Raw genomic sequence first — 54,428 nt, 5'->3', positions numbered from 1 at the left:
ACACCGATGCATTCCACTGGGCGCCCAGTCAGGAGCCGTTTCAACATCCCGAGGCAAGCGACTGGAGCCGCATGACGCGTGTCGCGAACTCTCTGGGCGGCAAGCGATGCGATTCAGAGGGCTCCAAGACGCTCAACCCGTCAAATGGTCAAGAGGTCTACTGCGACTGGGAGCAGAGAGGGCCGACGCCCGGCCTCATATGGAGGTTCACCGATTACTTGAACTTCGTGACCCGGTAGAACTGGTCCGCGGCTGATCGATCGGCGTAACGGCGCGGCGGACTGGTCCTGCCTCTGCGCAGCCACCTCGTCGTCGTCGAGACCTTTTCCGTCCCATGTCGAGAACCGACGAACGGTTCCGTCCCCCTGGTGAAGCGACCACACTGGGTCGCACAGTACGAGGAGGACCACCATGGCCAAGTACCTGTTGCTCAAGCACTACCGGGGCGCACCGGAGCCGCCCAACAACGTGCCCATGAACGAATGGACACCCGAGGAGTTCTCGGCGCACATCCAGTACATGAACGACTTCGCGGCGCGGCTGGAGGAGTCCGGTGAATTCGTTGACGCCAACGCCCTGTCGGAGTCGGGGACGTGGGTGCGATACGACGGCGAGGGCCGCCCGCCGCTGACCGATGGCCCGTTCCCCGAGACCAAGGACCTGATCGCCGGCTGGATGATCATCGACGTGAGCAGCTACGAGCGCGCCCTGGAGTTGGCCGCGGAGCTGTCGGCGGCTCCGGGCGCGGGCGGGGAGCCGATCCATGAGTGGCTCGAGCTACGGCCGTTCCTGGAGTCGCCACCCGTCTGAGGTCGGTGGTCGGCCCGGCGATCCCGGCGTAGCGTGCGGGCATGACCAACCCCGATCCCGGCACGAACCGTGACTCCGCAGAAGAGACCCTGGGCGCCCCCGTCCCCGAGTCCCGCGCCGACGGCGACACCTCGGTGCAGCGGGACCCGGACGACTGGGTGACCGGCGACGAGCCCATGACGGCCGCGCAGAAGAGTTACCTCGACACTCTCGCTCGCGAGGCCGGCGAGGAACTCCCGGCCACGCTGACCAAGGCCGAGGCCTCGGAGCACATCGACCGCCTTCAGAAGGGCAATCCGCGGACCGGGGCGTAGTGCGAACCGGCCGGGCGCCCGAGTCGGTCGGGAGCCCGGCCGGTTGATCGGCTCAGGTTGATCGGCTCAGACGGTCACTGCCGTCTGGTCCGCCTCCTTGAATTCGAGCACCGGCTCCTGGTGGTTGTGCTGGTACGGCTCCACGGCGGCGCCCTGGGCGCGGGCGGCCTTGATGTCCGCGTACTGCTCCAGCGGGGTGCGCGGATCGCCGTAGCGCTCGCGCGCCCACGACGGCGAATGCGTCCGCGGGCTGTCGGCCTTGATGCCGCGGATCGCGGGCTCGATGTACCGGACCGAGCGCGGGCTGACCCGTTCGACCATCGCCATCATCACGTCGGGGTTGTTGTGGGCGCCCTTGAAGAGCATCCGCCACAGGGCGATCGACGCGGTGTCCACGGCCCGCGACTGCTTGACGCCCAGCATCGGACGCATCCACCGCGGGTAGGTGGCGATGATGCTCGCCCGCAGGAAGGGCCGGCCCACCTTCTTTAGGATCGTGGGCAGGCGCGGTTCGATGGTCTCGAAGCCGTTGAGGATGTGGTCGACGTTCGAGATCGCCGCCTCGGACGCCGACAGCTTGTCCCGCCAGTCGTCGAAGTACTTCTGCACCTCACCGCGGGTCCGGGGCACGTCCTCCTGGCGGATGGGCTGCACCTCGGCCGCGATCGCGCACTGGCGCCAGTACTCGTTCTCCTCGTCGCGGCTGAGCCTGCCGGGCCCGAACACCTCGTACACGTACAGGATCGAGTGCCACGCCGTCATGTGGATCCACAGCTGCGAGTCCGGGTTGTTCGAGTCGTACTCGTTGCCCGTCACCTTGTTGACCCCGTAGGCGCGCGAGTGGACCTTCATGAGGATGTCCGACATCTTGATGACCGTCGGGGTGTCCGCGAACATCACGGCGGAGAAGTACTCCATCGTGCGGTCATAGCGCAGGGGCGTCCGCTGGATCACCTGACCGGTCTCGTCGACCGCGGCCGTGAGATCGGGGTCCAGGTGCTCGATCGTCACCGCGCGTGCGAAACCCTGCAGCGCGGACGCCGGGAACGTCCAGACCTTCCACGCCACCGAGCCCGGGCCGAACAGCCCCTCGTCGATGCGGTTCTTCTCGGTGGTTGCCACGTCGCCTCCTCGAACATCTTCGGCGTGAACGAGCTCACGCCGGATGCCCGAGAGTATTAGACATACGATGACCGTTTGTAAAGTGTCGGGAGGAAGTCCCAGGTAAGGGCCATTGTGACGACGGCGACGACGACGGCGACGGCGACGACGACGGCGACGGCGACGGCGACGACGACGACGGCGACGACGGTGCAGGCTTCGGCGCAAGGCCGCATCCGCTCGCCCCGGCTACCGGGGCACAGGCCCGCAGTAGCTATGCCACTCGACGAGTGGTCAAATCTGATGGATTCTGGGAAACCGCACCTGGGAGAACGTGATCAGGAGTGACCACGCGGTGGGAGGGGACCCGGTGCCGCCGAGTCTCGGCGCGGGCGGGCCGTTCGAGGATCGGGTCCAACGAAGGCGTCTCTTGAACATGAATGCAATTTGCGACTTCGCAAGCGATCACACCGTGTTCCCGACCACACCCGCGCGGACGTTCATGGGAAGCACCGGTTGACGGTCTCGGCCTCGACGGTGGTCACGGCGTGGCTGCCTGTGGGATCAAGCCGTGGCATGCCGAGTCGTTGCTGTGCGTGGACGAAAGTCCTAGATCCAGGCAATGGATTTCTCAGCCGATCGTGCCGATGCAGCCCGTTCCGATCGAGCCCCGTGGCGAGAACTCGGATCTGGTTCCGTCCACCTGGTGATGCGACCACACTGGATTGAACGAGAACTGGGTCGAACGAGAACTGGGTCGCGCGAGATCTGGGTCGAACGAGATCTGGGTCGCACGATCTGAGGAGGACTGCCATGGCCAAGTACCTGTTGCTCAAGCACTACCGGGGCGCTCCGGAGGCGCCGAACAACGTGCCGATGAACGAGTGGGCGCCCGAGGAGGTGTCCGCGCACGTGGAGTACATGAACGACTTCGCGGCGCGGCTGGAGGGAACCGGCGAGTACGTGGACTCCAACGCCCTGTCGGAGTCGGGGACGTGGGTGCGGTACGACGGTGAAGGGCGCCCCCCGCTGACCGACGGCCCGTTCCCCGAGACCAAGGACCTGATCGCCGGCTGGATGATCATCGACGTGGACAGCTACGACCGCGCCCTGGAGCTGGCCGCGGAGTTGTCCGCGGCTCCGGGCGCGGGCGGGAAGCCGATCCACGAGTGGCTCGAACTGCGGCCGTTCCTCGAGTCGCCGCCGGAGTTCGAGGGTTGAGCTCTGGTTCGGGGGCTTGACGCTGCTATGACCACACCCGACCTGCGCGAACTCACCCCGCAGGTGATCGGCGTGCTCGTCCGCCGCGGGGCCGACTTCGCCTCGGCCGAGGACGCCGTGCAGGAGGCACTGCTCGAGGCGATGCGCGCGTGGCCCGCCGACCCACCGCGCAACCCCCGCGGCTGGCTGATCGCCGTGGCGTGGCGGAAGTTCCTGGACGCCGCCCGCTCGGAGACCGCCCGTCGGCGCCGCGAGGAACTGGCGGTGGCCGAGCAGGAGACGGTCTCGTCGTCATCGGGCTCCTCCGGCGTCCCGGGCGCGGACCCGACGCCCGGGGAGGGGCGCGAGGTCGACGACACCCTGTGGCTGTACTTCCTGTGCGCCCACCCGTCGCTGCCCACCGGCTCGGCCGTCGCGTTGACCCTGCGTGCGGTGGGCGGGCTGACCACCCGGCAGATCGCGCGGGCGTTCCTGGTGCCCGAGGCCACCGTGGCGCAGCGCATCAGCCGGGCCAAACGCACCCTCGCCGGCGAGCGCCTGGACCGCCCCGGTGACGTGTCCACCGTGCTGCGGGTGCTGTACCTGGTGTTCAACGAGGGCTACACCGGCGAGGTGGACCTCGCCGTGGAGGCCCTTCGACTGACCCGGCAGTTGTCGGCCTCCATCGATCATCCCGAGGTTAGGGGTCTGCTCGCGTTGATGGTGCTGCACCACGCCCGACGGGCCGCCCGGAGGGATGACGACGACGAGCTGATCCCCCTCGCCGAACAGGACCGCCGCCGATGGGACGCACGAGCGATCGAGGAGGGCGTGGCGATCCTGCAGGCCGCGCTGAATCGCGATGAGTTGGGCGAATACCAGGCGCAGGCCGCGATCGCCGCCCTGCACGCAGACGCCCCGTCCACCGCCGAGACCGACTGGACGCAACTGGTCGAGTGGTACGACGAGCTCCTGCGGCTCCGCGAGAACCCGGTGGCGCGGCTGAACCGGGCCGTGGCGGTGGGGCACGCCGAGGGCGCGGTCGCCGGGTTGGCCGCGCTCGACGGAGTGCCCTCGTCTGTGCCCCGGCGTACCGCCGCACAGGCGTACCTGCACGAGTTGGCGGGTGATCGCGCGGACGCCGCGGAGCTGTACGAGCGCGCGGCGGCCGAGGCCACCTCCCTTCCCGAGCGCCGGTACCTGGCCCGCAAGGCCCGGGGGCTGGGCGGTTCGCAACGGACGTAGAGGCGCGGCTCGGTTCGCGGTCAGCGGCAGCCCGCCGCGCGGTCAGCGGCAGCAGTCGGGATCCAACACCACGCGCAGGGCCTGGAGTGACTCGGCCCGGGCGCGGTGGAAGACGTTCATCCCGCGCCGCTCGGAGGCGACCATCCCGGCCTTGCGCAGCTGGCCCAGGTGGTGGCTGACGGTGGACTCGGCCAGGTCCACGCCGGCGGCGAGGTCGCAGGTGCACACCTCGCCACCGTCTGCGGTGAGCAGGACCGACAGGAGCTTGATGCGCGCCGGATCGGCCAGGGCCTTGAGGCGCAGCGCGAGCTCCAGGGCGTCGGCATCGCTCATGGGTGCGGCCGACACCGGGTCGCAACAGATCGGCGCGTTCACGTCGATCACCGGGAGTGCTTTGGGCATGGTCCGATTCTAGCCCGATTCCAGCCACCCTCTTGACATATATCGAAGAGTCGGAGCACTCTGGAGGTCGCACCAATTCGATATACGTCACACAGGTGGAGGCTCCCATGTCACGCGCTCAACTCGCCCTCAACGTCGACGACCTGCAGGAGGCGGTGACGTTCTACACCAAGCTGTTCGGCGTCGAGCCGGCCAAGCTCAAGCCGGGTTACGCGAACTTCGCGATCGCCGAGCCGCCGCTCAAGCTGGTGCTGCTCGAGAACCCCGGACAGGGCGGCTCGCTCAACCACCTGGGCGTGGAGGTCGAGTCCTCGGAGAAGGTCCACGCCGAGATCGCCCGGTTGACCGAGGAGGGGCTGTTCACCGACGAGGAGATCGGCACCACCTGTTGCTTCGCCACCCAGGACAAGGTCTGGGTCACCGGCCCGGCGGGGGAGAAGTGGGAGGTCTACACCGTCCTGGCGGACTCGGAGACCTTCGGGACCAGCCCGGAGCACGCGGCCGGCCCAGAGGCCACCGCCGAGGTCGCCGCGGAGAGCTCGTGCTGCTGAACACGGTCAACCGGAACGGCCGGGTCAGGCGGGTCAGGTCACCTGCTATCCGGACGCTTGCGGTTGCGCTTGATCTCGGAACGCCGTTGTTCGCCCTCGACTCGTCGCCGACGCGAACCCCGCGTGGGACGGGTCGGCCTCCTGGTGACCGGGGGAGCCACGGCGTCGCGCAGCAGATCGGCGAGGCGCTGCCGCGCCGCCACCCGATTGCGTCGTTGTGACCGGTGTTCCTCGGCGCTGACGGTGAGCACGGTGCCGGACAACCTCGCGGCGAGGTTCTGCAGCACGCGGGCGCGTTGGGTCTCGTCCAGAGCCGACGTGGTGCTGAGGTCAAGACTGAGTTGGACCCGCGAATCCGAGGTGTTGACGTGCTGGCCGCCGGGTCCGGAGGACCGGGAGAACTGTTCGACCAATTCGCTCTCCGGCACCGTCAGGCCACGGGGCGCACCGGGTCCCGGGGTCACGCGAAGGCCGTCCACACGACCAGTGTCCCGCAGCGGCGATCGCCCGCGCCCCGGCCCGCCGAGGGGGCCACTATCCCGGAGGCGTGGGCACTGTGCCTGAGGGGTGGGCACTGTGCCGGAGGCGTGAGCACTGTGTCGGAGGCGCCGGCTCCGGCGTCAGTCGACCGGGATCTCTTCCCGCAGGCGCGGCTCCACCCGCTTCTCGGGATGGAACCCGGTCTTGTCGGCATAGAAGTGCCGGATGCGGTCCATGTCCTTCGCGATGTCGCCGCTCAGCTCGAGCGTCGGCCCCAGCCCCGTCGTCATGGTGGCACGATCGACGTATCCCAGGGTCACCGGAAGACCCGTCTCCCGGGCGATCCGGTGGAACCCGGACTTCCAGTGCTCGTGACCCCCGCGGGTGCCGTCCGGGGTGACGACCAGACCGAACATCTCGCCCGCGTGAACCTGCTCGACCATGTCCGCGACGACGCGAGCAGGATTCGCCCGATCAACGGGGACCCCGCCGAGTGCGCGCATGACGGGCCCGCGCCAGCCCGCGAACAAGCTGGCCTTCCCCAGCCACCGCACGTCGATACCCAGACGCCAGGCGATGCCGAGCATCAGGACGAAGTCCCAGTTCGAGGTGTGCGGAGCCCCGAGCAGCACTGTCGGTCGATCCGGGCCCGGCTGAGTGGACAGCTCCCATGGGCTGAAGAACCAGAAGATGCGGGATACGAGTCGTCGGAGCACGCCGTCACCTTAACGGGCTCTCGCCGCGGGAGGCAGACCCGGCGGATGGGAGTCTGCAATCTGTGGCGCTCGGGCGGATACTCCGGCAGCCTGGGGGACTTGGCGGGGCCTGGGGGCCTGGTTCTAGGGAACCTGGCTGACCACTGAGGTGGGAGCGCCCCGGTCGGCGCCCGGCGAGGACTGCCCGGGATCGCTGGACACCGCGAACAGGGTGACCCCGAGAACCGCCACCGCGGCGAGCGACGCGCTGACCCCCAACTCGAGGGTCGTCAACTGCATCCGCTGGCCCAGTACCTGGGGAGGCAGGGTGGAGCTGGTCATGGATCTCCTCTTCCGGCACGACTGATGATCCACTGCTGATGGTCCACTACTGAAAATCCACTGTTGGAAATCCACTGTGGCCGCGCATGACCATAGCCCCCGATCGGGCCCGTGGGTAGGGGGCCACCTCGTCGTCGTCGTTCCCCCGGCCCGCCCCGGGTGCGCGCCACCTCATTCTGCGTCGGCCGGTCCAGAATCTCCGGGCCCGTGCCCTCCGGTTCGAGTCGCAGCAGTGGGCGCGGGATCTTTTTCCGGATCGAGTATGAGAATCAGTTGATGGGATAATCTCACCTCACGCTGACCGGACTTCCTTGGTCGGTCCGAGCAGACTCGAGGGCCCGCCGTGCCGCATTCTCTCCTCCGGAACAGCGCCGCTGTGATCGTCGCCGCCGTCGCGATGGCAGCTGCCGGGTGCGGTTCCGGTGAGTCGCAGGACCCGGCTCCGGCCGCGTCGACGGCCACCTCGACTACCCCCTCGCCGGTCTCGTCGCCGGTCTCGTCGCCGGTGTCGACACCGCCCGCCGCGGCGGCGTCGTCTGAGGCCTCGGTCCGCGCCGTGGACATCGCCGCAGGTCAGCAGGACGGGCCCGTCGATGTGGAGGTGGATGGCGGCCCCGAGGGAGTGGGGGTGACCTTTCGCGAGATCACCCTCGAGCCCGGTGCGGGAACCGGTGAGCACTGCCACTACGGCCAGTTGATCGCGGTGGTCGAGCAGGGCGAGCTCACCCACTACGCCGACATCTACCCGGGTGGCGTCCACGTCTACCGGGCCGGTGGCTCGATCATCGAGGGCGCGGGGTACCCGCACGAGGGGATCAACGAGGGCGAGGAGAACGTGGTGCTGATGGTGACCTACGTGATCCCCGAGGGTAAGCCGCTCGCGGAGACCGACCTGGCGAACTGCGACCACTGAGGGCTCGACGGCCCCCAGTGGTCGCGCGTGGTCGCGCGGGTTCTCAACCGATGGCGCGGAGCAACTCGGTGCACGCCTTCTCGCAGCGCCGGCACGCCTGCGCGCACACCTTGCAGTGCTCGTGCATCTCGGCGTGGTCCTCGCAGTCGTCGGCGCAGACCGAGCACGCCTTGACGCACGCCTTGAGCAGCTCGGTGACCGTTCCGAGGTTGCTGCCCGTACGGCGGCTGAGCACCGTGGCGGTGGCCGCGCAGACGTCGGCGCAGTCCAGGTCGGTGCGGATGCAGTCACGGAGTTCGGCGACCGACTCCTCGGCCAGGCACGCATCCGCGCAGGCGGTGCAGGTGGTGGCGCACGCTGCGGCGGCGTCGATCGCCTCGGCCAGCAGGTCCACGTTCAGATCGGTGGTGGGGTTGGGGTGGGACGTGATCATCGCGGTGGTGGTCATGATTCCTCCGGTTTCTCGTGTCCTGGGCAGGTCGTCTCCAGGGTAGGAATCGGGGGAGGGGTGACGCCACCGGTCCGGACTGCGCCCGCTCTCTCCGGTCGGTCCGGTCGGTCGGCGAGGTCCGGTCGGTCCGGTCGGTCCCAGGCGATGAAGGCCGCCACGCCTCGGTCAGCCGAGACGGTTGGTGGACCGTGGGTCGTGGACCCGACCATTGTGTCGGGCATTGAGGACAGCGGCCGGGATCGTCCCGGAGAGTATGAGCAGAACGCCCCAGTACCCCAGCAAATCGGCCCACGCGAAGAACGAGAGCATCAGCAGCATCACTGCGACGGCTCGGTAGACGTAGATCTCTCCCGGGTGATTCCTCGGCAGTCCGAAGATCTGCGGGATCTTTTCATCGGGGTTGGCTCTACTCATCTGGTGGAACGCCACGGTGTACTGCACGGTCCCGGCGAGCCACGCGAGTGATCCCCACACAAGCTCCATATCGACAGTTCACCTGACCGCTGATGGTGGTGGCAAACACGACTCAGCACGCGACCCGCACGAGCTGGGAGGACTGCGCCCGCTGGCCACCGCGAGCCCGCGGAGCGAGAGCTCCGGCGTACGGCACCCGGCCTCAGCCGCGCCCGCTCACCCCGATCGAGGTGCCCACTCGACGAGTGGTCGCATCTGAACGATTGCGGCGAAATTCACTTGGGAGAACGCGATCGGAAGTGACCGCGCGACGGGCGGCAGGCGGTGGGTGGCGAGTCGCGAGCCGCGAGCCGCGGGCGGCAGGCGGGGAGGGGAGGGGGGCGTACCGCGAGCCGCGGGCGGCAGGCGGCGGGTGGCGTGCCGCGGGCGGTGGGGCGGCCCGATCGGCAAATGCGGCGCATACGGCACATGCGGCTGGAGCGGGCGCCCGGGGCGAGGGCTCACGTCGTCGTCGTCGGGCTCTTTGTTCTCCCATCCGTGTGGCGCCGGTCTCCGAATCAGGGGCAGACGCCGAAAGGAGAACCCCCATGAGTTCTCTCCCCCGCACCCGCAGACGCTCCATCCTGAGGCTGGCGGGCTTCGTGGTGTTGGCCACCGGCGCTGTGGTCGCCGCGGTGGCCCCCGGTCTTTCCACACTCGGGGCGCAGATGAGCAGCCTCGTGGGCTCGGCTGAACTGGCGGCCGGGTCGGCCCTGCAGGTGCAGAACGGCTGGATGCTGCCGGCCGCGTTCACGGTGACGGTGTTCGCCCTGATCGTGGGCGTGACGTGCCTGCTCACCCGGATTCCCGCGGCGCGCGCGCAGGTCGGCTCCCGGAGCACGGGCCGCCCGGCCCGGATCAGTTTCGAGCTACGGGAGCCCGAGCGGGCGCTCCGCGTGCGTATCGACCGCCTCCCCGGGGTCACGGAGTAGGTACCGGTCCGTCGTCGGGTACGCATCGGCGGGTGCATCGTCGGGTACGCATCTCCGGGGGCTCGTCGAGCCAGAATCCACGCTGACCAGCCCGTTCCTCCTCAGAACCTGCCCCGGAACCGGCCGTCCGGAAAAAAGTTCGCGATCGCGCGTGACGATCCGGCACCTCGTGACGTCTTAGTTGTGTAGGTGTTCATCGAAGGGTCGGCCCGGTGCCGGGCTTTCCCGCGAGGAGGAATCATGTCGAACGCAATTCCCAAGACCGGTCGCGAGCAGACCCGCGAGCAGCAGGCCGCCGAGTCCGCCGAGGCCGCCAAGCAGGAGACCGCCGTCGAGAAGCAGCCCGCCCGCGGCCCGCTCCAGACATCCCGCGGCGTGACCACGCTGGACGATGCCGTGGTGGCCAAGATCGCCGGCATGGCCGCGCGTGAGGTCCCCGGCGTCTACGACATGGGTAGTGCCACGCGTCGCGCCTTCTCGGCCGTGACCGACCGGATCCCCAACGCCCAGACCAACGTCACCGGCGGCATCAGCGTCGAGAAGGGCGAGACCCAGACGGCGGTCGACGTGACGGTGGTGGTGGAGTACGGCGCCTCGATCGTCGATGTGGGCAACGCCATCCGCCGCAACATCATCGAGCAGGTGGAGTCCACCACCGGCCTCGAGGTGGTCGAGGTCAACGTCAACGTCGCCGACGTGCACCTGCCCCAGGATGATGACGACGACAACGCCCGCACCAGCTCCGAGAGCAACCGCAGCGGCGAACTGCGCTGATCCGCTGACCCACCGACCACCGCTGCACCGCGGGGGCGGGTCACCCGGCCCGCCCCCGCACCCCTGAGCGAGGAGTTCTCATGAAGACCACCCATCTCACACTTCTGGTGGGGTTGTTCCTCGGCGCCGTCGCCGCGTTCGGCTCGATCGGCCAGTTCCTGGTCGTGCTGCTCTTCGGCGTGATCGGTGTGGCCGTGGGCCTCGCCATGGAGGGACGCGTCGAGATCAAGGGCCTGACCGATCGCCGGAGGCGGTGAGCCGTGACCGCCGCGCAGATTGACCGTGCCGGTCAGCGGCCCCCCGCCGATCCGAGCGCGGACGACCCGTCCACATCACCGGGACAGTCGTCGGTGCCGGCCGAGCATCGGGGAGTCACCACCATCCCCGCCTCCGTGGTGGGTCGCATCGCGGCGCAGGTCGCCTCCGAGTACACCCACGTCGGTGGGGCGGCCGGGGGCCTGCTGGGAGTGGGCGCCCGCCGCGATTTCGACTCGCGACCGTCGGCCACGTGTGACCTCTACGGAACGGTCGCCGTGCTCAGGCTCGACGTGGGCGTCGCCTTTCCCGTGGACCTCCGAGCGACGTGCCTGGGCCTGCGCCGACACGTCCGCGACCGCGTGCAGGACCTGACCGGCCTGCAGGTGGGCCGGTTGGACATCGAGATCTCGTGGCTCAACCCCGGGACCGCGACGAGAGGAGCACTGCGATGAGTGCCCGGACACGGGGCAGCGGCCTGATCAGGCGACCGCCGCGCGCCATCCCGGCGGGTCTGCTCGCCGTGGCGCTCCTGGCCCTGGGAGGACTGGGGATCTGGCTGCTGGGCAGCTACCTGATCAACGACACGTGGCCCTCCGCGGCCTCCTCGACGGTGGCCTCGGTCGCCGGCACCGGCCTCGACTCGACCGCGATGCGCGTCACGGCGGTCGTGCTGGCGTTGGTCGGGCTCGTCCTCCTGCTGGCCGCGTTCGTCCCGGGACGCCCGTCCCGCGTCCGGATACTAGAGGACGACATCCCCGGCGAGACCGCCATCTCCCAGCGCGACCTGGCCCGCCGCATCCAGCGGCGCACAGAGAACGTGGACGGCGTGCACAGCACCCGGGTGTCCGTTCGCCCGCGCCGGATCGACGTGGCCGTAGAGACCGTGGTGGACGACACCGCCCCGGTGACCCGCGGCGCGACCGCCGCCGTGGACCACGCGCTGTCCGAACTACGTCCGGCAGGCCCGTCACGCCCCCGCGTGCGCACCCACCGCAGAAGCTGAAGGGACGACACACTCATGCGTAGCCTCTCCGGAACCCGCAACCGCATCGCGTTGACGGTGGCGGGACTGCTGACCCTGATCGCCGCGGCGTGGCTGCTCGCGGTGGCGTTCGGCCTGGTGCCCCCGGGCTCACCCCTCGCCGGCCTGGTGGTGCCCGCCGACTCGACGGTCTCCGCGCTGGTGCAGGAGCACCGCGGGTGGGCGTTGCCGGTCGCCACCGTCGCATCGGTCCTCGCCGTTCTCGCCGGCCTGGGCCTGCTGCTCGCGCAGATCCCCACCGCCCCCGCGCACACGACCCTGCGTCTGCCCGGCGACGACGGGACCGTGCTGGCCACCCTGGAGCCGCAGGTCCTCGAGCGTGCGCTCGTCGAGCGGGTGGAGGGCGTGCCCGGGGTCGAGGAGGCGTCCGTGCGGGTGTCGGGCTCCACGACCTCGCTTCGGATCCTGGCCGAGGTGACGGTGGCCGAGGACGCGCAGGTCGAGTGGGCCGTCGAGGAGGCCCGCAGGGTCCTCGCCGCGGACCCGGAGACGGCACTGGGCACCGCCCCCCGCTCTGTGGACCTGCTCGTCCGGCTGCACACCCCGCGGTCGTCCGGCCGATCCGACCGCGTCGCCGTGCGGCAGGAGAACAGAGGCGGGGACCTGGTCTCCGAGGCCGTATGACGCCCCCGCCCTCCCGACCCGTGGAGTACGACGACCGCACCCTGGTGCTGCGCGCCCAGGACGGCGACCCGGACGCCTTCGACCTGCTCATCGACCGGCACCAGGGCCGGCTGTTCCGCATCGCCTATCTGGTACTGGGGGACCGACAGGACAGCGAGGACGTGGTCCAGGAGACCCTGCTGACCGCGTGGAAGCGGCTGCACCTCCTGGACGACCCGGAGGCCGTGCGCAGCTGGCTGTCCCAGATCTGTTCGCGCCGGGCCACCGACATCGCACGACGCCGGGCCCGCCGCTCCACCGATGCCAGGCCGCCCGAGGACCTGCACGTCCACCGCGACGACGGGCCCCGGGCCGACCCCGCCCGCACCACCGAGGTCAACGCGCAGATGCGCGCACTGGCACTGGTGCTGGCGACAATGGAACCCGACCTGCGGTCCTGCTGGACGCTCCGGGAGATCGACGGCATGTCCTACCGGGAGGTCGCGGCCGCGCTCGACGTCACCGAGTCCACCGCGCGAGGCCGCCTCGCACGTGCCCGCACCCACGTGATCGAATACATGAAGGAATGGCGGTGAACACCATGGAGGGATCCTCCGGATCCGGTGGACCCCACGACGCCGAGGCCACCAGGCACTACCTCGACCAGATCAGTGCCCTGCACCGCGACTGGGACGAGCTCGAGAACCGCGGCGACGACTCGGTGCAACTGTCCCGGCGCGCGAGGTCCGCACTGGCCGAGGCCGTCCGGGCCGATGCCCGCCACGGCGCCCGGGTACAGATGCCCCCCACCGAGGTGGGCCCGTACACCGTGACCGAACTCGCCCTGCGCTCGCTGATCCGCGACACCGTCGACGGGGTCGCGGGGGTGGTGAGCCTACGGACCACCGTCGACCACGCACCGGGCCAGGGGTGGGGCACCCGCGGACTGCCCACCCGCGTCACCTGCCGGCTCTCGGTGGCGGCCACGGTCCCGCGCCTGCCCGCCCTGCCCGCCGTGGCCGACGAGGTCCGCGACGCCGTGCGCGCCGCGTGCGCCCGTGAACTCGACCTGCCCGACCTGGTGGTCGACATCCACATCGAGGATCTCCATGAGAACTGAGCCGACAGCAGCAGAGCTGATCGACCTGGTGGCGGCGGTCCCCGGCGTCAGCGGTATCGAACCCGGCATCGGCACCTCACTCCGGGCGCTCGACGCGCGGATCCGCCGCTCCGGATCACAGACCTCGCACTTCGGTCTGCACGTGGACCGCGCCGAGGGCAGCGTCTCGGTGGAGGTGTGCCTGGACCGCTCCCGACCGGTCCGCGACACCGTGCGGGACATCCAACTGGTTCTGCGTAGCGCGCTCGCCGGCACGGTGCCGGACGGGACCGAACTGCAGGTGCGTGTGCAGTCGCTCGATCCGGGGTGAGCGCGGGGCGCGGTGCGGGCGCTCGCGCTATCCCGGGACCGCGGCGACGGCGAGACATGCCAGAGTCGCGGTGCTGGTGACCGTGCGGGCGAGGTTCCAGCGGTTCCACCGCGTCTCGAACCGCCGGCGAGCGGCACGGCGCTGCGCTCCGGTGGCGACCGGGGCCTGATCGAGTCCGCGGTTCAGTGGCACGTTCGCAACGGTGGTGATGACCAGCGTGAGTACCGAGCACGTCGCTCCCGACCACAGCCACCACGATGGCGAGGACCTCTGCAGCCACACGCCCAGTACCGCGGCGGTGAGTGCGCTCAGAGGTGCGGCAGAGAAGACGGCGAGGAACGCGCCGTTGACTATCGCGGTGTTGATCGCCCGGAAGGTGGTGACGTAGGTTTCGTCGTCGACCCGTCGCAGCGCCGGGGTGATAGCGCAGGTGAAGACGAAGAACACTCCGGCGATCAGCCCACCGGTGACCATCGCCACCACGAGCACGGCATCGAGCACGTTCACGACCATGACCCGCGCCGCGACCGGGCGGCCACGAGCAGGTCGATGGTGGTCTCGACCGGGGTGTGTACCCGCACGCTCCGGTCACCGCGCGGCGCCAGGAGACCCTGTTCATCGGCCCGGTAGAGCTCTGCCAGGGCCTCGGCGATGTGTGGCCTGAAGCCCGCGTCGGTCAGCGCGCCCTGCCAGGCGTCCCGGGGAAGGGGCGCGACGTGCAGTTCTCTGCCGAGGGCCACGCCGAGAGCTGCCGCGACCTCCTGCTCGGAGTAGGCGGGCCCGATGACGTCGACCGCCTCGCCGGGGTCCGGTGGAGCCAGGAGAGCCTCGGCTGCCACCGCCCCCAGGTCCGCGGTGGCGACCATCGGGTGCGCGACGTCGGCGGTGGCCGCGAACACCGGGTAGACGCCGCTGTCTCGCGCCACGTCCAGTACATCGGCGACCTTTTCCTGGAAGTGGCCCGAGCGCAGCGCGGTCATCGTCGTGCCGGTGGCGAGCAGCGCCTCCTCGAGCCGGTGCAGGCCCGCGATGGGGCCGGTGCCCGCGGCGAGGTCGGCGCCACCCGAGGAGAGCACGACCACGTGCGGAACCCTCGCGTCCACGACCGCGCCGGCGATCGAGGCGATCAGCCGATCTGCGTGCGCCTCGAGGTCGTCGACGGTCAGATCGAACGGCAGCAGGACGAAGAACCCCGCGCACCCCTTCAGTGCCCCGGCCACTCCCGTCCGGTCGTCGAGAGCGATCACGTTCGCCTGCGCGCCTCGCGCCTCCCACACGTCGGCGTCCGTTCGGCGGCGAACCAGCACACGCACCTCGGCGCCCGCGGCGAGCAGGCTCCTCGCGACGGCAGACCCCACCCGTCCTGTTGCTCCTGCGATCACATACATCCCGAGTCCTCCCTGGCCTCTCACGGCGTCTCCGTGAGCACGACGCTACGGGCGGGGATCGGGCAGAACCATGCCTGTTGCGCCGAGGTTCTTGCTCATTCGTCCGTATCGTCCGGACGATCTCGACCGCGCCGTGGCAGGATCGCGGCATGCAGACCGCCGCCCCCGCCCCCGCCGCCGCCACCGCCGCCGCCACTGCCATCTCCACCGGCGTCGCCGTCACCGAGGGCCCGGACCGGCTGGCCCGCGTCCTGCACTCGCTCCGGATGCGCAGCACGTTCTACTGCCACGCCGAACTGGGCGAGCCGTGGGCCCTGGAGATGCCCGCGATCCCCGACTCGATCAGCTTCCACGTGCTCACCGCCGGATCGTGCTGGCTCCGCCTCCCCGGTGAGAACCCGATCGAGTTGCGGGCGGGGGACCTCGCCCTGGTCCCGCACGGCCGCGGGCACCATCTGCTCAGCGCCGCCGATGCCGACCCCGGTCCCCGGGTCGATCTGCTCCCGCAGCAATACCTGACCGAGCACTATTCGGTGCTCACCTACGGCGGGGGCGGTCGCGCCTCGCAGCTGATCTGCGGGGTCGTGGCGTTCGACGATCCGGCCGCCCGGGAACTGGTGCGGACTCTGCCGTCGGTCCTGACCGTCGGGGGCGATACCGTCTCGGCAGCATCGTCGACCAGGGACACACTGCGTCTGATGGCGGGCGAGCTCGCCCACCCGCAACCAGGCGGGGAAGCGGTGGCCACCCGGTTGGCCGACATCCTGGTAGTCCAGGCGATTCGCGCCTGGATCGCGGGCGACCCGGGCAGCGGTTCCGGGTGGATCCGGGCGCTCCGGGACGAGCGGATCGGTCGTGTGATCGAGGCGATCCACGCAGATCCCGGACACGAGTGGACTCTCGACCGCCTGGCGCGGCGGGCCGGCATGTCACGGTCCTCGTTCAGCTCCCACTTCAGCGAGCTGGTCGGGGAGGCCCCCGTCGCCTACCTCACGCGCTGGCGAATGACCCTGGCTCACACCAGGCTCCGCGACGAGGACGTCACCGCGGCCCGCCTCGCTGCCGACCTCGGCTACCGATCCGAAGCCGCGTTCAACCGTGCGTTCACCCGGGTCATCGGCAGCACCCCAGGGTCGATCCGGAGGCGACAGCGCCGAGAGCGGTAGTGGGGCCGGGTACTCCCGGGCCACTGCAGAGCAACGCTACGAGTTGGTTATCGCCAGGATCATCCAGACGGGCAGCCACAGGCCGAACGTCAACACCGTCAGGATCAGGTGCAGGGCGTGGTTGACCCGCTTGCCGCCATTCTGGGTGACGAACACCGTCTGCTGCATCGGGGGCGGGTAGCCGAACTGCTGGGGGTGCGGCCCGTGCGCGTACGGGTGCGGCACGTGCAGGTGCTGGGGCACGTACTGGTCCATCGGGTTGAACGGGGCCGCCGGCGGCATGCCGTAGGGGAAGCCGCCCTCGTGCGCGAGAGGCTCCGGTGGCCCGGCGAAGCGATGCGGCGGTTGCTGTGGCTCGGCGTACCGCTGGCTCTGGTACCGCGGCTCGTCGTACCGGGGGGCCGGATACTGCGGCTCGTCGTAGCGCTCGACCGGGAACTGCTCGGTGGGGAACTGCTCGGTGGGGAACCGCGCAGCCGGGAACTGCTCCGTTGGAGCGAACTGGTCCGGGGGCGCCGGGCGGTAGGGCCGAGATGACGGGTCGTCCGGCCGGGGCTGGAACTGCTCGTTCATTGCGACTCACCTAAATGGCTTGGAAGACCGGACATGACGTCACCCCAACCTAGCCTCTGGCAGCCGCATGTTCACAGCGGTCAACAGTGAGATCCGGTGAAGATCCGGGTTCCCCCGACCCCCACCACCGAGAACTCAGGGTAAACCCTGGCGCGGGGTTGGTCCGCAAGCGGCCACGACCGCGCGCCGCCGCGCTAGCGTGGCGGCCACCGCCCGAGCAAGGAGGCCGACATGGCAATCCCGGAACAGAAGCAGCAGTGGCCGGGATCGACCGACGATCTCGACCCCACACCTGATCACGGCGAGCGGTCGTACCGCGGCTCTGGCCGGTTGGACGGCAAGAAGGCCCTGGTGACCGGAGCGGACAGCGGAATCGGTCGCGCGGTCGCGATCGCCTACGCACGCGAGGGTGCCGACGTGGCGATCAGCTACCTGGACGAACACTCCGACGCCGAGGAGACGGCCCGCTGGGTGCGCGAGGCCGGGCGCACAGCAGTACTGATCCCCGGCGACCTGAGCGATCCGGCCCACTGCCGCGCGGCGGTGCAGCAGACGGTCGACGAGATCGGTGGCATCGACGTCCTGGTCTCCAACGCGGCATTTCAGATGACCCGCGAGACGATCACCGAGATCCCGGACGACGAATGGGACTACACGATGGCCTCCAACCTGTCGGCGATGTTCCACCTGGTCAAGGCCGCGGTGCAACATATGGGGCCGGGGTCGTCGATCATCGCCTCGTCCTCGGTGAACTCCGACATGCCGCCACCGCAACTGCTGGCCTACAACGTGACCAAGGCCGGGATGGCCAATATGATCGGCTCCCTCTCGCAGATGCTCGCGCCCAGGGGGATCCGGGCCAACAGTGTCGCCCCCGGCCCCATCTGGACGCCGCTCATCCCGTCCACCATGCCGGGCGAGCAGGTCGAGGACTTCGGTGCCGGCGCCCCCATCGGCCGAGCGGGGCAGCCCGCCGAACTCGCTCCGGTCTACGTCATGCTCGCCTCCGACGAGGCGTCGTACGTCTCCGGCGCGCGCGTGGCGGTGACGGGCGGCCAGCCGATCCTGTGATCGTGACGGGAGCGGCGGGAGCCTGCACTGTCTGACCGCGACTGTCTGACCGCGCGCCGAACCGTGTCAGCGGGTGGCCAGGACGGGATTCACGATCTCATTCCGCAGGGGGAGGGGTCGTCAGGTGATGCCGTTCAGAACGGGACCTGGGTCCGGAGCAGCCCCTCCGCCGGGGCCCGGCCGCTGAGAGCGCGGCAGAATTCGAATGCGTCCATGGTGATGCTCTCACCCGCGCCCGAGTGTCCGCCGTGCTGCCACCGCCCGCCCGCCGGGCCGGTCAGCTCGAGTTCGTAGGCCTGCCCGTGGCGGCCGGCCCACTCTGTGACCACGTCGTCGACGATCACCCCCTCGTGTTCCGGGGTCACCGTCATAGGGGATCCCGCCGCGGCGGCGATGTCGATACGGTGCATGAACGGATCACGGGTGAGGATCACGTCGAACAGGTAGCCCATGGACCACCACTCGCCGTTGTCCTCCATGGCCTGCTTTCTCATCACACCCGGTGCGCGCCGACGGTTCCTGGCGGCCTTGGGGGCCAGGCGGCGCACCTGCTCGATGAGCTCATCCGTTGACAGGCCGGCGTTCTTCTCCACCTGTAGAGCAGTCATCGCGTCGATCGCCACGCAGCCCTCACGCTTGGCGCGTTTGCCGGTCGCCACCTGCTGGCGGATCATCTCCGGCCAGCTGGCGAGCATCTGGATCATGCCCAGCATGTGCCCGGCCATCGCGCGCACATCCCACTCTGTGCAGTCGGTCTGGGCCCCCCACTGCTCGGGGCGCAGGGCCTCGAGCGTGTCGGCGACCCGGTCGTACTCGGTTGCGGCAAGTCGCTCGGCGACGGCCCTCTGCAGCTGCGGCAGGCGGGGATCGGTCTTCGAGCGGTGTTGCCCGGTTGTCGTGGTCATGGCGGTGTGCCCTCCTGTGTGGTGGTGACCGGGACGCCGGTCGGGATGCCGACGTCGTGCAAGTACATGTCGACCGCGCGGTCGAACAGGCGGGCCCAGCGATCGCCGCCGGGATCATTGGCGAGCTGGGCATCAGCCAAGCCGCCCACCAGCGCCACGTAGAGGTCGATGTCCTCCCGGGCAGTGATCCCGATCGCGGCCAGCCGCTCACGAAGTCCGTCGAGCACGAGCACCGCGGGCGCGTACGCCTCCGGGCTGGGCTCGAAGCCGGGGATGGTGCGTTGGTTCATCAGCTGGAACCGGGCGAGGTCGCTCACGCTGAAATCGAAGTACGCCCGCGCGTACATCCGGACCGTCCCGCGGGCATCGTCCGGGCGCCCCTCGTCCAGCGCCTGCATCAGCTCCAGACACTCGGTCCAGGCCTGGGCGAACATCGCGTCGTAGATGGCGTTCTTGGAGTCCACGTGGGAGTACAGCGAGGGCGCCTTCATCCCGACGCGGGCCGCGACATCGCGAAGGGTGAGCTGGGCCAGGCCCTGTTCACGGGCCACGTCCCACGCGGCGTCGATGATTTCCTGCCGCGTCGCCTCACGTCGTTCGGCTGCCCTATCGCGATTCGGAGTGCCTAACATGGTTAGGATTGTGCGCCTGTGGCCCGGTGATGTCGAGAGGCGATGCGGTCGCAATTCCGTCTCGGTGTCGTCACGGCACGTGGGCCCCCAGCACCACCACCTCAGCAGCCCAGTTCTCGGCCAACCGCAGATCGTGGGTGATCGCCAGGACTCCCAGGCCGTCGTCGGCACGCCGGCGGAGAGTGCGGGCGATCGCGGCCGTGCTCAGGGGATCCAGATGAGCGGTGGCCTCGTCGGCAATCAGGTAGCGGGGCTTCTGCGCCAACGCGCGGGCCAGGCAGGCGCGTTGGAGCTGTCCGCCCGAGACGTCCGCGGGGAGGCGGTCCAGCAGTGCCGGGTCCAGGCCGACCTCCTCGGCCAGGGCGTCCGGGTCCACGGGGAGGCCGCGCAGCGTCGCCGGCAGGGTGATGGCACGGCGCAGCGTCAGGTGCGGGTCTGAGGCGGCCAGCGGATCCTGGTCCAGCAGCGCGGTATGGCCGGGCAGGCGACCCCGTTGACGGCGCACGCGCACACCCTCCGCGGACACCGAGCCGGAATGCGGCGTGAGCAGGCCTGCCAGCAAGTGCGCCACCGTCGTCTTGCCGCACCCGGAGGGGCCGACGAGCGCGGTGATCTGTCCTGGTCGAACGGTCAGGTCGGTCGGCGCCAGCACGAATCCGCCGCCGCCGTGACGGCGATAGGTGACCTGGTCCGCGACGAGTGTCATGACGACGACGACACCACCGCTGCGTCGAGGACCGCTGTCGCGAGGACCGCCGTGTAGCCGAAGGCCCCGGGCGACCCGGTGTGCAACGCGGCAGCCAGGAGCTCGCGGGTGTACGGACTATCGGGCTCGCCCAGCAGTCTCGAGGCGGGGCCGAGCTCGCAGACCCGGCCGTCCCGGAGCACGGCCACGTCATCGGCGGTGTCCGAGGAAGCCAGGGCGGCCAGATCGTGGGTGATGACCACGACGCCGATACCGCGTTCGTCGGCCAGGCGGCGCAGCAGCTGAAGGGTGGTCAGCGCGGGCCCTGCGTCCAGGCCCGCGGTGGGCTCATCGGCCACCAGCACCGCCGGGGCGGTGGCCAACGCGGCCGCGATCGCCGCTCGCCGCAGTTGCCCACCGGACAGCTGATGCGGATAGCGGTCCGCCAGAGCCGGGTCGAGGCCCACCTCGAGGCACGATTCGGCCACCGACCGGCGGGCGTCCTGGCCCCGCCCGGCCGCGGCGAGCGCTTCTGCGAGTTGCCCGCTCACGTGCCGGGTGGGCGTGAACGCGGCGGCCGCGGTCTGCGGCACGTGTCCCACCGCGCCGCCCTCGGGCAGGCCCACACGGCCATTCACCCGCGCCCGCAGGGGGAGCAGCCCGCAGCACGCGTTCGCCAGGGTCGACTTTCCGGCGCCCGACTCGCCGACCACCGCCAGCACCCGCCCCGGCGCGACGCACAGGGAGATGTCGTCCAGGACGCGCACCGGGTCGTCGCCCGGACCGGGAAGCGACACCGTCAGCCCACGGATCTCCAGCGCCGGGGGAGACGGCATCGGCTCGGCGGAGGAGCGGACCTCGTCGTCGTCGCGATTGTCGTGGTGGTGCTCATCCCGGGCGTGGAACACCCGCCCCGATCCCCCGGGGCCCCGGCGCCGCCCCGAGGGGGCGAGCAGCGCGACGGCCGCGGTGACCACGATCAGTGCGGCGGCGGGGAAGACCAGCGCCCACCAGCGTCCCAGCAACAGATCCGTGCGGGACAGCGCGATGAGGGTGCCCAGGCTCGCCCGCTCCGGCGGTAGACCGATCCCCAGGAACGACAGCGTGGACTCGTGCCACACGGCGTGCGGGAGCATCACGACCACCGCCAGTCCGGCCTGACCCGCGACGGCCGGCAGCACGTGGTGGCGCACCAACCGTGGGGTCGAGGCGCCGGCGACGCGGGAGGCGGCCACGTACCCGGAGGTCATGACCCTCTGCGTCTCGGCGCGCACGATCCGCGCCACCGACGGCCAGTGCGTGAGCGCCAGGGCCAGTACCAGAGCGGTGACCGAACCCCGGAACATCGCCACCACCACGACCGTGGCCAGCAAGTGCGGTACCGCGGCCACCGCGTCGGTCAGTCGCATGAGCAGGCCGTCCACGCGCGCTCCACCGGCCGCGGCGGCCGCACCCACGGCCACCCCGATCACCACCGCGGCGAGCGCCGACCCGGCCGCCACCGCGAGCGAGACCTGCAGCGCCTGCGCCACGCGCACGGTCAGGTCGTGGCCCAGTGCGTCGGTGCCCATCAGGTGCGGCCGGCCCGGGGCGAGGCCGCCGCGCAGGTAGTCCGAACCCGTCCAGCCGCGCGGTGCGAGGCCCGGCCAGGCGAGGGCGTACGCCAGCACCAGCACGAGGGTGATCGCGGCGAGGACGCGGCGGGGGGTCACGAACTCACGCATCGATCCGCACCCTCGGGTCGGCCAGCAGGAGCAGGCAGTCGGCCAGCCACGTGCCCACGAGCACGGTCGCCGACGCGCCCAGGGTGACCGCGGCCAGCAGTGCGAAGTCGGCCTCCAGTGCGGCGTCCACGGTCGCGGCGGCCAGGCCGGGCCAGGCGAACACGGCCTCCACCACCAGCGAACCCGCGATCAGCTCCGGCACCCGCGCACCGAGCAGTGCGATCAGCGGGGCCCACGACACGGCGGCGATGTGCCCGGTCAGCACGGCGGGCTCACCGACCCCGCGGGCGCGGGCCTCGGCGACGGCGGGGGAGGCCTCGGCGTCCAGGACGGCGCGACGCAGCGCCAGCAGCATCCACGGCACCTGACCGGCGGCCAGCGCCACGGTGGGCAGGACGAGGTGGCGGGCCGTCGCGGCGAGGGTGGGATCCTGACCGGGAGGGGCCGCGCCCGTGACGGGCAGCCAGCCCAGCGTCACGGCGAACACCGCCACCGACCCCATCGCCAACACGAACGGCGGCACCCCGCTCAGCGCCACCGCTGCGGCGGCCAGGGACCGGTCGAGGGCGCCGTGCGGCCGGCGGGCGGCGGCGACCCCGGCCAGCAGCGTCACCCCCAACGCCAGCGCCAGCCCGGCGGCCGAGAGCAGCACGGTCCACGGCAGTCGCTCGAGCACGACCTCGGTGACGGGCTGGCGGTACGAGTGCGAATAGCCGGCATCGCCCTCGACCAGTCCCGTGACCCACTGCCACCACGCCCGCCACCACGGGACGTCGGTGCCCAGCGCGGCGGCGGCGGCCTCGCGATCGGCGGCGGTGGTGCGCTCGTACCCGGAGCCGAAGTGCGCGGCCAGCGGGTTGAGCGGGGAGGCCGCGGCCAGGACGAACGTGCCCGTGGTCACGGCGAGCAGCACCAGGGGGGTCGCGGCGGCGCGGCGGGCGGTCAGGCGGGCCAGGTCGGTGCGGCGCTCGCGCAGGCGGCGGATCACCGGGCGCGCGTCCACTCGGACAGCGACCACCACGGCCCCCACGTCACCCCGTGGGTGTGCGGTTCGAGGATCGGGGCCGGGCGCGCGTGGCCAGTGTCGCGCAGGACGTAGGTGTGCTCGAGGGTCGCCAGGAAGACGTGGCCGGGGGAGTCGGCGTAGGCGCGCTGGGCGTCCCGGTAGAACTGGTCGCGCTCGGCGGGGTCGGCCGTGGCACGGGCGGCGTCCAGGGCGGCGTCGACCCGGGCGTTGCCGTAGCCGCCGGGGTTGTCCAGCGGGCCGGACGCCGCGGTGGGCGAGTGCAGGGTGCGATAGGCCTGGGTGTCCACCGTGTACGGGTTCTCCCCGCCGCCGAGCAGCACCCCGACCTCACCGAGGCGCTGCTCGATCTGGTCCCACGACCCGCCCCAGACGCTCACCGCCACCCCGATCGCGCGCATCTGGTCGGCGAACGCCGAGGCGAGTTCACGGCGCACCGGGTCGGCCGCGGGGTAGGCCAGGGTGAACTCGGCGCGGTCGTCGCCTCGGGTCAGCACGCCGTCGCCCCCCGGCCGCCACCCCGCCTCGCGCAGGAGCGCCGTTGCCCCCTCGACTCCGGCGTCCGGCCCGCGGGGCCCGGACAGCGTGGTCGGGTGGTGAGCGGGGTAGGCGTCGGTGATCGGTGAGGTGATCGGACGGCCGTGCCCGGCCAGCACGTGGTCGATCAGCCGCCCGCGGTCGACGGCGAGGTCGAGCGCCCGCCGGACGGGTGGATCCCCGGCGAAGGGGTGCGCCATGGGCAGGGCCACCGCGCGCCAGTCCGCGGAGGCCACCGAGACCAACTCGAGGCCCTCCTGCCCCTCCGGCCCGGCCAGTCCCTCCGCGAGCCGGGGTGGCAGGGCGGCGCCGTCGACCTCCCCCGCCAGCACCATCTGGGCGCGCGCGTCGGCGTCGGGAACCTCCCGCAGGATCAGCTCCGTGACCTCGGGCGGGCCGTCGCGGTGGTCGGGGTCCGCCTCCAGGACGGCCTCCCCTGAGGTCAGGCGGGCCAGCCGGTACGGGCCGGTGCCGACGGGGTCGGTGTTGAGCGGCGAGGCGGTCGCCGGGCCCGGGGCCAGTAGTTCCGAGGGCGCGATACCCAGCAGCAGCCGCGCCGGCATCCCCGGATCGGGGGCGCGCAGGTGGAACTCCACGGTGAGCTCGTCCGGGGTCTCGACGCGCTCGACGGGGGAGTAGTCCGAGGCGATCGGCGAGGCCGAGCGGGGGTCGACCACCGCGCGGTAGGTGGCCGCGACGTCCCCGGAGTCCAGCAGCGAACCGTCGTGGAAGCGCACCCCCTCGCGCACCGGGACGGTCCAGGTCAGTCCGTCGTCGCTGACCTTCGGCGGCTCGGCGGCCAGCGCGGGGACGAGCTCGGGCAGCGTCGTGTCGTCGGCGGCGACCGGGCGCAGCAGTCCCTCGTAGAGTGGGGAGACGCCGGTGGAACCGTAGCCGGAGACGGGGTTGAACTGCCCCAATTCCTCGGCGTCGGCCAGCACGATCCGGTGTGCGTCCCCGGCGGCGGGGGCGGGCGCGGCGCAGCCCGTCGCGACCAGGGTCAGCGCGAGGCCCGCACCGACGACGGCGTACAACGGTCTCACGGCCGTCCTCCTGCCCAGGCGGAATACGTGTCCGGTCGGACACATAGTGCGCTGAGCGTAGCCACCCGTTGTGACGCGGTTGTTAACGCTTGCAGGCGACGATCAGAGGAGGGGCGATGGACACGACCGACTGGGCCGAGCGCTTCGAGTTGCTCGGCGACCCCACCCGCCTGGGGCTTCTCGCGCACATGCACCACGTCGGCCCCGGCGTTGCGACCGTCTCCGATCTGGCCGGGGCCACCGGCATCACCCGCAACGCCGCCTCCCAGGCCCTGCGGATCCTGCGCGACAGGGGCTGGGTGCGCGCGGTCCGGGACGCCGACGACGGCCGCGTGGTCCGCTACTCGCTGGCCGACGACACCGTCCACCGCATCCTGCACCTCATGGGCGCCCGGCACGACTGAGGCCGCCACGACCGAACCCGGCCGGGTGAGTGCGCGACCTCGTCGTCGTCACCGGTCTCCGCGTTACACGAGTGACACACGGGGTGGCCGGAACCGTAACCGGACGTGGATAGAACTGGTCGCACAGACACGTGCGCCCCGCGGGGCGCACGTGCCCGGCACACCGGCCCCCGTCACCTCGGCCGGCCCTCCGTCACAGGAGTAGCTCATGACACCCCACCGCCCCGAGTTCCACGTCCCCGTCGTCGACATCTCGCCCTACGTCGACGACGGTAGTGCGCGCGAGCGCGCCCGCGTCGCCCGCGAGATCGACGACGCCTGTTCGACCGTCGGGTTCATCCAGATCGTCGGCCACGGCGTGGCGCCCCACGTCGTCGACGGGCTCTCCAGCGCCATCGACCAGTTCTTCGCCCTACCCCAGGACGCCAAGAAGGCCTACCGCGTGGCCGATGCCAATCGCGGGTACAGCCCTCCCAGGAGCGAGGCGCTCAGTCTGAGCCTGGGCGTGGAGTCGGCCGGAAAGATGAACGACTTCTTCGAGGCCTTCAACGTGGGTGTCGAGGCGCGCTCGTTCCCGGGCCTGGGGCTCTCCGAGGCCGACTACGGCATCAACGTCTGGCCCGAGCTCCCCGGTTTCCGGGAGCGGATCGACGCCTACTTCGCGGAGGCCTCCCGTGTCGCCCGGACGCTCACCCGCGTCTTCGCCGACGCGCTCGGCCAACCGCCCGAGCTGTTCGAGCAGCTCACCGACCACTCGATCGACGTGCTCCGAATGGTCAACTACGCGCTCGACGAGGGGCCGGTCACCCTCGACGGCGACCTCAAGGGCATGGGTGAGCACACCGACTTCGGCCTGGTCACAGTGTTGTGGGCCGACCGGGTGGCGGGCCTGCAGGTGCTCGGTACCGACGGCCTCTGGCACGACGTCCAGCCCGTCGAGGGCGGCCTGTTGGTCAACCTCGGCGACCTCACCGCGCGACTGACGGGCGACCGGTGGATGTCGACCCTGCACCGCGTGGCCCCGCCGATCGTCGACGGCCGCATAGTCCGCCGCCGCTCGGCCGCGTTCTTCCACGACGGCAACGTCGACGCGATCGTCGGCACCCTTCCCGGTTTCGCGGACGCGGAGGGCGACGCCTACGCCCCCATCTCGGTGCGCGACCACGTCGCCGCCAAACTCGCCGGCTCCCGCCAGGGCAAGGCCAACACCGCCGCGGTCCGCGAGGCCGCCCGGGTGCTCGCCGCAGCGGAGCGCGTCGCCCCCGGGAGCGGTAGATGACCCACATCGTGCTGGTCCACGGCGCCTGGGCGGGCGGCTGGGTGTGGGACGGCCTCTCGCCGCTGCTGAGCAACGCCGGGCACCACCCACACGTGGTCGATCTGCCGGGCGTCGGACGATGGGACGACACCGAGGTCACCCTGGACCACGTCGTGGGCCACGTCGTGGACCTGGTGTCCGCACTCGACAGCCCCGCGGTCCTCGTCGGCCACTCCGGCGGCGGGGTGGTGGTCACCCAGGCCGCCGAGGCCGCGGCCGAGCACATCGCGGGAGTGGTCTACGTCGCCGGCATGATGCTGCCGTCCGGCACCGACTTCGCCATGCTGTGCTCCGACCTCGGTCTCCCGGGCGACGTGGGGATCTCGCGCTGGCTCGAACCCACCTCCGACGGCCGGGGCACCCGCGTGCCCCCCGAGGCCGCCGCCGCCGTGTTCTTCCACGAGAGTTCCGCCGAACACGCCATCTCCGCGGCGCGCCGGCTCAGGCCACAACTCGAGAGCGCGCGGCACATCGCCCCCACCTGGACCCGGGAACGCTTCGGCTCCCTGCCGCGCCTGTACATCGAGACCGCCCTCGACCGCACCCTGCCGATCGCGGCCCAACGGCACATGCAGCGGCTCGTCCCGGGCGCCGTGGTGGGCACCCTGGTCTCCGACCACGCGCCGCAGCTCTCGGCGGCCGATCAGCTGTGCGATGCACTGTCGGATTTCGCCCACGGTGTGGGGCGATGAGCCGGACGCAGGCGCCCGCGGATCCGGTGGAACTGCAGCAGAGGTTGCTGATCGCGGCCGACCTCGACCTCGCCGTGGCGGACGCCCGGCTCGCCGACCGCTTCCCCGGCGCGCCGGCCACCCGGCAGCCCGTGCACACGCTGTATCTGCCCGCCGAGCGGGTGCACGCCGGGGTGGTGGCCCTGGTGGGCGAGGCCGCGCTCGAGGCGTTCGACGAGCACCTGCCGGGCCCAGACGCACTGCGGGAGGTGTTCGACCAGGCGGTGCCCGGCCCCGCCGACGCCCGGGTGATCCACACGCTGGTGCGGGCCAAGCTGGAACGGGAGCCGGTCGAGGACCTGCGCATCGACTTCGAGGACGGCTTCACCCAGCGCGGCGTGCCCGCGGGGATGCGCGACCGGGACGAGGACGACCACGTGGACCGGGTGGTCTCGGAGCTGTCGACGGCGCCGCTCCCGCCGTTCTGGGGCCTGCGGTTCGGCTCGCTGGAGCCGGCCACCCGTCGGCGGGGCATCCGGACCCTCACCCGGTTCGTGACCGGGCTCGCGGCGGGGGGCGGGAGTCTGCCGCCGGGCCTGCGACCGACCCTGCCCAAGGTCACCTCCGTCGACCAGGTGCGCGCCATGGTCCGACTGTGCCGTGAACTCGAGACCGCGTGCGGCCTCGACGAGCGCACCCTGCGGTTCGAGATCCAGATCGAGACACCGCAGTCGATCTGCGCCCCCGACGGCTCGGCCCTGGTGGCGCGGCTGGTCCACGCCGCCGACGGGCGCTGCATCGGCCTGCACTACGGCACCTACGACTACTCCGCCGCCTGCGGGATCGCCGCCGAGTACCAGGCCATGGACCACCCGGTGGCCGACCACGCCAAGGCGGTCATGCAGGTCGCCGCCGCCGGGACCGGCGTGACGCTCTCGGACGGCTCCACCAACCGGCTGCCCGTCGGCGACCGCGAGGACGTGCGCGCGGCGTGGCGCCTGCACGGCCGACTGGTCGACCGCTCCCTGCGCCGCGGCTACTACCAGGGCTGGGACCTGCACCCGGCGCAACTGGTCTCCCGATACGTGGCCACCTACGCCTTCTACCGCCGATCGCTGCCCACCGCGTGCGCGCGCATCGCGGCCTACCTCGGCACCACGCCGTCCGGCGGCACGGTCGCGACCGGGTACCTCGACGAACCCGCCACCGCCCGTGCGCTGGCGGACTTCTGCGTCCGCGCACTGGACTGCGGAGCGGCCACCGACCGCGAGGTCCACGAGCTCGCCGGCGTCAGCCGCCCCGAGCTGGAGGCACTGCGCCGCCCCCGACCCGGGACCGCGCTGTGACCGGGGAACTGGTCATCCGCGCCCGCCGGGCCGTCATCGGCTCCCGCGTGATGCCCGCGACGCTCACGATCTCGGACGGCGTCATCGTCGTCGTCGACACCGATACCGACATCACCACCGACCCCGATACTTCCCCGCCCACCTCCCACACCTCCCCGGCCGCGCGGGTCGTGGACCTGGGCAGCGATGTGGTCCTCCTCCCCGGACTTGTCGACACCCACGTGCACGTCAACGAGCCCGGCCGCACCGACTGGGAGGGGTTCACCAGCGCCACCCGCGCCGCGGCGTGCGGCGGGGTGACCACCCTGATCGACATGCCGCTCAACTCCAGCCCCGTGACCACCAGCCCTGCCGCCCTCGACGCCAAGCTGGACAGCACTACCGGAAAATTGCACGTCGACACCGGATTCTGGGGCGGCGCGGTGCCGGAGAACCTCGGCCGGTTGCGCGAGCTGTGGGACCGCGGGGTGTTCGGCTTCAAGTGCTTCCTGCTGCACTCGGGCATCGACGAGTTCCCGCCCCTGGACCCCGTGCAGATGCTGGCGGCCATGGAGGAGATCGCCGGGTTCGGCGGGCTGCTGATCGTGCACGCCGAGGACGCCGGGACGATCGACGCGCAGACCCCTCCCGACGGCCCGGGATACGCCGGCTTCCTCGGGTCACGGCCGGTCTCGGCGGAGGTCCTGGCCGTACAGCAGGTGATCGACGGTGTCCGGCGCACCGGCTGCCGCGCGCACATCCTGCACCTGTCGGCAGCCGACGCGCTGCCGCTGATCCGGGAGGCCAAGGCCGAGGGACTGCCGCTGACGGTGGAGACGTGCCCGCACTACCTGTCGCTGTTCTCCGAGGAGATCCAGCCGGGTGCCACCCACTACAAGTGTTGTCCCCCGATCCGTGAGGCCGGCAACCGCGAGCTGCTGTGGGAGGGGCTGCGCGACGGCACCATCGATCTGGTGGTCTCCGACCACTCTCCGTGCGTCCCGGAGCTCAAGCGGTTCGACACCGGCGACTTCGGCCAGGCGTGGGGCGGGATCGCCTCCGTGCAACTGGGACTGCCGATCATGTGGTCCGAGGCGAGGCGGCGGGGGATGGGTCTGCCCGAGGTCGCGAGGTGGATGGCCTCCGGCCCCGCCGCCTTCGCCGGGTTGCACGACCGCGGATCGATCCGCCCCGGCGCCCGCGCCGATCTCGTGGTCCTGGCCCCCGACGAGGCCTTCGTGGTGCTGCCCGAGCGGCTGCAGCACAAGAACCCCGTCACCGCCTACGCCGAGCGTGCGCTGGCAGGTGTGGTCCGGGAGGTCTACCTGGCCGGCCACCCCGTGGACATGGACCAGCCCGCGGCCGGCCACCCCGTGTTCCGCCCGACCGCCCCCTCACCCGGGAAGACCATTTCCGGAACGGAGAGCCCAGCATGAGCGCCGCTGATCCCACCGCGCAGCACACCTTTCTCGCCCTGCCCGACCTGGCTTCCCGCACGCTGGCGGGGGCCGTGGTCCACGCGGACGACGAGTTCTTCGCCGAGAAGGAGAACCTGCTCCTGCCGCAGGAGGCGGTGTTCGACCCCACCCTGTTCGGCCACAAGGGGAAGATCTACGACGGGTGGGAGACTCGCCGTCGCCGCACTCCGGGGCAGGACTGCGCGATCGTTCGGCTCGGGGTACCGGGCGTGGTGCACGGGGTCGTGGTGGACACCGCCTTCTTCCGCGGGAACTACCCCCCGCAGGTCGCGCTCGACGGGGCGTGGATCGACGGCTACCCGGATGCGCACGAGTTGGCCGGTGCCCGCTGGCGGCCGCTGGTCCGGCCCGCCGCCGCGCTGGGGGACACCCGCAACCCGTACCCGGTGGACGACGAGACCCCGGTGACTCACGTGCGCCTGTGGATGATCCCTGACGGCGGGATCGCCCGGCTGCGCGTCCACGGCGAGCCGACCCCGGACCCGCGGTTCCTCACCGGCACCGTCGACCTGGCGGCCGCGGAGAACGGTGGGCGGGTGGCCGACTGCTCGGACCTGTTCTACTCCTCGCCAGGCAACATCCTCGCCCCCGGGCGATCGCGGCACATGGGTGAGGGTTGGGAGAACGCGCGCCGGCGAGACGACGGCAACGACCACGTCACGGTGGCGTTGGCGGGCCCGGGCACGGTCGAGCACGTGGAGATCGACACCTCTTACTACATCGGCAACGCCCCCGGAGCGGCGTCTCTGCATGGCATCCGGTGCGCCGAGGACCTCGAACGCCCCGATGCGTGGGTCGAGCTCGTGCCGCGCACGCGGCTGCAGCCGGACTGCCGGCACCGCTTTCTCGTGGACTCCGATGCCACTGCTGCCACGCCGGTGCGCTTCGCGCGACTCGACGTCTTCCCCGATGGCGGGATCGCGCGACTCCGGGTCCACGGGCGGCTGACCCCGGACGCCATCGAGCACCTGGCCGGCCGTATTGCACCAGCGCGCCACACCGGCCTCACGTCGCCGTAACACCAGTGCAAAGCCGCGCTGCCAGACTCGGAACCGACACCACGAGGATGCGGTCGGCTCCGCCGATCCGGCCGCCGGGTCCCACGGCCCGGCGGTCGAGTCATCAGTCAGGCATCGCCGTGGTGTCGGCCCGGGCACACGACCCGGGCGGGCCCGCGACCGATGAGATCGCGGCCCGTCGACGCCAGGAGTCCTTCCGCATGACCGCCGTGACCTCCGAACCCTCGGCCGAGGCCCCGACCTCCCGCCGTCTGCCCGATGCCGACGACCGACTCGCGGCGCTGCGCGCCCGCGTGCACCAGGACATCGACGCCACCAGCCATGCCCGCGACTGGATCCCGCGAGCCCCCGGGTCCACCGAACTCGACGTCCTGGTGATCGGGGGCGGGCAGGCCGGCCTGGGTACCGCGTTCGCGCTGCAGCGCCAGCGAATCGACAGGGTGCTCGTCGTGGACGACGGCCCCGAACACGAGGTGGGCTGCTGGGACCGCTACGCCCGCATGCACACCCTGCGCAGCCCCAAACACATGCGGGGGATCGAGTTCGACGTGCCCTCGCTGCACGTGCGCCGCTGGTTCGAGGCCGTCTACGGCGAGGCCGCGTGGGAGGCGGTGGACCTCGTGCCCCGCCTGGACTGGAACGACTACCTGCGGTGGTACCGGCAGACCACGGGCATCCGGGTGCAACACCGCACCCGCGTCACCGCGATCCACCGACCAACGACCCCGGACGGGCCGTTCGTCGTGGAGCTGCGGGACCCGGATGGGAGCGAGTCCACGCTCACGGCCAGGCGCATCGTCTGCGCACTGGGCCTCGCCGGCGGGGGTGGGGCGAGGGTCCCGGAATTCCTCTCCTCGTCGTTGCCCCGCGATCGGTGGTTCCACACCGAGGACCCGATCGACTTCGCCGCGATGCGCGGCCGTCGCGTGGCGGTGCTGGGCGGCGGGGCCTCCGGGTTCGACAACGCGGCGACGGCGTTGGATCACGGCGCCGTCCGCGCCCATGTGTTCGTGCGCCGGGAGACGATCCCGGCCTCCAATCCACTGCGGTGGATGGAGTTCCCGGGCATGCAGGAACGCTTCTACGACCTCGACGACCGGAGCAAGTGGGACTTCGGGGTGCTGTCCGGGGGGCTTCCCCAGCCGCCGACGCAGCACGCGGTGTGGCGGTGCTTCACCCTGCCGGGGTTCGCACTGCACACCGGGTGCGGGTGGAACGCGGTCTCGATGGTCGACACCGGCACCGGCGGGCAGGAGATCGCGATCGACACAGCCAAGGGGCGGTTCCACGCGGACGTGGTCCTGGCCGCGACCGGATACCAGGTGGACCTGCGGCTGCGTCCGGAACTGGTCGAGTTCGTCGACGACATCGCGTTGTGGTCCGACCGTCACCCGCCCGCGGCCGACCATCCGGCCGGTCGCAGCCCCTACCTGGGGCCGGGTTTCGAGTTCACCGAGCGCGACCCCGGCTCCGCCCCGTGGCTGGCCCGCCTGCACCACTTCTCGACCGGCGCGCGCGCCTCGATGGGTGTGACCGGGCACCAGCTCTCGGGGATCTACGGCGGGATCGGGCGGATCGCCTCGGCGATCACCACAGCGGTCACCCGCGAGAACTGGGACCGGCTCGCCCGGGACTTCGCATCCTTCGAGCACATCGAGGTCGGCTCCGTCGGACCCCACGACCCGTCTGACGGGTGGTACCCGACGAGCCCGCGGTACTGACCACGCGCGGGCTCGCCACCTCAGAACGGCGGCTCCTCGTCTGATCCCGACGCAGACCCTGCCGCCGAGCCCGCTCCCGGCTCTGAGCGCGGCGGCGGAGGCGCCTGGCGCCGCCGCCTCGCCTGCTCCCGGAGCTTGCGGCGTTCCACATCGCGGCGGTGGCGTAGGTGAGGCCGTCTCCGGGAGGCGGCCGAACCGCTACCGGTCTCGCCTGCCTCGGCCGCCTCTCGCTGGCGCAGGCTGGTCTCGGGCCGTTGCGGCGCAGCATGGTCTGCCAGCGGACCGGTGGGGAAGGTGATGACGCGGGTGTCGGCAGAGGCGTGGGGGTGGTTGGGGCCGTGCAGCCAGACGTACGACCCGTCGGTGTCCCGGTAGTAGGCCCAGACGCCGTCGGTCTTGAGGCGGTGGTGGAGGCGGCAGAGGCTGCCGAGGTCGTCGCACGTGGTGTGCCCGCCCCGGTCGGGGTCGTCATGGTCGAAGGGGATGATGTGGTCGAGGTCGGCTCGCTCCGCAGAGGTCTGACAACCGGGGAAGACGCACGTGCCGTCGCGGCCCCGGCAGAACCGGGACAGGGCCTCCGAGGGCGGGTATCGCCGGGCCGCAGCGGAGTCCGGATCGGCGAGGTCGGAGAGCGAGTCGATCCTGTGTCTGGCGTTGCGCTCGAGCTCGGCGGCGGTATGTCCGGTGATCGGCCCGTACCCGGCGAGGGTGAGGCCGCGGTTGTCCGGGGTGCCGTCGTCGTAGGCGTGGATGGTCACCCGGCGGGCGGCGGACCGGGCCCCGGGGTCGGTGGGGTGTTCGCCGTCTGGGCCCGGGAGGCTGGTCCAGCCGCGGCTGAGGGCGAGTAGTCCCGCGGCGCGGAGCTGTCCGAGAGGTCGGGGGTCGTCGGGAGAGGCCGTGCGGGCGACGGCGTCGATGCGTTCGGCGATCTCGAGGGCATCCTCGACGGTGAGGGTGGCGGTGATCAGCGCCCGGTCGTCCCTCAGGGGCTCCATCTGCACATCCTGGTCGCGTCGCGCCTGGCGAGCGCGGGCGTCGGCGCCCACGGGATCGCAGGCTGCGACGGTCTTGGTGAGCATCTTGCGCAACGGGCCGAGCCTGGGCGGGTGCGTGCGGCGCCTGGTTGGGGCCAGGCCGTCACTGATCCGCCGGTCGAGTTCCGGCATGAGGTGGTCGGCCACCAGGGCGGTCTCCTCGGCGATGGTGTGGGCGGCGAGGATGCCGATCCAGCCGGTGGTCAGCAGCGCGGCGGTGCGGGGCAGGCGTTCGGTCAGCTCGACCGCGGTGGTCACCAGCCGGGACGCCCCGTGTCGAGACAGAGCCATCGAGGCGCTGATCATGGTGGCCGCCGTCTCCCACGAGTCGCGGTGGCGATCGTGTTCGGCGCCGGAGCGGACGCAGGCATAGGCGTAGGCGACGGTTCGCCCCTCTGCCGCGTTGATCGTCCTCTGCGCCAGATAGCCGCGTTGCTGCCCGGGGTCCCAGTGGGCGAACGCCTCGGGGACCAGAACGGGGAGGGCCGGTCCTGTGGCCGTGGTGAATCCGGGCGGCGGGACGAGGGCTGCGGGAGCGTCGACGTCGTCGGTGGCGGTGGTAGGTGTGGTGGTCATGGTTCGACCGTACGTTCGAGGTACGACAGCGTGGATTCGCGTCCATCCGGCCCCCTGACCTGCAGTGCCCTGGACGACCCCTGCAGGGCGCCGCAGGTCAGCGACGCCGGCTCGCTCACCCTCGGTACGCGCCAGCGGTCGCGGTGGATGCGCGTGTACGCGGCGCCCAGACCGGCAGTGCCCTGACTGGCAGTGCCCTGCTCGGCCCCTGCAGGGCACCCCAGGTCGGCGGGGGTCGGCGGGTGGTCGGACCGCAGGAATCAGCCCGGCCGGGCCACGATCAGGCAGGCCTGCTCGCCCTCGGGGACGTACCAACGGTGGGGGAGCTCGCCGTCGTACCGCGCGACGTCCCCCGCCTCCAGCCGGGTCAGCGAGTCGCCCACCTCCAACAGGACCGTGCCCCGGGTGACGTACAGCCACTCGAGTCCCGGGTGGTGGAAGAACCGACCCGGGACGTGGTTGGTCTCCACGAACTCCAGTAGTTGGGTGTCGTTCGGCCCGCCCGGCAGCAACCGGGTGTGCCCGCCGACGGTGCCCTCCGCGCGGGTGAGGATCGCGCCCTCCGTGGACCGCCGGACATCCACGGGGTCGCCTGCCGCCGCGCCACGACCACCTGCCGCCGCGCCGGGTGGGCCCGGGGGACCGGACGGGTCGGCGGGGCCGGAGGGTGAGTTGACCGCTTCCAGCAGGTGCGCCTGGGTGGTGCCCAGGGCGTGGGCGAGCCCCTCCAGGGTCGACATGCTCGGCGCGGCCTTGCCGCGTTCGATCTGGCTGAGGAACGGCTGCGAGATGCCGGCCAGGTCGGCCACCTCGACCAGGGTGAGTCCCAACTGCCGACGGTGATGACGAATGCGCGCACCGAGACGTTCCTGGCCCTCGCTCCGTGCGGTCGTCACAACGGTCCTCCTGGACTGCCGGGCTGGAGCCGGTTACACACCGGAACCGCGAGGTAATCCCACGGCAACACGGGGCCACCAGACTCGTCTGTATTGACGAGGTCAATATCTCGCGTCCGGGTCGAAATCACAAGGGCAACGCCCCGACCCGGCCGGGGACGGTCCGGCAGAGCAGGAGAACCCAGCCCGTGGACACACTCACCCGCCCGCGCGCCGCCACGGCCCCGAGCGAGGCAGCTCAGGCGCCCGGCGACACGCCCCCGGCGCCCGACGAGATCACCCCGAGGAGAGTCGACCGCATCGCCGGGGTGCGACTCCTCGACGGCCGGGTGGTCGACGTGGACATCGACGGCGACTCGGTTCTCGCGGTCAGCTCGGCCGGTGACTCCGAGGCACCGGGCCCGGCGGTGATCGACGGCCGCGGCTTCCTGGCGCTGACGGCTCCGGCCGAACCACACGCCCACCTGGACAAGGCGCTGAGCTGGGGCGCCACCCGCCCACCGGGTTGCGACCTGGGCGCCGCGATCGACGCCTGGCGGGCCTTCGCCGTGACCGTGGACCAGGACGAGATCCACGCCCGGGCGCTGGCCGCGGCGCGGCGACTGGTCGCCAACGGCACCACCGCGGTGCGCAGTCACGTGGACCTGCACAGCGAGGGCGATCCCCTGCGCGGGGTCCGGGCCCTGGTCCGCGTGCGCGATGAACTCGCGAGCGTGTTGGACCTGCAGATCGCGGTGATGGTCCGCGACGAGGACCCCGCCGACCGGGCCCGCGACGCGATCGCGGCCGGGGCCGACCTCATCGGTGGTGCCCCGCACATCGCCCCGGACACCGCCGCCGAGACCCACCGGCTGATCGACCTGGCCGAGGAGCTCGGCGTGGGCGTCGACCTGCACGTCGACGAGTTCCTCGACGGCGACCACGGCATGCTCACGGCCTTCACCGACCGGGTGGCCTCGTGGGAGGAGGGCCGCGTCCGGACGGCCGGCCACTGCTGCCGGATCGGCGCGATGGACGCCACCGGTCAGGCGGACGCCGCCACCGCGCTGAGCGGCGCGGGGGTCGGGGTGGTGACCCTGCCCGTGACCAACCTGTACCTGCAGGGCCGCGCCGAATGTACCTCCACGCCGCGCGGGCTGCCCCCCGTGCGGGCACTGCTGGACGGCGGGGTCACCGTGGCGGCGGGTGCGGACAACGTGCGCGACCCGTTCAACCCGGTCGGCCGGTCGGATGCGATCGAGACCGCGATGCTGCTGGTCGTGGCCGCCCACATGGACATGGACACCGCGTGGCACCTGGTCACCGAAGGCGCCCGCGAGGTCATGGGCCTACCGCCCGCCGGCCCCGCGCCCGGTCGCCGGGCCGACCTGCTGCTCGTGCGCGCGAGCGGGCTCGACGACGTGATCGCCGACGCGCCCGCGGACCGGATCGTGGTCCGCGCGGGCCGCGTGGTCTCCGCGAGGGCCACCCTCGTCGTCGACCCCTTCGCCACACAGTCCGCCACACAGTTCGACACCCAGCCCGCTACCCGCCCGTCCCACCTGAAGGAGGCGCCATGACGTCCCCCACCACCCCAGTTCTCAGGCCCGGTGCCGAGGTCCTCGGATTCTCCGGGGTCGGCGTGACCTATCCCAACGGCACCCGCGCGCTCGAGGGCGTGGACCTGCGGGTGGGGGCCGGCGAGTTCGTCAGCGTGGTGGGGCCCTCGGGGTGTGGCAAGTCCACGCTGCTCGGGTTGGCCTCCGGACTGGCGACCCACACCGACGGCTACATGCAGACCGGCACCGACCGGGTGGGATACGTCTTCCAGGACGCGACCCTGTTGCCGTGGCGCACGGTCGCCCAGAACGTCGAGATGCTCGCCGAGCTCGACGGGATCGACAGGGCCGATCGGCGGCGCCGCGCGCAGGAGGCGATCGACCTCGTCGGGCTGACGGGCTTCGAGAACGCGCTCCCGCGTGAGCTGTCCGGCGGGATGAAGATGAGGGTCTCGCTGGCCCGGTCCCTGACGCTCGAGCCCGAGTTGTTCCTGTTCGACGAGCCGTTCGGCGCACTCGACGAGATCACCAGGCAACGCCTCGGCGACGAGTTGCTGGGGCTGTTCGCCGCCAAACGGTTCGCCGGGTTGTTCATCACCCACTCGGTGTCGGAGGCGGTGTACCTGTCGACCCGCGTCGTCGTCATGTCCGGGCGTCCCGGCCGCATCGTCCACACCGTCGACGTCCCCTTCGACGTCCCCCGGGACCCCGAGGTCCGGTACTCGGCTGACTACATCAACCTCGTCGGCGAGGTTTCCCAGGCACTGGAGGAGGCACACTGATGAACAGCATCACCACCGCCACGACGGTCGAACCGGGGCAGGAGACGGCGCGGGGAGGGACGGCGCCGGGAGAGGGCGCCGGTCCTGGAGGAGCGGCCGGTCCGGGAGGAACGAGCGGGTCGAAAAAAGCGACGACGACGAGGAGACCGCTCCTCCGGATCCCCGCCGACGGCGCGCTGGTGCGCATCGGCGGTCCGCTCGTCGTGTTGGCCCTGGTCCTGGGGCTCTGGTACTTCGTCAGCTACGTGGTGCTCGAGCCCGCCCGCCGGTTCCTGCTGCCCGCTCCGCACGTCGTGATCACCGACGGATTCCTGGGGCCCAACCTGCCCGCCATGCTCGAGGCGCTGGGCCGCACCACCGTGGTGGCGCTGACCGGGTTGGCGATCGCCTTCGTGATCGGCGTGGTGTGGGCGATTCTGATGAGCCAGGAGACGTGGGCTGAACGGTCGTTGTTCCCGTACGCCGTGGTGCTGCAGTGCATCCCGATTCTCGCCCTGGTACCGCTCATCGGCTTCTGGTTCGGCTTCGGGTTCACCGCGCGGGTGTTCGTCTGCGTGCTCATCGCCCTGTTCCCGATCGTGTCCAACACCCTGTTCGGTCTCAAGTCGGTGGACCCGGGCCTGCGTCGGTTGTTCAAGCTCCACCACGCGGGCCGGCTCACCGTGCTGCGCAAGCTCGAGGCGCCCGCCGCGCTTCCCGCCCTGTTCGAGGGGTTGCGCGTGGCGGCCGGGCTGGCGGTGGTCGGGGCGATCGTCGGTGACTTCTTCTTCAAGCAGGGCGACCCCGGGATCGGCATCCTCATCGACACCTACCGGGCGCGGCTGCAGTCGCCGGAGTTGTTCGCCTCCATCCTGTTGGCCTCGCTGCTGGGCGTGGCGGTGTTCCTGGCCTTCGGTCTGCTCTCCCGGAGGGTGGTGGGTCGGTGGTACAACGCCGACGACCAGCGGTGACACCGGGTGTAGCCGCCCGGCCGTAACCCACATCTGCCCGACCGGCAACACGGACGAAACGAAGCACCGCTTCACTATAGATATTGATCACATCAATACGGGTGGCCGGTTCCGGCCCCCGGGAGGAGACCCCAATGCGCCGTACCCACACCACCAGGACCGTGCTCTCCGTGGCCGCCCTGTGCACCCTCGGAGCCGCCACGCTGACCGCCTGCGGTGGTTCCGGATCCGAGTCCGCCGAGGCCTCGTCCGGCTACAGCGGGGAGATCGGCGCCGTCGACCTCAGCGAGGTCTGCCCCGCCACCGTCGTCGTCCAGACCGACTGGAACCCGGAGGCCGAGCACGGTCATCTCTACGAGTTGCTGGGCCCGGATCCCACGATCGACGCCGGCGCCAAGTCCGTCTCGGGCCCGCTGTTCGCCTCGGGGGAGTACACCGGGGTGGACGTGGAGATCCGCTCGGGCGGCCCGGCGATCGGGTTCCAGCAGGTCACAGCGCAGATGTACCAGGACACCGACATCATGCTCGGGTACGTCGACTCCGACCAGGCCGTGCAGAACTCGGCGAACAACCCGACGATCGGCGTCTTCGCCCCGCTGGACATCAACCCGCAGATGATCATGTGGGACCCGGAGACCTATCCGGACGTCTCGGGCATCGCGGACCTCAAGGACGAGCAGACCCGGGTGCTGTACTTCGAGGGCAACGCCTACATGGACTACCTCACCGGCGAGGGGATCCTCGACCCGGCCCAGGTCGACGGCAGCTACGACGGGTCGCCGTCCAACTTCGTGGCCGCGGGTGGCCAGGTGGCCCAGCAGGGGTACGCCAGCGCCGAGCCGTTCATCTATGAGAACGAGGTCGACGAGTGGGGCAAGCCGGTGGCGTACGAGCTGCTCCACGACACCGGGTACCCGATCTACAAGTCCATGATGGCGGTGCGCTCGGCCGAGCTCGAGGACAACTCGGCGTGCCTCGAGATGCTCGTCCCGGCCCTGCAGCAGGCGGAGGTCGAGTACTTCGAGGACCCGGAGCGCACCAACGCCGTGATCGTCGACGCCGTCGAGCAGTTCAACACCGGCTGGGTCTACAGCGCCGAGCTTGCCGACTTCGCCGTGGAGGCCATGCTCGACCGCGAGATCGTCGGCAACGGACCCGACGAGACGGTCGGCAACTTCGACGAGGAGCGCGTGGCGGACATGGTCGAGCTGGTCACGGGCATCTACGAGGAGGCCGACGTCGCGCTCGCCGAGGACGTGTCGGCGGACACCGTCGCCACCAACCGCTTCATCGACACCTCCATCGGGATGAACTGACCGGGCCCGCCCCGGCCCCTCACCGACACCCACACAGGAAGGCACCCCAGTGACCCAGACCCAGACGGCGTCACCGACGGCCGCCCCGGCCCCGGACGTGGCCGGACTCGTCGAGGAGCTGAGCGCCGTCCTCGGCCCCGACCTCGTCCTGACGGACGAGCGCAGTCTCGACAAGGCCTCGCAGGACGGGTCGTACCTCAGCCCGATCCTGCGGGCGCAGTGGCCGATCGGCCGCCCCGAGGTGGTCGCCCGTCCCACGAGTGTCGAACAGGTCCCGCTGATCGTCCAAGCCGCGGTCAGGCGCCGTGTGCCTATCACCTCCCGGGGCAAGGGCACCGGCAACTACGGGCAGGTCGTCCCCCTGCACGGCGGGCTCGTGCTGGACCTGACGGCCCTGCGCGGGATCGACGAGGTCGACCCGGAGGCCGGGACGGTCACCGCGGAGGCCGGGGTGCGGATGATGAGTCTGGAGAAGCGCCTCGCACGGGAGGGATCGCAGCTGTGGATGTATCCCTCCACCGTTCAGTCGACACTGGGCGGCTTCCTCGCCGGCGGTTCCGCCGGGACCGGCACGATCGTCCACGGTCGCAACCACGAGGGGTTCGTCGAGGCGCTCGACGTGGTCTTCGCCCACCCCGACGCCGAGATCGTGCACCTGAGCGGTGAGGACGCGCAGCCGTTCGTGCACACCTACGGGGTGGCGGGGATCATCGTGCGCGCCACCGTGCGGATCGAACCCCTCCAGGACTGGCGCTGTGTCTACGCCAGTTTCGACGACCACCACGACGCGTTCGCGGCGGTGCGACGGGTCCACCGGGTCGAACCGGCACCGCGCCTGTGCTCGGCGGACGGGGCCCACGTGGCCTCGTGTCTGCCCGAGGACGAGGCGATCCCTGCTGGGAGGGCGAGCCTGCGCGCGATCGTCGACGCCTCCGTGGCGGACGAGGTGCAGGCGATCGTCGCGGAGGCCGGGGGAGCGGTCGAGGCTGTGCGCTCGGGGGTCAACGAGTCCATCAAGGTCTCGACACTGTCCTACAACCACCCCACCCACTGGTTGCAGAAGGCCGAGCCCGACACGTGGTTCCACATGGAGTGCCAGGGCGACGCGCTGGTGGAGCGGCTGGACGAGGTCGAGGCCGTCTACCCGGGCGGGACCCTGCACCTCGAGGCCGGCCACGGCCGGATGTTCGGCATGCTCAACGGCCACTACTCCGACCCGGAGGCGGCCTACGCCGGGGTCCCGGTCCTGGAGGGGCTGGGGGTCAGGGTGCACTCCCCGCACCAGTACCGCGTGGACCACGGCACCGAGGCGGTCCGGGCACTGGCGGCCCGTACCGACCCGCACGGTCTGCTCAACCCGGGGCGGTGGGAGGCGTGATCGGGCCCGCCCGTCGCTACTCGGACCTCAGCACCGTGGAGGCGGCGCGGGTCGGGGAGGGTGACCCGATCGCGATCATCCCCGCCGGCGCGATCGAACCGCACGGGCCGCACCTGCCCCTGGCCACCGATCTGATCGTCGCGGAGGAGGTGGCCTCTCGGGCGGTGGCCGCCGCCGCTGCCGGGGTGGGGGGAGAGACCGGGATCGATGCCTGGCTGATGCCCGCCCTCGGTTACACCAAGAGCGACGAGCACTCCTCGTTCCCCGGCGCGATGTGGATCACCGCGGACACCCTGCTGTCCCAGGTCCGGGAGCTGGGTTCGGCGCTGCGGGCCAGCGGTTTCGGCCGCGTCCTCTTTGTGAACTGTCACGGCGGCAACTCCGCCCTGTTGGAGGTGGCGCTGCGTGAGTTGCGTCGTCGCAGCGGCCTGCGCAGCTTCCTCTACGCCGGCAGGGCGGTGCCCGGTCCCACCGAGCTCGGCATGGGGATCCACGCCGGGTGGGCCGAGACGTCGATGATGCTCCACCTGCGACCGGAGTTGGTCGACATGACCGCGGCCGAGGCGCGGGTGCCGACGGCGCTCGCCGGGTGCCGGCACATCGGCTTCACCGGTCCCGTGAAGTTCGGCTGGCTGGCCGACGACCTGTCCGACACCGGGGTCATCGGCGACCCCACGGCGGCCGACGCCGACACCGGGGCCCGGTTGGTGGCCGATCACGTGGACACCGTCGTGGGCGCGCTGGCCGAGATCGCCGTCTTCGACCCGGCGAGCGGAGCCACCGACGCCGTCGTCACCGCATCGGGAGGAGCGAGATGACGGCCGCCGAACTGCCCGGAGCCGATCTGCCCGGCACCGATCTGGCCGGGGTCGCCATGCCGGAACCGGGTGATGACCCGTTGACCGCGATGGTGGCCTGGCTCGCCGTCGACCCCCTCGACCCGCCGCTGGGGGTTCTGGCCACGGTGGACCGGGACGGGACGCCGGGGTGCCGTCACCTCCTGGTCTCCGGCGCCACCACCGCGGGCCCCACCTTCCACACGGACTCGCGGTCCCGGAAGGTGCTCGACATCGCCGCGAACCCCCGCGCCACCCTCGTCGTACTCAGCGCCGACAGGGCACGCCAACTCACCGTCACCGGCCTCGCCGCGCCCACGGACGCCGACGAACAACTGCGCACCTACCGCGACCGGAGCCCGTACCTCAAGCTCCTGGCCTGGGCCAACAACCCCGCCGCCGCGGCCCTGCCCCCCGCCGGACGCCGGCAGGTGTGGGCCGAGGCCGTCGACCGACACGGGCCCTGCCCGCAGGATCCGCCCGACACCTGGATCGGGTACCGCCTGCGGCCGGAGACCGTGACGTTCTGGCAGGCCGTCGAGGACGCGCCGTCCCACCGGAGGCGGTTCCACCGCCGTCCCGGGGGCTGGCTGGCCGAGGAGTTGCCCGGCTGACACGCCACTCGCCGCCCAGCCCCCTCACACCACCGAGAGACTGACCATGATCACCTTCACCGACGCGCTCGTCATCCCCGTGTCCTCCGCGCCCGACGCCCCGCGCTGGTTCCACGGCTGGGTCCACGTGGACGAGGGCGGCCTCATCGCCGGGCTCGGACCCGGTGACCCGCCGCCGGGCCTCCCCGGAACCGTCCATGACCTGGGCGGGGCGATCCTGGCCCCCGGGTTCGTCTCCGCCCACAGCCACCTGTTCACCGCCGGGATGCGCGGCATCGCCCCCGACGACACGCTCTACGGCTGGGTCTCGCGGATGGGGGAGATGATGGTGGGCGCCGAGTCGGAGGACCTGTACTGGTTCACCCTCGCCGGCTGCCTGGACTTCCTGCGCAACGGCGTGACCAGCGCCTACAACTTCACCCAGAGTCGCGTGGTCGCGGTGTTCGACCACGCCACCTCGACCCTGGTCGCCGAGCGGGTGCACGACGTCGACTTCCTGACGCGACAGATCGACGCGCAGGCCGACTCGGGCCTGCGGTGCGTCACCTCCACGCGCCTGGACGACGAGCAGCTGCCGGAGAGCGAGTGCTTCGAGGCGTTCGCCCACGTCACCGAGCACCGGGTGCGCACGGTTCCGCCGGCCCTGGATCTGGGGGGTTCGGTGTTCGGTTCGGTGCAGTGGTCGTCGTCCCCGGTCACGGCCGAGCGCGAGCGCCAGGTCATGGACCGTCACCGGGTGGGTAACCAGGCGCACTTCGTGGAGACCGCCGAGCACCTCGAGGTCCAGCGGGCCAAGTTCGACTGGTACGACCACGCCGGGGTGCTGGGCCCCGCCTTCTCCTTCGGTCACTTCGTCCACCCCACCGACCACATGGTGCGCCGCGTCGCCGAGACGGACTCGGCGGTGATCTGGCAGGCCACCTCCAACGGCCGGCTGGGCTCCGGGATCGCCGACGTCACCCGGTACCGGGACGCGGGCATCCGGGTGGGGATGGGCCTGGACGACCAGTCCTGCACGGACGTGTCCGACCCGTTCCAGAACATGCGCATCGGCCTCTACACCCAGCGGGCCGTGCACTCCGACGCCGCCGTCCTGGCCGCCCACGAGGTGCTGCGGATGCACACCCTCGGCGGGGCCGAGGCGCTCGGTCTGGCGGGCCGGATCGGCAGCATCGAGGTGGGAAAGCACGCCGACCTGCTCGTGGTGGACCCCACCACCCCGGCCACCGGGCCGATCTGGGACCCGGTCGCCACCTACGTCCTGGCCTGTTCGCTGCGCAACCTCACGCACGTGTACGTGGGCGGGCGCCTCGTCGCGGAGGGTTCGCGGAGCCTGCACCCGCTCGCCGACGAGGCCGACGCCCAGCTCACCGAGCGGATGATCCGGTCGGCGCGGGCGCGCGGGTTCGCACCGGCCTACGCGCGGCCGGCCCAGATCCGCCCGGTACATGCCGGGGTGCGGTCGTGACGGCGGGGGGCGGCGACGCCGTGCTGATCGAGAACTGCGCCGTGGCCACCATGGACGACCGCGGCACCGGGTTCGCCACCGAGTACGCGACCGGGCACGTCTTGCTCGAGGGTGGCCGTATCGCCGCGGTGGGGGCGGGGCCGTGTGACCCGGCGCGCGTGACCGGGACCGTGGAGCGGGTCGACGGCACCGGCTGCCTGGCCACGCCGGGCCTGGTCAACACCCACCACCACCTGTACCAGTGGCTCACCCGCGGGCTGGCGGCCGACGCCACGCTCTTCGAGTGGCTGACCGCCTCCTACCCGGTGTGGGCCGGCATCGACGCCGACGACGTGCGCACCGCCGCACTCGGCGGGCTCGCACACCTCGCCCTGGGCGGCTGCACCACCACCACGGACCACCACTACGTGGTGCCCGCCGACGCCGGAGACGTCTTCGCCGCAGAGATCGAGGCCGCCGCCACGGTGGGGCTGCGCTTCCACCCCTGCCGCGGGTCGATGGACCTGGGCCGCAGCGACGGCGGGCTGCCGCCGGACTCCGTGGTGGAGGGCATCGACGCGATCCTGGCCGGCACGGCCGAGGTGATCGACCGGCACCACGACCCCGCGCCGGAGTCGATGTGTCGGATCGCCGTGGCGCCGTGCTCGCCGTTCTCGGTGACCGGCGACCTCCTGCGCGCGAGTGCCGACCTGGCGCGTGAGCGGGGCGTGCGCCTGCACACCCACCTGGCCGAGACCGACGACGAAGAGGTGTTCTGCCGCGAGCGCTTCGGCAGCACCCCCATGCAGTACATGGAGTCGGTGGGGTGGACCGGCCCCGACGTGTGGTTCGCCCACACGGTGCACCTGGACGACCCGGCGATCGCCGCGATGGCCGCCGGCGGGATGGCGGCCGCGCACTGCCCGGTCTCCAACGGCCGGCTGGGTGCCGGGATCGCGCGGGTGCCCGACATGCTGACCGCGGGCGTGACGGTGGGTCTGGGCGTCGACGGCGCCGCCAGCAACGAGTCGGGGGTGTTGTGGGAGGAGATGCACCAGGCGCTGCTGTTGGCCCGGGCCACCCGCGGGCCCCGCGCCATGGACGTGCGCACCGCCCTGCGGATGGCCACCGTGGAGGGCGCGCGGGCGCTGGGCCGCCAGGACGAGATCGGGCGCCTGGCCACGGGGTACCTGGCCGACGTCGCGTTGTGGCGCCTGGACACCCCCGCCCACGCCGGTATCGACGACCCGGTGGCCGCCCTGGTCCTGGGATCCCGCCCGCCGATGGCCGGGGTGTGGGTGCAGGGACGACGGGTGGTGGCCGACGGCCGGGTGCTCACCGTGGACACCGAGACCGCTGCCCGGGACGTCGTGGCCGCGCGCCGCCGCCTGCTCGCCAAGGCGGGGTGAGACCCGATGGACCTGGTCACCGTCGCCGAGCTGTACCGACCCCGCAGCCGTGCCGAGGCACACGAGGCCCTGCTGGCCGGCGCGGCACCGCTGGCCGGGGGGACCGCACTGCACGGTGAGGCGCACGTCCACCCCGCCGGCGCCGCGGCCCCGCCCGGGGAGGACACGCCGCCGTTCACCGCCCTCGTGGACCTGCTCGACCTCGGCTGGCCCGATGTCGAACCGTTGCCCGACGGTGGCCTGCGGGTGGCGGCGACAGCATCGCTGCGGACCGTGCTCGACCACCCGCTCACCGCGGAGCTGCGCCCCTTCCTGCACGACACCTTCTCCTGTCTGCTGGCCTCGTGGAAGATCTGGGCCCGCGCCACCTGGGGAGGCAACCTCTGCGCCGCCCTGCCCGCCGGCGCCGGTACCGCGGCCGCGTGCACGCTCGGTGCGGCCGCCGAGATCTGGACCCCCGACGGCGACACCCGCACGATCCCCGCCGCGGACGTGGTGCTCGGCCCCGGCCGGACGTCCCTGGCCCCGGGGGAGATCCTGCGGTCACTGCTCATCCCCGCCGGGGCGGGTCGCGCGCGCTACGCGGTCCGGAGGCACTCGCTGGAGCCCAGCGGCCGCTCCGGCTCGCTGGTCACCGGCCGTCTGGACCCCGACGGGCGCTGCACGCTGGTGGTGACCGCCGCGGTGCCGGCCCCGCACCTGCTCGTGTGGGACGCCCCGCCCCCGCCCGAGGTCGCCGCGGCCGCCGTCCGCGATCTGCCCCACTGGCACTCCGACCCCCAGGGCCACCCGAGTTGGCGCCGCCACGTGTCCGGGATCGCGGCCCTCGCCGTCGTCGTCGAACTGAGCGCCCCCGACACCACCGAGGAGACACCGACATGAAGATCTCGGTCGACGGGCGCGGATACGCGCCCACCCCGCGCCCCGGCCAGTGCCTGCGGACGCTGCTGCGCGAGCTCGGGCAGTTCGCCGTCAAGAAGGGCTGCGACACCGGTGACTGCGGCGCGTGCACGGTGCTGGTCGACGGCGTGCCCACCCACTCCTGCGTCCTCCCCGCGCACCGGGCCGAGGGCACCGACGTGCGGACCGCCGCCGGGGTGCCGGACGAGGTGCCGCAGGCCTTCGCCCGCGCCGCCGGGTTCCAGTGCGGCTACTGCACGGCGGGGATGGTCACCACCGTCACCGGCCTGGACCACGCGCCGTGCGCGCGCGACGGGGCCCCGGCCGTCCGGACCGCCGCGATGAAGGGCAACCTGTGCCGCTGCACCGGCTACCGGGCGATCGAGGACGCGCTCGACGGTGTCGGGAACGCCTGCCCCGCCGGGGGGATCGGGCGCCCCGTCGCCGCCCCGGCCACCGAGCGCGTGGTGCGCGGCGCCGAGCCCTTCACCCTGGACACCGAGCTCACCGGCTGCGCGCACCTGGCGGTGTTGCGCTCCCCGCACGCGCACGCCCGGATCGCCTCGATCGACGCCTCCCGCGCCCTGGCCATGGACGGCGTGGTGGCCGTGCTGACCCACCACGACGACCCCGACGTGCTGTTCTCCACCGCCCGCCACCAGCGGCGCACCGACGATCCCGACGACACCCGCGTGTTGGACCCGGTCGTGCGCTACCACGGTCAACGCGTGGCGGTGGTGGTGGCCGAGACCCCGCAGCTCGCCCGCCTGGCCTGCCGGGAGATCGACGTGCGGTACGAGATCCTGCCGTCGGTGCTGGATCCCGAGGCCGCGCGCGCACCCGGGGCGCCTGCCATCCATGGTGACAAGCTCCACGGGGACAAGCACCACGGCGACAAGGGGGCGGACTCGCGGATCGCCGATCCGGCGCGCAACGTGGTGGCGCGCTGGCGCGGCGAGGTCGGTCGCGTCGACGCCGGGGTGGCCCGAGCCGCGCACGTGGTCACCGGCACCTGGAGCACCTCCCGGGCCCAGCACGTGCACCTGGAGACCCACGCGGTGATCGTGCGGCACGTCGACGGCGGGCCCAGGGTCGGCGGTTCCCTGGACATCCGCTCCTCCACCCAGGTGCCGTTCCTGGTGCGCGACGAGCTGGCATGGATCTTCGGCCTGGACCGCGAGGACCTGCGCGTGCACGCCGCCCGCGTCGGGGGCGGGTTCGGCGCCAAGCAGGAGATGATCGTGGAGGACCTGGCGGTCCTGGCCGCCCTGCGCACCGGCCGCGACGTGGTGTGGGAGTACAGCCGGGAAGAGCAGTTCACCTCCGCCACCGTGCGCCACCCGTACCGGACCTCGGTGACGGTGGCCTGCGACGACAGCGGCCGGCTCACCGCGCTCGACCTGGACGTGCTCTCCGACGCGGGCGCCTACGGGGGCCACTCGCCGGGCGTGATGTTCCACTCGATCACCGAGTCGGTGGAGCTGTACCGGTGCCCGGCCAAGCGCGTGGTGGCCGAGGCCGTCTACACCACCACCGTGCCATCAGGGGCCTTCCGCGGGTACGGGCTGGGGGAGGTGGGGTTCGCGCTCGAGAGCGCGCTCGACGAGCTCGCCGACGCCGCCGGGATCGATCCCGTCGAGCTGCGGAGGCGCAACGTGGTGCGCCCGGGTGACCCCCTGGTGAGTTCGGCTGGCGACGACGACGAGCTGGCCCTGTCCTCCTACGGACTCGACCACTGCCTGGACCTGGTGGCCGGGGCACTGTCCTCCGGCCGAGGGGAGTCGGCGCCGCCCGGATGGTCCGAAGGGACAGGCGTCGCGCTGTGCATGATCGCCACCAACCCGCCCGGGGGTCACCACGGCTCCGCCCGCATCGAGATCGCGGCCGACGGCACCGTGCACGCCTACGTGGGTACCGCCGAGTTCGGCAACGGCACCGCCACCGTGCACACACAGATCGTCGCGGAGGCCCTGGCCGTGCCGTCGGACCAGGTGGTCCTGCACGCCTCGGACACCGCGCAGCTCACCCACGACACCGGAGCGTTCGGCTCGGCCGGCACCGTGGTGGGCGGGCGCGCCCTGCACCGGGCGGCCACGAGGGCTGCCGACCTGCTCCGGGCCGGAGCCCGGCTGCCCCTGTCCGCCGAGGGCTCGGCAGACGGGTTCGGACGGCAGGCCGCCTTCACCGTGCAGGGCGTGCGGGTGGCCGTCTGCCCCGACACCGGCACGGTCCGGGTGTTGCACAGCGTCCACGCCGTCGACGCCGGTCGGGTGCTCAACCCGCAGCAGTTGCGCGGGCAGGTGGAGGGCGGGGTCGCCCAGGCACTGGGGGCCGCCCTGTACGAGCAGGTGCTGCTCGACGACACCGGCGCGGTCGCCAACGCCACCCTGCGCCACTACCACCCGCCCCGCATGGGCGACGTCCCGCGCACCGAGGTGTTCTTCGCCGACACCGTCGAACCGCAGGGCGTGTTGGGCGCCAAGTCGATGTCCGAGGCGCCGTACTGCCCGGTCGCGGCGGCGGTGGGGATCGCCGTCCGGCGGGCCACCGGGGTGCGCCAGGACTCGATCCCACTGACCCCGGACCGGGTGTGGCTGCGGTCGTTCGACCCGGACAGAGCGCAGGCCACGCCGATCGGGGCACCGGCGTGAGCGCGCGGGTCCTGCGGGTCACGGGCGCGTCCGCTGTGTGGTCGCCCGGGCGCGCGTCCGCCGAACCGATCACGCTCGAGTGCGTGGACGGCCGGATCGCCGATGCCGACCCAGCGGCCGCCGTGCCCGCCGCCGTCCCCGCCGACAGTCTGGACGCGCAGGGCGGGGTGATCACTCCGGGCCTGGTCAACGCCCACCACCACCTGCTGCAGAGTGCGTTCCGGACACTGCCCGGCACGCGCGGGGTGGAGATGTCGGTCTGGCTCGGGCGGATGCGCGAGGCCTACGTGGCCGCGCGCGTGGACCCCGAGTTGGTGGAGTCGGCCGCCCGCGTGGCGCTGGCCGAGTCGCTGCTGAGCGGGGTCACCACCGTCGCCGACCATCACCTGACCTGGCCGCCCGGCGTGGACCCGGTGAGGGTCGCCGGGGCCGCCTTCGCCGCCGCGCAGGAGGTGGGTGCCCGCCTGGCCTTCGTCCGCGGCACCGCGGGTTGCGACCCGGACGCGGCCGCGGTCTCCGTGGAGGCGATCCACTCCACCCACCTGCCCGGCGCGAGCGGCGGGGTCACCGGCGACGGGATGCGGCAGCTGGCCGTGGGGCCCTCGGGGATCCACGCCGACGGTCCCGCAACCTTCCGCGCCCTTAGCAAGGTCGCGCGGACCCTCGGGCTGCGACGGCGCACCCAGGCCAACGAGCAGGTCGACGTGGCCCGCGCCGCCGAGCAGTACGGGCGGCGGCCCCTGGACCTGCTGGGCGAGTGGGGCTGGCTCGCCCCCGACGTCACGCTCGCCCACCTGTGCGACATCACCGATTCCGAGGTGGAGCTGGTCGCGGCGAGCGGCGCCACCGTCACCCACGCCCCGGCCTGCGATCTGCCGATGGGCTGGGGAGTGGCCCCCGTGGCCCGACTACTCGACCGCGGGGTGAGGGTCGGACTGGGCACCTCGGGGGGCGGGAGCAACGACGCCGGGCACCTGCTCGCCGACGCCCGGCTGGCGATGCAGGTCGCGCCGCTGGCCGGGCGGCCGCTGGACGCCCTCGAGGCGCTGACCCTGGCCACCGCCGGCGGTGCGGACGGACTGGGTCGGCCCGAACTGGGGCGCCTGACCCCGGGATCGGCCGCCGACCTGGCGGTGTGGGACGTCTCCGGGGTCGCCGACGCCGGGGTGGTCGACCCCGTCGCCGGGCTGCTGTGGGCCAACCCGGGCCGCCGGCCCCGGCACGTGGTGGTGGGCGGCCGCGTGGTGGTGCGGGACTACGAGCTGGTCGGCTGCGATGAACAGGCCCTGGCCGCGGAGCTGCGGCGCGAGTGCGCGGGGCGGGGGATCGGGGGGTGAGGACCCGTGGTCCCGCGGCTCCGGCACTGTCGGGTTATGGCCGGTTCGCGGGTTCCTCCGCCGCGGACGTGGCACGCAGTCTGCGTTTGACGAGGGTCTCGATGGCCCACCAGCACAGGCCGATGGTGAGACCCATCGCTACTGTCCACCAGAGTTTGTAAGGCGGGTCGGCCCACGCGAGCAAGAAGCCCACGAGAATTGCCACGGCGGTACTGCCCCGCCGGCCCCACTTCTGCCACCTCGGCTCCGGAGGATCGAGTCGGCCCACGTCGACCGGCCTCATCGGCTCCATACGCGTCAACTCCCCCATTCGTCAGGAGCCACGGTAGGTGCTGTAGCCGAACGGCGACAGGATCAGCGGTACGTGGTGGTGCGCCGCCGGGTCGGTGACCTCGAAGCACACCACCGCCTCCGGGTAGAAGCCGCGGAGCCCCTGCGTGCGGTGATACTCGCCGGTATCGAAGTGCAGCCGGTAGATTCCGGCGCCGATCTCGACCGCGGCCAGCTGAGGTGCCCGCCCGTCGGCGTCGGTGGCCCCGGCGGCCAGTTCCACGTCGGCGGAGTCGGTGAGCCGGTAGGCCATCCCGGCCGCGGGCGTCCCGGTGGCGGTGTCCAGCGCGTGGGTGCTCAGGGACATCAGAGGGCTCCTGTCGTCACAGTGCACCGGTGTCGAGGAAGCGGTCGAGCCGGAGCGCGTTGATCCTCGCGAGGTGGTCGCGCGTGCAGGCGAGCTCCTCGTGTGGGGCGAGTTCGATTCTCCGGTCCAGCTCAGCGACGATCTCCCGGGCCGACAGGCCGGTGGCGCAGACCAGGAACGCGTGGCCGAAGTGCTCGGCGTGACGGCGTTGTCCCTCGGCCAGGCGGCGGGCCAGTTCGGCGTCGGCGGTCGCGGCCGCGCTCTGCTCGCGAGCCGAGGCGTCACCGACCGGCTCCGCAGCGGCCCCGATCGGTGGGTGCGCATCGACCGCGGCCAGCACCGCGGCGTCACTCTGCCCGGCGAGCACCCGCCGGGCAGCAGCCTGCAGTGCCTCACGCGAGCGGTACGGGCGCCCCTCCAGCACCGCGTGCGCCCACGAGGCCGAGCCCGAGAGCTCCGTCAGCACTGGCAGCAGGTCGTCTGCCGGTGCGGAGTCGAAGACGCTCACGGCATGGTCGTCGGCCGCGGTCGGCGCGGCGGTGGTCTGGGGCATGGGCTCATGATGGCAGCCGTGACGGCGCTGATCGCCGCCGACGCGAGAGTCGTAACACGCCGTAACAAGCGCCCCCCACCCGAGCTTGCCCCCAACCGCACTGCCCCCACCCGCGCCGCCCGACTGCGCTCAGTGCTTGACCTGGGGCGCCCTGCTCCCCCCTCGCAGGGCACCGCAGGTCAGGGCGCTGCCGGCGTAGGTGATGTGCCGGTGCAAGTAACACGGGCGACACACACACTCGCTAGCGTGATCCATCGTTGCCGCGCACGAGAGGACCCGCCGATGAAGCTCACCCCCCGCGAGCTGGACAAACTCACCCTGTTCACCGCGGCCGAGGTCGCGCGGCGCAGGCTCGAGCGCGGGGTGCTGCTCAACGTCCCGGAGGCCACCGCTCTCATCTCGTGGGAGATCGTCGAGCACGCCCGCGACGGACGCACCGTCGCCGAGTGCATGGACCTGGGCCGCCGGGTCCTGGACGCCGGGCAGGTCATGGACGGGGTGGTGCAGCGGCTGCCGATGATCCAGGTGGAGGCCACCTTCCCGGACGGCTCCAAGCTGGTCACCGTCCACGATCCCGTCGGTCCGGTGGAGCAGCAGGCGTGAGCGTCCACGCCGACCCCGGGACCCACGCGCACACCGACCCGGCGACCGCCCGGATCGTGGCCGCCCTGGGCCCGGAGTCCGAGGACATGCCCGACCTGGGCATCCCGTCCGCCCCGCCCGGGCGCGGTCTGTCCGACCTGGTGGCCGCCCAGGGGGCGGGGGGAGACCTCGTCGTCGTCGTCCCCATGACGTTCGGCCGCGCGCCCGCGGTGATCGCCGACAGCGCCCGCACCCTTCGTGACGTCCGGGGCCGGGCCGACGGGGCGCGGCTCGCCCTGGCCGCGCCGCTCGGCGACGCCACCATGCTCGTCACCCGGCTGCGCGCGGCGATCCGCCGACATCCCGAGGCCGCGTCGGTGCTGGTGGTGAGCCCGGCGATCGACCCGTTCGCCGACGCCGAGTTGTTCCGCCTGGCCCGCCTCGCCCGCCAGTACGGTCACCCCGGGCTGGTCGAGGTGGCCTTCCACGGCGGCTCCGAACCCGACCCCGACCTGGCCGGTGGACTCGCGCGGCTCGACGCGCTGGGCGGCGGTCGCCCGCTGCTGGTCCCGGCCACTCTCGCCCCCGCACCGGTCACCGGCCGCGACCTGCCCGGCGAGGGCGAGCACCTGCTGGGCCCGGCCGTGCTGCGCAGCATCATCGACACCCGCGTGCGCGAGGCGGTCCACCGGTGGGACCACGGCGCTCACGGCCCCGACGGCCCCGACGGCCCCGACGGCTCCGACGGTATCGACCCCGCGCTCGACGCCGAGGACGGCCACGGTTACGCCCACTCCCACGTGGCCGCCGACGGCTCCGTCTACACCCACTCCCACTAGTCACCCACCCAGCCCGAGGAGCGTCATGTCCGGATCCGGTAGCTACCAGTACGGCGACGGCGATATCACGCTGGGCGCCGGCCGCGCGACGATCGAGCTCGAGGTGACCAACACCGGCGACCGCGCCGTGCAGGTGGGTTCGCACTACCACTTCTTCGAGGCCAACCGGGCCCTGCGCTTCGACCGCCCGTCCGCCTACGGGCGTCACCTGGCGATCGGCGCGGGGCTGGCGGTGCGCTTCGAACCCGGCCAGAGTCGCACGGTGCGGCTGGTGGACTACGCCGGGGCGCGCGTGTGCCACGGCTTCTCGGGACTGGTCGACGGTCCGCTCGACGACGGGGACGTGCGCGAGCGCGCGATGGAGCGCATGCGTGAGGGCGGGTTCCTGTGCGACAGTCCGAACGACGACGACGAGGTGGCGCCGTCCGCGGTCCGGACGCCCGTCGCCGAGGGCGAGCCCACCGTGCTTCCCCGCGCCACCTACACCGACATCTACGGACCCACGATCGGCGACCGCCTGACGTTGGCGGACACGGTGCTGACCATCGAGTTGACCCGCGACCACAACGCCGTGACCACCGACGGCTCCAGCGGTTACGGCGAGGAGGCCGTCTACGGCGGCGGCAAGGCGATCCGCGACGGCATGGCACAGGACCCGGCGGGGACGCGGGCCTCGGGCGCGCTGGACCTGGTGATCACCGGGGCCACGATCCTCGACGCCGTGATCGGCGTGGTCAAGGGCGACATCGGCGTGCGCGACGGCCGGATCGTGGCCGTGGGCAAGGCCGGCAACCCGCACCTGCAGGACGGCGTGCACCCCGAGCTGGTGATCGGCCCCGGCACGGAGGTGGTGGCGGGCGAGCACAAGATCGTCACCGCCGGGGGAGTGGATTCCCACATCCACTTCATCGCCCCCCAGCAGGTCGACGAGGCCCTGTCGAACGGCATCACCACGATGTTCGGCGGCGGGACCGGCCCGTCCGAGGGCACCAAGGGAACCACCTGCACGCCGGGCGCCTGGAACATCGGCCGGATGCTGCAGGCCGCCGACGGGCTGCCGGTGAACATCGGGATCCTGGGCAAGGGCAACACCTCGCAGCCCGAGTCGGCGATCGAGCAGATCGTCGCCGGGGCGGCGGGTCTGAAGATCCACGAGGACTGGGGCACCACGCCCGCCACGATCCGCTGCGTGCAGCAGGTGGCGGACGACTACGACGTGCAGGTCGCGATCCACACCGACACGCTCAACGAGTCCGGGTTCTACGAGGACACCCGCGCCGCGATCGGCGACTCGACCATCCACACCTTCCACTCCGAGGGTGCGGGCGGCGGTCACGCGCCCGACATCCTGCGGGTGTGCGGTGAGCCCAACGTACTGCCCGCCTCGACCAACCCGACGCTGCCGTACACCGTGAACTCGGTCGACGAGCTGCTGGACATGGTGATGGTCTGCCACCACCTGTCGCACGACAT

At 72.0% G+C, this 54,428-nt stretch carries 61 protein-coding genes (2 of these 61 cut by a window edge); 40 read left to right on the top strand and 21 right to left on the bottom strand.

Annotated features, from left to right (window positions below; all coding sequences use genetic code 11):
- From NJE57_RS16805 to NJE57_RS16795, 3 genes are all read left to right on the top strand, one after another.
- Positions 1-239 carry the 3' end of a hypothetical protein gene (locus tag NJE57_RS16805; RefSeq protein ID WP_319029675.1) on the top strand. It extends 334 nt beyond the left edge of the window, so 239 of the gene's 573 nt are visible here — the last part of the coding sequence; its start codon lies beyond the left edge, outside the window; it ends in the stop codon at positions 237-239.
- Between the two features lie 172 nt (positions 240-411).
- Positions 412-810 carry a YciI family protein gene (locus NJE57_RS16800; RefSeq protein WP_319029674.1) on the top strand — a complete coding sequence of 133 codons (399 nt, stop codon included), beginning with the start codon at positions 412-414 and terminating at the stop codon, positions 808-810.
- A 41-nt stretch (positions 811-851) separates the two neighbouring features.
- A complete protein-coding gene (locus NJE57_RS16795; protein ID WP_319029673.1) occupies positions 852-1,124 on the top strand; it encodes a DUF3072 domain-containing protein in 273 nt (90 codons plus the stop codon).
- Between the two features lie 66 nt (positions 1,125-1,190).
- Here the strand turns inward: NJE57_RS16795 and NJE57_RS16790 are convergent, their stop codons facing one another.
- Together NJE57_RS16790 and NJE57_RS16785 are read right to left on the bottom strand one after the other, a co-directional pair.
- On the bottom strand, positions 1,191-2,246 hold the full coding sequence (locus NJE57_RS16790) for an oxygenase MpaB family protein (RefSeq protein ID WP_319029672.1): 1,056 nt from the start codon (positions 2,244-2,246) through the stop codon (positions 1,191-1,193).
- Positions 2,247-2,302: 56 nt separating this feature from the next.
- Positions 2,303-2,461: a hypothetical protein gene (locus NJE57_RS16785; protein ID WP_319029671.1), complete on the bottom strand. Its 159-nt coding sequence runs from the start codon at positions 2,459-2,461 to the stop codon at positions 2,303-2,305.
- 577 nt (positions 2,462-3,038) lie between these two features.
- On the opposite strand from NJE57_RS16785, the gene NJE57_RS16780 reads away from it, so the two are divergent.
- Positions 3,039-3,446, top strand: coding sequence for a YciI family protein (locus tag NJE57_RS16780; protein WP_319029670.1), 408 nt, complete (start codon positions 3,039-3,041; stop codon positions 3,444-3,446).
- A 27-nt stretch (positions 3,447-3,473) separates the two neighbouring features.
- Entirely contained in the window at positions 3,474-4,670 is a 1,197-nt protein-coding gene (locus tag NJE57_RS16775) for an RNA polymerase sigma factor (protein WP_319029669.1), read from the top strand.
- Positions 4,671-4,712: 42 nt separating this feature from the next.
- Here the strand turns inward: NJE57_RS16775 and NJE57_RS16770 are convergent, their stop codons facing one another.
- Entirely contained in the window at positions 4,713-5,072 is a 360-nt protein-coding gene (locus tag NJE57_RS16770; protein ID WP_319029668.1) for an Rv2640c family ArsR-like transcriptional regulator, read from the bottom strand.
- A 107-nt stretch (positions 5,073-5,179) separates the two neighbouring features.
- Here NJE57_RS16770 and NJE57_RS16765 point away from each other — a divergent pair, with 107 nt between their 5' ends.
- Positions 5,180-5,623, top strand: coding sequence for an ArsI/CadI family heavy metal resistance metalloenzyme (locus NJE57_RS16765; protein WP_319029667.1), 444 nt, complete (start codon positions 5,180-5,182; stop codon positions 5,621-5,623).
- Between the two features lie 38 nt (positions 5,624-5,661).
- Here the strand turns inward: NJE57_RS16765 and arfB are convergent, their stop codons facing one another.
- From arfB to NJE57_RS16750, 3 genes are all read right to left on the bottom strand, one after another.
- On the bottom strand, positions 5,662-6,102 hold the full coding sequence (gene arfB / locus NJE57_RS16760) for an alternative ribosome rescue aminoacyl-tRNA hydrolase ArfB (RefSeq protein WP_319029666.1): 441 nt from the start codon (positions 6,100-6,102) through the stop codon (positions 5,662-5,664).
- A gap of 141 nt (positions 6,103-6,243) precedes the next feature.
- Positions 6,244-6,819 (bottom strand): 1-acyl-sn-glycerol-3-phosphate acyltransferase, encoded by a 576-nt coding sequence (locus NJE57_RS16755; RefSeq protein WP_319029665.1) that lies wholly within the window; start codon positions 6,817-6,819, stop codon positions 6,244-6,246.
- A gap of 123 nt (positions 6,820-6,942) precedes the next feature.
- Positions 6,943-7,140, bottom strand: coding sequence for a hypothetical protein (locus NJE57_RS16750; RefSeq protein WP_319029664.1), 198 nt, complete (start codon positions 7,138-7,140; stop codon positions 6,943-6,945).
- A 343-nt stretch (positions 7,141-7,483) separates the two neighbouring features.
- Here NJE57_RS16750 and NJE57_RS16745 point away from each other — a divergent pair, with 343 nt between their 5' ends.
- The gene (locus tag NJE57_RS16745) at positions 7,484-8,053 is read left to right on the top strand and encodes a cupin domain-containing protein (protein ID WP_319029663.1); all 570 of its coding nucleotides are present in this window, start codon (positions 7,484-7,486) and stop codon (positions 8,051-8,053) included.
- 43 nt (positions 8,054-8,096) lie between these two features.
- Here the strand turns inward: NJE57_RS16745 and NJE57_RS16740 are convergent, their stop codons facing one another.
- Together NJE57_RS16740 and NJE57_RS16735 are read right to left on the bottom strand one after the other, a co-directional pair.
- Entirely contained in the window at positions 8,097-8,501 is a 405-nt protein-coding gene (locus NJE57_RS16740; protein ID WP_319029662.1) for a four-helix bundle copper-binding protein, read from the bottom strand.
- 168 nt (positions 8,502-8,669) lie between these two features.
- Positions 8,670-8,987: a hypothetical protein gene (locus NJE57_RS16735; protein WP_319029661.1), complete on the bottom strand. Its 318-nt coding sequence runs from the start codon at positions 8,985-8,987 to the stop codon at positions 8,670-8,672.
- A 518-nt stretch (positions 8,988-9,505) separates the two neighbouring features.
- On the opposite strand from NJE57_RS16735, the gene NJE57_RS16730 reads away from it, so the two are divergent.
- The 9 genes from NJE57_RS16730 (at position 9,506) to NJE57_RS16690 (ending at position 13,996) form a co-directional block, all read left to right on the top strand.
- Positions 9,506-9,889 carry a hypothetical protein gene (locus NJE57_RS16730; RefSeq protein WP_319029660.1) on the top strand — a complete coding sequence of 128 codons (384 nt, stop codon included), beginning with the start codon at positions 9,506-9,508 and terminating at the stop codon, positions 9,887-9,889.
- A 240-nt stretch (positions 9,890-10,129) separates the two neighbouring features.
- Positions 10,130-10,663, top strand: a complete 534-nt coding sequence (locus NJE57_RS16725) for an Asp23/Gls24 family envelope stress response protein (RefSeq protein ID WP_319029659.1) — start codon at positions 10,130-10,132, stop codon at positions 10,661-10,663.
- Positions 10,664-10,743: 80 nt separating this feature from the next.
- On the top strand, positions 10,744-10,920 hold the full coding sequence (locus NJE57_RS16720; RefSeq protein WP_319029658.1) for a hypothetical protein: 177 nt from the start codon (positions 10,744-10,746) through the stop codon (positions 10,918-10,920).
- A gap of 3 nt (positions 10,921-10,923) precedes the next feature.
- Complete coding sequence (locus NJE57_RS16715; RefSeq protein ID WP_319029657.1) at positions 10,924-11,373, top strand: Asp23/Gls24 family envelope stress response protein; 450 nt, start codon at positions 10,924-10,926, stop codon at positions 11,371-11,373.
- Positions 11,370-11,924, top strand: coding sequence for a DUF6286 domain-containing protein (locus NJE57_RS16710; RefSeq protein WP_319029656.1), 555 nt, complete (start codon positions 11,370-11,372; stop codon positions 11,922-11,924). Before NJE57_RS16715 ends, NJE57_RS16710 begins: the two co-directional genes overlap by 4 nt.
- A gap of 15 nt (positions 11,925-11,939) precedes the next feature.
- On the top strand, positions 11,940-12,587 hold the full coding sequence (locus NJE57_RS16705; RefSeq protein ID WP_319029655.1) for a hypothetical protein: 648 nt from the start codon (positions 11,940-11,942) through the stop codon (positions 12,585-12,587).
- Positions 12,584-13,162, top strand: coding sequence for an RNA polymerase sigma factor (locus NJE57_RS16700; RefSeq protein ID WP_319029654.1), 579 nt, complete (start codon positions 12,584-12,586; stop codon positions 13,160-13,162). The genes NJE57_RS16705 and NJE57_RS16700 overlap by 4 nt, the downstream gene beginning before the upstream one ends.
- Positions 13,153-13,686: a hypothetical protein gene (locus NJE57_RS16695; protein ID WP_319029653.1), complete on the top strand. Its 534-nt coding sequence runs from the start codon at positions 13,153-13,155 to the stop codon at positions 13,684-13,686. The genes NJE57_RS16700 and NJE57_RS16695 overlap by 10 nt, the downstream gene beginning before the upstream one ends.
- Positions 13,676-13,996, top strand: coding sequence for a transcriptional regulator (locus NJE57_RS16690; RefSeq protein WP_319029652.1), 321 nt, complete (start codon positions 13,676-13,678; stop codon positions 13,994-13,996). The genes NJE57_RS16695 and NJE57_RS16690 overlap by 11 nt, the downstream gene beginning before the upstream one ends.
- A 27-nt stretch (positions 13,997-14,023) precedes the next feature.
- On the opposite strand, the gene NJE57_RS16685 is transcribed toward NJE57_RS16690, so the two are convergent.
- Positions 14,024-14,503 carry a DUF1772 domain-containing protein gene (locus NJE57_RS16685; protein ID WP_319029651.1) on the bottom strand — a complete coding sequence of 160 codons (480 nt, stop codon included), beginning with the start codon at positions 14,501-14,503 and terminating at the stop codon, positions 14,024-14,026.
- Positions 14,500-15,384 (bottom strand): NmrA family NAD(P)-binding protein, encoded by an 885-nt coding sequence (locus tag NJE57_RS16680; RefSeq protein ID WP_319029650.1) that lies wholly within the window; start codon positions 15,382-15,384, stop codon positions 14,500-14,502. Before NJE57_RS16680 ends, NJE57_RS16685 begins: the two co-directional genes overlap by 4 nt.
- A 149-nt stretch (positions 15,385-15,533) precedes the next feature.
- Between NJE57_RS16680 and NJE57_RS16675 the strand changes: the two genes are divergently transcribed.
- Entirely contained in the window at positions 15,534-16,550 is a 1,017-nt protein-coding gene (locus NJE57_RS16675) for an AraC family transcriptional regulator (protein WP_319029649.1), read from the top strand.
- Positions 16,551-16,586: 36 nt separating this feature from the next.
- Here the strand turns inward: NJE57_RS16675 and NJE57_RS16670 are convergent, their stop codons facing one another.
- Positions 16,587-17,123 carry a hypothetical protein gene (locus NJE57_RS16670; protein WP_319029648.1) on the bottom strand — a complete coding sequence of 179 codons (537 nt, stop codon included), beginning with the start codon at positions 17,121-17,123 and terminating at the stop codon, positions 16,587-16,589.
- 231 nt (positions 17,124-17,354) lie between these two features.
- On the opposite strand from NJE57_RS16670, the gene NJE57_RS16665 reads away from it, so the two are divergent.
- Positions 17,355-18,194: an SDR family oxidoreductase gene (locus tag NJE57_RS16665; RefSeq protein ID WP_319029647.1), complete on the top strand. Its 840-nt coding sequence runs from the start codon at positions 17,355-17,357 to the stop codon at positions 18,192-18,194.
- Positions 18,195-18,328: 134 nt separating this feature from the next.
- Here NJE57_RS16665 and NJE57_RS16660 read toward each other — a convergent pair whose 3' ends face one another.
- The 6 genes from NJE57_RS16660 to NJE57_RS16635 form a co-directional block, all read right to left on the bottom strand.
- The gene (locus NJE57_RS16660; RefSeq protein WP_319029646.1) at positions 18,329-19,099 is read right to left on the bottom strand and encodes a maleylpyruvate isomerase family mycothiol-dependent enzyme; all 771 of its coding nucleotides are present in this window, start codon (positions 19,097-19,099) and stop codon (positions 18,329-18,331) included.
- Positions 19,096-19,731 (bottom strand): TetR/AcrR family transcriptional regulator, encoded by a 636-nt coding sequence (locus NJE57_RS16655; protein ID WP_319029645.1) that lies wholly within the window; start codon positions 19,729-19,731, stop codon positions 19,096-19,098. The genes NJE57_RS16660 and NJE57_RS16655 overlap by 4 nt, the downstream gene beginning before the upstream one ends.
- Positions 19,732-19,801: 70 nt before the next feature.
- On the bottom strand, positions 19,802-20,437 hold the full coding sequence (locus tag NJE57_RS16650) for an ABC transporter ATP-binding protein (RefSeq protein ID WP_319029644.1): 636 nt from the start codon (positions 20,435-20,437) through the stop codon (positions 19,802-19,804).
- On the bottom strand, positions 20,434-22,140 hold the full coding sequence (locus NJE57_RS16645) for an ATP-binding cassette domain-containing protein (RefSeq protein WP_319029643.1): 1,707 nt from the start codon (positions 22,138-22,140) through the stop codon (positions 20,434-20,436). Before NJE57_RS16645 ends, NJE57_RS16650 begins: the two co-directional genes overlap by 4 nt.
- Positions 22,133-23,143: an ABC transporter permease gene (locus NJE57_RS16640; RefSeq protein ID WP_319029642.1), complete on the bottom strand. Its 1,011-nt coding sequence runs from the start codon at positions 23,141-23,143 to the stop codon at positions 22,133-22,135. The genes NJE57_RS16645 and NJE57_RS16640 overlap by 8 nt, the downstream gene beginning before the upstream one ends.
- Positions 23,125-24,744 carry an ABC transporter substrate-binding protein gene (locus NJE57_RS16635; protein ID WP_319029641.1) on the bottom strand — a complete coding sequence of 540 codons (1,620 nt, stop codon included), beginning with the start codon at positions 24,742-24,744 and terminating at the stop codon, positions 23,125-23,127. The genes NJE57_RS16640 and NJE57_RS16635 overlap by 19 nt, the downstream gene beginning before the upstream one ends.
- A gap of 116 nt (positions 24,745-24,860) precedes the next feature.
- Here NJE57_RS16635 and NJE57_RS16630 point away from each other — a divergent pair, with 116 nt between their 5' ends.
- The 7 genes from NJE57_RS16630 (at position 24,861) to NJE57_RS16600 (ending at position 32,680) form a co-directional block, all read left to right on the top strand.
- Positions 24,861-25,148 carry a metalloregulator ArsR/SmtB family transcription factor gene (locus NJE57_RS16630; protein WP_319029640.1) on the top strand — a complete coding sequence of 96 codons (288 nt, stop codon included), beginning with the start codon at positions 24,861-24,863 and terminating at the stop codon, positions 25,146-25,148.
- 208 nt (positions 25,149-25,356) lie between these two features.
- Positions 25,357-26,427, top strand: a complete 1,071-nt coding sequence (locus NJE57_RS16625; protein ID WP_319029639.1) for an isopenicillin N synthase family dioxygenase — start codon at positions 25,357-25,359, stop codon at positions 26,425-26,427.
- Entirely contained in the window at positions 26,424-27,158 is a 735-nt protein-coding gene (locus tag NJE57_RS16620; protein WP_319029638.1) for an alpha/beta fold hydrolase, read from the top strand. The genes NJE57_RS16625 and NJE57_RS16620 overlap by 4 nt, the downstream gene beginning before the upstream one ends.
- Entirely contained in the window at positions 27,155-28,483 is a 1,329-nt protein-coding gene (locus NJE57_RS16615) for a DUF6986 family protein (protein WP_319029637.1), read from the top strand. The genes NJE57_RS16620 and NJE57_RS16615 overlap by 4 nt, the downstream gene beginning before the upstream one ends.
- Positions 28,480-29,898 (top strand): allantoinase AllB, encoded by a 1,419-nt coding sequence (allB, locus tag NJE57_RS16610; RefSeq protein WP_319029636.1) that lies wholly within the window; start codon positions 28,480-28,482, stop codon positions 29,896-29,898. Before NJE57_RS16615 ends, allB begins: the two co-directional genes overlap by 4 nt.
- Positions 29,895-30,959 (top strand): allantoicase, encoded by a 1,065-nt coding sequence (alc, locus tag NJE57_RS16605; RefSeq protein ID WP_319029635.1) that lies wholly within the window; start codon positions 29,895-29,897, stop codon positions 30,957-30,959. The genes allB and alc overlap by 4 nt, the downstream gene beginning before the upstream one ends.
- Before the next feature lie 200 nt (positions 30,960-31,159).
- Positions 31,160-32,680, top strand: a complete 1,521-nt coding sequence (locus tag NJE57_RS16600; protein WP_319029634.1) for an NAD(P)/FAD-dependent oxidoreductase — start codon at positions 31,160-31,162, stop codon at positions 32,678-32,680.
- A gap of 20 nt (positions 32,681-32,700) precedes the next feature.
- Here NJE57_RS16600 and NJE57_RS16595 read toward each other — a convergent pair whose 3' ends face one another.
- Both NJE57_RS16595 and NJE57_RS16590 read right to left on the bottom strand, forming a co-directional pair.
- Positions 32,701-34,290: an HNH endonuclease signature motif containing protein gene (locus NJE57_RS16595; protein WP_319029633.1), complete on the bottom strand. Its 1,590-nt coding sequence runs from the start codon at positions 34,288-34,290 to the stop codon at positions 32,701-32,703.
- 260 nt (positions 34,291-34,550) lie between these two features.
- Positions 34,551-35,186, bottom strand: a complete 636-nt coding sequence (locus NJE57_RS16590; RefSeq protein ID WP_319029632.1) for an XRE family transcriptional regulator — start codon at positions 35,184-35,186, stop codon at positions 34,551-34,553.
- Positions 35,187-35,374: 188 nt separating this feature from the next.
- On the opposite strand from NJE57_RS16590, the gene NJE57_RS16585 reads away from it, so the two are divergent.
- The 12 genes from NJE57_RS16585 to NJE57_RS16530 all read left to right on the top strand — a co-directional run bounded on the left by NJE57_RS16585 (position 35,375) and on the right by NJE57_RS16530 (position 50,344).
- A complete protein-coding gene (locus NJE57_RS16585; protein ID WP_319029631.1) occupies positions 35,375-36,745 on the top strand; it encodes an amidohydrolase family protein in 1,371 nt (456 codons plus the stop codon).
- Entirely contained in the window at positions 36,742-37,506 is a 765-nt protein-coding gene (locus tag NJE57_RS16580) for an ABC transporter ATP-binding protein (RefSeq protein ID WP_319029630.1), read from the top strand. The genes NJE57_RS16585 and NJE57_RS16580 overlap by 4 nt, the downstream gene beginning before the upstream one ends.
- Complete coding sequence (locus NJE57_RS16575; RefSeq protein ID WP_319029629.1) at positions 37,506-38,456, top strand: ABC transporter permease; 951 nt, start codon at positions 37,506-37,508, stop codon at positions 38,454-38,456. Before NJE57_RS16580 ends, NJE57_RS16575 begins: the two co-directional genes overlap by 1 nt.
- A gap of 134 nt (positions 38,457-38,590) precedes the next feature.
- Entirely contained in the window at positions 38,591-39,772 is a 1,182-nt protein-coding gene (locus NJE57_RS16570; RefSeq protein WP_319029628.1) for an ABC transporter substrate-binding protein, read from the top strand.
- Positions 39,773-39,821: 49 nt separating this feature from the next.
- Positions 39,822-41,150: an FAD-binding oxidoreductase gene (locus tag NJE57_RS16565; protein WP_319029627.1), complete on the top strand. Its 1,329-nt coding sequence runs from the start codon at positions 39,822-39,824 to the stop codon at positions 41,148-41,150.
- The gene (locus NJE57_RS16560; protein ID WP_319029626.1) at positions 41,138-41,968 is read left to right on the top strand and encodes a creatininase family protein; all 831 of its coding nucleotides are present in this window, start codon (positions 41,138-41,140) and stop codon (positions 41,966-41,968) included. Before NJE57_RS16565 ends, NJE57_RS16560 begins: the two co-directional genes overlap by 13 nt.
- Complete coding sequence (locus tag NJE57_RS16555) at positions 41,965-42,600, top strand: pyridoxamine 5'-phosphate oxidase family protein (protein ID WP_319029625.1); 636 nt, start codon at positions 41,965-41,967, stop codon at positions 42,598-42,600. The genes NJE57_RS16560 and NJE57_RS16555 overlap by 4 nt, the downstream gene beginning before the upstream one ends.
- A gap of 46 nt (positions 42,601-42,646) precedes the next feature.
- The gene (locus tag NJE57_RS16550) at positions 42,647-44,068 is read left to right on the top strand and encodes an amidohydrolase family protein (protein ID WP_319029624.1); all 1,422 of its coding nucleotides are present in this window, start codon (positions 42,647-42,649) and stop codon (positions 44,066-44,068) included.
- Complete coding sequence (locus NJE57_RS16545; protein WP_319029623.1) at positions 44,065-45,456, top strand: 8-oxoguanine deaminase; 1,392 nt, start codon at positions 44,065-44,067, stop codon at positions 45,454-45,456. The genes NJE57_RS16550 and NJE57_RS16545 overlap by 4 nt, the downstream gene beginning before the upstream one ends.
- A gap of 6 nt (positions 45,457-45,462) precedes the next feature.
- Positions 45,463-46,338: an FAD binding domain-containing protein gene (locus NJE57_RS16540; protein WP_319029622.1), complete on the top strand. Its 876-nt coding sequence runs from the start codon at positions 45,463-45,465 to the stop codon at positions 46,336-46,338.
- On the top strand, positions 46,335-49,007 hold the full coding sequence (locus tag NJE57_RS16535; RefSeq protein WP_319029621.1) for a molybdopterin-dependent oxidoreductase: 2,673 nt from the start codon (positions 46,335-46,337) through the stop codon (positions 49,005-49,007). The genes NJE57_RS16540 and NJE57_RS16535 overlap by 4 nt, the downstream gene beginning before the upstream one ends.
- On the top strand, positions 49,004-50,344 hold the full coding sequence (locus tag NJE57_RS16530; protein ID WP_319029620.1) for an amidohydrolase family protein: 1,341 nt from the start codon (positions 49,004-49,006) through the stop codon (positions 50,342-50,344). Before NJE57_RS16535 ends, NJE57_RS16530 begins: the two co-directional genes overlap by 4 nt.
- A 313-nt stretch (positions 50,345-50,657) precedes the next feature.
- On the opposite strand, the gene uraH is transcribed toward NJE57_RS16530, so the two are convergent.
- Together uraH and NJE57_RS16520 are read right to left on the bottom strand one after the other, a co-directional pair.
- Complete coding sequence (gene uraH / locus NJE57_RS16525; RefSeq protein ID WP_319029619.1) at positions 50,658-50,981, bottom strand: hydroxyisourate hydrolase; 324 nt, start codon at positions 50,979-50,981, stop codon at positions 50,658-50,660.
- Between the two features lie 16 nt (positions 50,982-50,997).
- A complete protein-coding gene (locus tag NJE57_RS16520) occupies positions 50,998-51,534 on the bottom strand; it encodes a 2-oxo-4-hydroxy-4-carboxy-5-ureidoimidazoline decarboxylase (protein ID WP_319029618.1) in 537 nt (178 codons plus the stop codon).
- Between the two features lie 282 nt (positions 51,535-51,816).
- On the opposite strand from NJE57_RS16520, the gene NJE57_RS16515 reads away from it, so the two are divergent.
- The 3 genes in view from NJE57_RS16515 to ureC are tightly spaced (at most 25 nt apart) and all read left to right on the top strand, a layout consistent with a single transcriptional unit that may run on beyond the window.
- On the top strand, positions 51,817-52,137 hold the full coding sequence (locus tag NJE57_RS16515) for an urease subunit gamma (RefSeq protein WP_319029617.1): 321 nt from the start codon (positions 51,817-51,819) through the stop codon (positions 52,135-52,137).
- Positions 52,134-52,955 (top strand): hypothetical protein, encoded by an 822-nt coding sequence (locus tag NJE57_RS16510; protein WP_319029616.1) that lies wholly within the window; start codon positions 52,134-52,136, stop codon positions 52,953-52,955. Before NJE57_RS16515 ends, NJE57_RS16510 begins: the two co-directional genes overlap by 4 nt.
- 25 nt (positions 52,956-52,980) lie before the next feature.
- Positions 52,981-54,428: the 5' portion of an urease subunit alpha gene (gene ureC / locus NJE57_RS16505; protein WP_319029615.1), read on the top strand. It continues 769 nt past the right edge of the window; 1,448 of the gene's 2,217 nt are visible here — the first part of the coding sequence; it begins with the start codon at positions 52,981-52,983; its stop codon lies off the right edge, out of view.

It is taken from the genome of Dietzia sp. PP-33 (assembly GCF_033790845.1).
Classification (GTDB): domain Bacteria; phylum Actinomycetota; class Actinomycetes; order Mycobacteriales; family Mycobacteriaceae; genus Dietzia.
This window is presented reverse-complemented; position numbering and strand designations above follow the sequence as displayed.

Excerpts from the sequence above, each read along its gene's own strand:
- NJE57_RS16750 (WP_319029664.1), bottom strand. The coding sequence starts at position 7,140 with ATGACCAGCTCCACCCTGCCTCCCCAGGTACTGGGCCAGCGGATGCAG.
- NJE57_RS16625 (WP_319029639.1), top strand. The coding sequence starts at position 25,357 with ATGACACCCCACCGCCCCGAGTTCCACGTCCCCGTCGTCGACATCTCG.
- NJE57_RS16730 (WP_319029660.1), top strand. The coding sequence starts at position 9,506 with ATGAGTTCTCTCCCCCGCACCCGCAGACGCTCCATCCTGAGGCTGGCG.
- NJE57_RS16700 (WP_319029654.1), top strand. The coding sequence starts at position 12,584 with ATGACGCCCCCGCCCTCCCGACCCGTGGAGTACGACGACCGCACCCTG.
- NJE57_RS16515 (WP_319029617.1), top strand. The coding sequence starts at position 51,817 with ATGAAGCTCACCCCCCGCGAGCTGGACAAACTCACCCTGTTCACCGCG.
- NJE57_RS16645 (WP_319029643.1), bottom strand. The coding sequence starts at position 22,140 with ATGCGTGAGTTCGTGACCCCCCGCCGCGTCCTCGCCGCGATCACCCTC.
- NJE57_RS16770 (WP_319029668.1), bottom strand. The coding sequence starts at position 5,072 with ATGCCCAAAGCACTCCCGGTGATCGACGTGAACGCGCCGATCTGTTGC.
- NJE57_RS16780 (WP_319029670.1), top strand. The coding sequence starts at position 3,039 with ATGGCCAAGTACCTGTTGCTCAAGCACTACCGGGGCGCTCCGGAGGCG.
- NJE57_RS16670 (WP_319029648.1), bottom strand. The coding sequence starts at position 17,123 with ATGAACGAGCAGTTCCAGCCCCGGCCGGACGACCCGTCATCTCGGCCC.
- NJE57_RS16710 (WP_319029656.1), top strand. The coding sequence starts at position 11,370 with ATGAGTGCCCGGACACGGGGCAGCGGCCTGATCAGGCGACCGCCGCGC.
- NJE57_RS16795 (WP_319029673.1), top strand. The coding sequence starts at position 852 with ATGACCAACCCCGATCCCGGCACGAACCGTGACTCCGCAGAAGAGACC.
- NJE57_RS16690 (WP_319029652.1), top strand. The coding sequence starts at position 13,676 with ATGAGAACTGAGCCGACAGCAGCAGAGCTGATCGACCTGGTGGCGGCG.
- NJE57_RS16655 (WP_319029645.1), bottom strand. The coding sequence starts at position 19,731 with ATGTTAGGCACTCCGAATCGCGATAGGGCAGCCGAACGACGTGAGGCG.
- NJE57_RS16540 (WP_319029622.1), top strand. The coding sequence starts at position 45,463 with ATGGACCTGGTCACCGTCGCCGAGCTGTACCGACCCCGCAGCCGTGCC.
- NJE57_RS16785 (WP_319029671.1), bottom strand. The coding sequence starts at position 2,461 with ATGCGGCCTTGCGCCGAAGCCTGCACCGTCGTCGCCGTCGTCGTCGTC.
- NJE57_RS16705 (WP_319029655.1), top strand. The coding sequence starts at position 11,940 with ATGCGTAGCCTCTCCGGAACCCGCAACCGCATCGCGTTGACGGTGGCG.
- NJE57_RS16660 (WP_319029646.1), bottom strand. The coding sequence starts at position 19,099 with ATGACCACGACAACCGGGCAACACCGCTCGAAGACCGATCCCCGCCTG.
- NJE57_RS16775 (WP_319029669.1), top strand. The coding sequence starts at position 3,474 with ATGACCACACCCGACCTGCGCGAACTCACCCCGCAGGTGATCGGCGTG.
- NJE57_RS16555 (WP_319029625.1), top strand. The coding sequence starts at position 41,965 with ATGACGGCCGCCGAACTGCCCGGAGCCGATCTGCCCGGCACCGATCTG.
- NJE57_RS16615 (WP_319029637.1), top strand. The coding sequence starts at position 27,155 with ATGAGCCGGACGCAGGCGCCCGCGGATCCGGTGGAACTGCAGCAGAGG.
- NJE57_RS16765 (WP_319029667.1), top strand. The coding sequence starts at position 5,180 with ATGTCACGCGCTCAACTCGCCCTCAACGTCGACGACCTGCAGGAGGCG.
- NJE57_RS16550 (WP_319029624.1), top strand. The coding sequence starts at position 42,647 with ATGATCACCTTCACCGACGCGCTCGTCATCCCCGTGTCCTCCGCGCCC.
- NJE57_RS16520 (WP_319029618.1), bottom strand. The coding sequence starts at position 51,534 with ATGCCCCAGACCACCGCCGCGCCGACCGCGGCCGACGACCATGCCGTG.
- NJE57_RS16630 (WP_319029640.1), top strand. The coding sequence starts at position 24,861 with ATGGACACGACCGACTGGGCCGAGCGCTTCGAGTTGCTCGGCGACCCC.
- NJE57_RS16665 (WP_319029647.1), top strand. The coding sequence starts at position 17,355 with ATGGCAATCCCGGAACAGAAGCAGCAGTGGCCGGGATCGACCGACGAT.
- NJE57_RS16680 (WP_319029650.1), bottom strand. The coding sequence starts at position 15,384 with ATGTATGTGATCGCAGGAGCAACAGGACGGGTGGGGTCTGCCGTCGCG.
- NJE57_RS16675 (WP_319029649.1), top strand. The coding sequence starts at position 15,534 with ATGCAGACCGCCGCCCCCGCCCCCGCCGCCGCCACCGCCGCCGCCACT.
- uraH (WP_319029619.1), bottom strand. The coding sequence starts at position 50,981 with ATGTCCCTGAGCACCCACGCGCTGGACACCGCCACCGGGACGCCCGCG.
- NJE57_RS16535 (WP_319029621.1), top strand. The coding sequence starts at position 46,335 with ATGAAGATCTCGGTCGACGGGCGCGGATACGCGCCCACCCCGCGCCCC.
- NJE57_RS16720 (WP_319029658.1), top strand. The coding sequence starts at position 10,744 with ATGAAGACCACCCATCTCACACTTCTGGTGGGGTTGTTCCTCGGCGCC.
- NJE57_RS16740 (WP_319029662.1), bottom strand. The coding sequence starts at position 8,501 with ATGACCACCACCGCGATGATCACGTCCCACCCCAACCCCACCACCGAT.
- NJE57_RS16600 (WP_319029634.1), top strand. The coding sequence starts at position 31,160 with ATGACCGCCGTGACCTCCGAACCCTCGGCCGAGGCCCCGACCTCCCGC.
- NJE57_RS16735 (WP_319029661.1), bottom strand. The coding sequence starts at position 8,987 with ATGGAGCTTGTGTGGGGATCACTCGCGTGGCTCGCCGGGACCGTGCAG.
- NJE57_RS16650 (WP_319029644.1), bottom strand. The coding sequence starts at position 20,437 with ATGACACTCGTCGCGGACCAGGTCACCTATCGCCGTCACGGCGGCGGC.
- alc (WP_319029635.1), top strand. The coding sequence starts at position 29,895 with ATGAGCGCCGCTGATCCCACCGCGCAGCACACCTTTCTCGCCCTGCCC.
- NJE57_RS16570 (WP_319029628.1), top strand. The coding sequence starts at position 38,591 with ATGCGCCGTACCCACACCACCAGGACCGTGCTCTCCGTGGCCGCCCTG.
- NJE57_RS16800 (WP_319029674.1), top strand. The coding sequence starts at position 412 with ATGGCCAAGTACCTGTTGCTCAAGCACTACCGGGGCGCACCGGAGCCG.
- NJE57_RS16725 (WP_319029659.1), top strand. The coding sequence starts at position 10,130 with ATGTCGAACGCAATTCCCAAGACCGGTCGCGAGCAGACCCGCGAGCAG.
- NJE57_RS16575 (WP_319029629.1), top strand. The coding sequence starts at position 37,506 with ATGAACAGCATCACCACCGCCACGACGGTCGAACCGGGGCAGGAGACG.
- NJE57_RS16620 (WP_319029638.1), top strand. The coding sequence starts at position 26,424 with ATGACCCACATCGTGCTGGTCCACGGCGCCTGGGCGGGCGGCTGGGTG.
- NJE57_RS16580 (WP_319029630.1), top strand. The coding sequence starts at position 36,742 with ATGACGTCCCCCACCACCCCAGTTCTCAGGCCCGGTGCCGAGGTCCTC.
- NJE57_RS16595 (WP_319029633.1), bottom strand. The coding sequence starts at position 34,290 with ATGACCACCACACCTACCACCGCCACCGACGACGTCGACGCTCCCGCA.
- NJE57_RS16695 (WP_319029653.1), top strand. The coding sequence starts at position 13,153 with ATGGCGGTGAACACCATGGAGGGATCCTCCGGATCCGGTGGACCCCAC.